At 58.9% G+C, this 56206-nt stretch carries 57 protein-coding genes and 1 pseudogene (2 of these 58 running past the window's edge); 23 read left to right on the forward strand and 35 right to left on the reverse strand.

Translation table 11 applies throughout. The annotated features are described in order from the left end of the window. A protein-coding gene (glmS, locus tag INR99_RS14320) for a glutamine--fructose-6-phosphate transaminase (isomerizing) (protein WP_194117054.1) crosses the window boundary here: on the forward strand, positions 1 to 165 show its 3' end. Its footprint begins 1656 nt before the window's first position; the window shows 165 of its 1821 coding nt (coding positions 1657-1821); its start codon lies beyond the left edge, outside the window; the stop codon is at positions 163 to 165. A 49-nt stretch (positions 166 to 214) separates the two neighbouring features. Here the strand turns inward: glmS and katG are convergent, their stop codons facing one another. Then, positions 215 to 2425 (reverse strand): catalase/peroxidase HPI, encoded by a 2211-nt coding sequence (katG, locus tag INR99_RS14325; RefSeq protein ID WP_194117055.1) that lies wholly within the window; start codon positions 2423 to 2425, stop codon positions 215 to 217. A gap of 805 nt (positions 2426 to 3230) precedes the next feature. On the opposite strand from katG, the gene INR99_RS14330 reads away from it, so the two are divergent. Then, on the forward strand, positions 3231 to 5165 hold the full coding sequence (locus tag INR99_RS14330; RefSeq protein WP_228098345.1) for a glycosyl hydrolase family 18 protein: 1935 nt from the start codon (positions 3231 to 3233) through the stop codon (positions 5163 to 5165). Between the two features lie 193 nt (positions 5166 to 5358). On the opposite strand, the gene INR99_RS14335 is transcribed toward INR99_RS14330, so the two are convergent. From INR99_RS14335 to INR99_RS14355, 5 genes are all read right to left on the reverse strand, one after another. Next, positions 5359 to 6144, reverse strand: coding sequence for an ABC-2 family transporter protein (locus INR99_RS14335; protein WP_194117056.1), 786 nt, complete (start codon positions 6142 to 6144; stop codon positions 5359 to 5361). A 2-nt stretch (positions 6145 to 6146) separates the two neighbouring features. Further along, entirely contained in the window at positions 6147 to 6500 is a 354-nt protein-coding gene (locus INR99_RS14340) for a hypothetical protein (protein ID WP_194117057.1), read from the reverse strand. A 62-nt stretch (positions 6501 to 6562) separates the two neighbouring features. Then, positions 6563 to 6997, reverse strand: a complete 435-nt coding sequence (locus INR99_RS14345) for a GNAT family N-acetyltransferase (protein WP_194117058.1) — start codon at positions 6995 to 6997, stop codon at positions 6563 to 6565. Positions 6998 to 6999: 2 nt separating this feature from the next. Next, a complete protein-coding gene (locus tag INR99_RS14350) occupies positions 7000 to 7782 on the reverse strand; it encodes an ABC transporter permease (protein ID WP_194117059.1) in 783 nt (260 codons plus the stop codon). After that, the gene (locus INR99_RS14355) at positions 7779 to 8786 is read right to left on the reverse strand and encodes an ABC transporter ATP-binding protein (protein ID WP_194117060.1); all 1008 of its coding nucleotides are present in this window, start codon (positions 8784 to 8786) and stop codon (positions 7779 to 7781) included. Before INR99_RS14355 ends, INR99_RS14350 begins: the two co-directional genes overlap by 4 nt. Positions 8787 to 8896: 110 nt before the next feature. On the opposite strand from INR99_RS14355, the gene INR99_RS14360 reads away from it, so the two are divergent. After that, positions 8897 to 9757 (forward strand): helix-turn-helix transcriptional regulator, encoded by an 861-nt coding sequence (locus INR99_RS14360; RefSeq protein ID WP_194117061.1) that lies wholly within the window; start codon positions 8897 to 8899, stop codon positions 9755 to 9757. 72 nt (positions 9758 to 9829) lie between these two features. Here INR99_RS14360 and INR99_RS14365 read toward each other — a convergent pair whose 3' ends face one another. Together INR99_RS14365 and asd are read right to left on the reverse strand one after the other, a co-directional pair. Further along, positions 9830 to 11119 carry an NAD(P)/FAD-dependent oxidoreductase gene (locus tag INR99_RS14365; protein ID WP_194117062.1) on the reverse strand — a complete coding sequence of 430 codons (1290 nt, stop codon included), beginning with the start codon at positions 11117 to 11119 and terminating at the stop codon, positions 9830 to 9832. A gap of 175 nt (positions 11120 to 11294) precedes the next feature. Further along, positions 11295 to 12398, reverse strand: a complete 1104-nt coding sequence (gene asd / locus INR99_RS14370; RefSeq protein WP_194117063.1) for an aspartate-semialdehyde dehydrogenase — start codon at positions 12396 to 12398, stop codon at positions 11295 to 11297. A gap of 289 nt (positions 12399 to 12687) precedes the next feature. Here asd and dtd point away from each other — a divergent pair, with 289 nt between their 5' ends. The 6 genes from dtd to INR99_RS14400 all read left to right on the forward strand — a co-directional run bounded on the left by dtd (position 12688) and on the right by INR99_RS14400 (position 18021). Then, positions 12688 to 13140 carry a D-aminoacyl-tRNA deacylase gene (gene dtd / locus INR99_RS14375; RefSeq protein WP_194117064.1) on the forward strand — a complete coding sequence of 151 codons (453 nt, stop codon included), beginning with the start codon at positions 12688 to 12690 and terminating at the stop codon, positions 13138 to 13140. Further along, the gene (locus INR99_RS14380) at positions 13141 to 14091 is read left to right on the forward strand and encodes a serine/threonine-protein kinase (protein ID WP_194117065.1); all 951 of its coding nucleotides are present in this window, start codon (positions 13141 to 13143) and stop codon (positions 14089 to 14091) included. A gap of 12 nt (positions 14092 to 14103) precedes the next feature. Then, the gene (locus INR99_RS14385; protein ID WP_194117066.1) at positions 14104 to 15084 is read left to right on the forward strand and encodes a VWA domain-containing protein; all 981 of its coding nucleotides are present in this window, start codon (positions 14104 to 14106) and stop codon (positions 15082 to 15084) included. Beyond that, complete coding sequence (locus INR99_RS14390) at positions 15077 to 16381, forward strand: adenylosuccinate synthetase (protein WP_194117067.1); 1305 nt, start codon at positions 15077 to 15079, stop codon at positions 16379 to 16381. Before INR99_RS14385 ends, INR99_RS14390 begins: the two co-directional genes overlap by 8 nt. Positions 16382 to 16498: 117 nt before the next feature. After that, on the forward strand, positions 16499 to 17050 hold the full coding sequence (locus tag INR99_RS14395; protein WP_228098337.1) for an isochorismatase family protein: 552 nt from the start codon (positions 16499 to 16501) through the stop codon (positions 17048 to 17050). Continuing rightward, the gene (locus INR99_RS14400) at positions 17047 to 18021 is read left to right on the forward strand and encodes a GlxA family transcriptional regulator (RefSeq protein WP_194117068.1); all 975 of its coding nucleotides are present in this window, start codon (positions 17047 to 17049) and stop codon (positions 18019 to 18021) included. Before INR99_RS14395 ends, INR99_RS14400 begins: the two co-directional genes overlap by 4 nt. Here the strand turns inward: INR99_RS14400 and INR99_RS14405 are convergent. Then, on the reverse strand, positions 18014 to 18271 hold the full coding sequence (locus tag INR99_RS14405; protein WP_194117069.1) for a hypothetical protein: 258 nt from the start codon (positions 18269 to 18271) through the stop codon (positions 18014 to 18016). The two genes, INR99_RS14400 and INR99_RS14405, sit on opposite strands and share 8 nt — an antisense overlap. A gap of 388 nt (positions 18272 to 18659) precedes the next feature. Here INR99_RS14405 and INR99_RS14410 point away from each other — a divergent pair, with 388 nt between their 5' ends. Then, a complete protein-coding gene (locus INR99_RS14410) occupies positions 18660 to 18983 on the forward strand; it encodes a hypothetical protein (protein ID WP_194117070.1) in 324 nt (107 codons plus the stop codon). A 32-nt stretch (positions 18984 to 19015) separates the two neighbouring features. After that, positions 19016 to 20365, forward strand: a complete 1350-nt coding sequence (locus tag INR99_RS14415; protein ID WP_194117071.1) for an MATE family efflux transporter — start codon at positions 19016 to 19018, stop codon at positions 20363 to 20365. On the opposite strand, the gene INR99_RS14420 is transcribed toward INR99_RS14415, so the two are convergent. The 14 genes from INR99_RS14420 to INR99_RS14485 form a co-directional block, all read right to left on the reverse strand. After that, positions 20327 to 21643 carry a hypothetical protein gene (locus tag INR99_RS14420; protein ID WP_194117072.1) on the reverse strand — a complete coding sequence of 439 codons (1317 nt, stop codon included), beginning with the start codon at positions 21641 to 21643 and terminating at the stop codon, positions 20327 to 20329. The two genes, INR99_RS14415 and INR99_RS14420, sit on opposite strands and share 39 nt — an antisense overlap. Before the next feature lie 83 nt (positions 21644 to 21726). Further along, positions 21727 to 22077, reverse strand: coding sequence for a YkvA family protein (locus INR99_RS14425; protein ID WP_194117073.1), 351 nt, complete (start codon positions 22075 to 22077; stop codon positions 21727 to 21729). 156 nt (positions 22078 to 22233) lie between these two features. Continuing rightward, positions 22234 to 22836, reverse strand: a complete 603-nt coding sequence (locus INR99_RS14430; RefSeq protein WP_194117074.1) for a flavin prenyltransferase UbiX — start codon at positions 22834 to 22836, stop codon at positions 22234 to 22236. Further along, positions 22833 to 23372 (reverse strand): Gx transporter family protein, encoded by a 540-nt coding sequence (locus INR99_RS14435; RefSeq protein WP_228098338.1) that lies wholly within the window; start codon positions 23370 to 23372, stop codon positions 22833 to 22835. The genes INR99_RS14430 and INR99_RS14435 overlap by 4 nt, the downstream gene beginning before the upstream one ends. Further along, the gene (locus INR99_RS14440; RefSeq protein ID WP_194117112.1) at positions 23353 to 23694 is read right to left on the reverse strand and encodes a NusG domain II-containing protein; all 342 of its coding nucleotides are present in this window, start codon (positions 23692 to 23694) and stop codon (positions 23353 to 23355) included. The genes INR99_RS14435 and INR99_RS14440 overlap by 20 nt, the downstream gene beginning before the upstream one ends. Positions 23695 to 23734: 40 nt before the next feature. Beyond that, entirely contained in the window at positions 23735 to 24589 is an 855-nt protein-coding gene (gene rapZ / locus INR99_RS14445; RefSeq protein WP_194117076.1) for an RNase adapter RapZ, read from the reverse strand. Continuing rightward, positions 24586 to 25530, reverse strand: a complete 945-nt coding sequence (gene hprK / locus INR99_RS14450) for an HPr(Ser) kinase/phosphatase (RefSeq protein WP_194117077.1) — start codon at positions 25528 to 25530, stop codon at positions 24586 to 24588. Before hprK ends, rapZ begins: the two co-directional genes overlap by 4 nt. Before the next feature lie 26 nt (positions 25531 to 25556). Then, a complete protein-coding gene (gene ptsN / locus INR99_RS14455; RefSeq protein ID WP_194117078.1) occupies positions 25557 to 26030 on the reverse strand; it encodes a PTS IIA-like nitrogen regulatory protein PtsN in 474 nt (157 codons plus the stop codon). A gap of 104 nt (positions 26031 to 26134) precedes the next feature. Next, a complete protein-coding gene (gene hpf, locus INR99_RS14460; protein ID WP_194117079.1) occupies positions 26135 to 26458 on the reverse strand; it encodes a ribosome hibernation-promoting factor, HPF/YfiA family in 324 nt (107 codons plus the stop codon). A gap of 27 nt (positions 26459 to 26485) precedes the next feature. Next, positions 26486 to 27868 (reverse strand): RNA polymerase factor sigma-54, encoded by a 1383-nt coding sequence (locus tag INR99_RS14465; RefSeq protein WP_194117080.1) that lies wholly within the window; start codon positions 27866 to 27868, stop codon positions 26486 to 26488. A 12-nt stretch (positions 27869 to 27880) separates the two neighbouring features. Next, entirely contained in the window at positions 27881 to 28606 is a 726-nt protein-coding gene (gene lptB, locus INR99_RS14470) for an LPS export ABC transporter ATP-binding protein (protein ID WP_194117081.1), read from the reverse strand. Next, the gene (lptA, locus tag INR99_RS14475; RefSeq protein WP_228098339.1) at positions 28603 to 29106 is read right to left on the reverse strand and encodes a lipopolysaccharide transport periplasmic protein LptA; all 504 of its coding nucleotides are present in this window, start codon (positions 29104 to 29106) and stop codon (positions 28603 to 28605) included. The genes lptB and lptA overlap by 4 nt, the downstream gene beginning before the upstream one ends. After that, positions 29060 to 29659, reverse strand: a complete 600-nt coding sequence (lptC, locus tag INR99_RS14480) for an LPS export ABC transporter periplasmic protein LptC (protein ID WP_194117083.1) — start codon at positions 29657 to 29659, stop codon at positions 29060 to 29062. Before lptC ends, lptA begins: the two co-directional genes overlap by 47 nt. 9 nt (positions 29660 to 29668) lie before the next feature. Further along, positions 29669 to 30184 (reverse strand): KdsC family phosphatase, encoded by a 516-nt coding sequence (locus INR99_RS14485; RefSeq protein ID WP_194117084.1) that lies wholly within the window; start codon positions 30182 to 30184, stop codon positions 29669 to 29671. A 77-nt stretch (positions 30185 to 30261) separates the two neighbouring features. Here INR99_RS14485 and INR99_RS14490 point away from each other — a divergent pair, with 77 nt between their 5' ends. Further along, entirely contained in the window at positions 30262 to 32544 is a 2283-nt protein-coding gene (locus INR99_RS14490) for a monovalent cation:proton antiporter family protein (protein ID WP_228098340.1), read from the forward strand. Between the two features lie 62 nt (positions 32545 to 32606). Here INR99_RS14490 and INR99_RS14495 read toward each other — a convergent pair whose 3' ends face one another. Beyond that, positions 32607 to 33758 carry a Do family serine endopeptidase gene (locus INR99_RS14495; protein ID WP_194117085.1) on the reverse strand — a complete coding sequence of 384 codons (1152 nt, stop codon included), beginning with the start codon at positions 33756 to 33758 and terminating at the stop codon, positions 32607 to 32609. 12 nt (positions 33759 to 33770) lie between these two features. Between INR99_RS14495 and INR99_RS14500 the strand changes: the two genes are divergently transcribed. The 7 genes from INR99_RS14500 (at position 33771) to INR99_RS14530 (ending at position 39099) form a co-directional block, all read left to right on the forward strand. After that, positions 33771 to 34520 (forward strand): Nif3-like dinuclear metal center hexameric protein, encoded by a 750-nt coding sequence (locus tag INR99_RS14500; protein WP_194117086.1) that lies wholly within the window; start codon positions 33771 to 33773, stop codon positions 34518 to 34520. Then, on the forward strand, positions 34498 to 34974 hold the full coding sequence (locus tag INR99_RS14505; protein WP_194117087.1) for a hypothetical protein: 477 nt from the start codon (positions 34498 to 34500) through the stop codon (positions 34972 to 34974). Before INR99_RS14500 ends, INR99_RS14505 begins: the two co-directional genes overlap by 23 nt. 122 nt (positions 34975 to 35096) lie before the next feature. Then, positions 35097 to 35681 (forward strand): ubiquinol-cytochrome c reductase iron-sulfur subunit, encoded by a 585-nt coding sequence (petA, locus tag INR99_RS14510; protein ID WP_194117088.1) that lies wholly within the window; start codon positions 35097 to 35099, stop codon positions 35679 to 35681. Between the two features lie 12 nt (positions 35682 to 35693). Continuing rightward, on the forward strand, positions 35694 to 37061 hold the full coding sequence (locus INR99_RS14515; protein ID WP_194117089.1) for a cytochrome b: 1368 nt from the start codon (positions 35694 to 35696) through the stop codon (positions 37059 to 37061). A 16-nt stretch (positions 37062 to 37077) separates the two neighbouring features. Next, positions 37078 to 37860, forward strand: a complete 783-nt coding sequence (locus INR99_RS14520) for a cytochrome c1 (RefSeq protein WP_194117090.1) — start codon at positions 37078 to 37080, stop codon at positions 37858 to 37860. A gap of 148 nt (positions 37861 to 38008) precedes the next feature. Continuing rightward, positions 38009 to 38614 carry a glutathione S-transferase N-terminal domain-containing protein gene (locus INR99_RS14525; RefSeq protein WP_194117091.1) on the forward strand — a complete coding sequence of 202 codons (606 nt, stop codon included), beginning with the start codon at positions 38009 to 38011 and terminating at the stop codon, positions 38612 to 38614. A 65-nt stretch (positions 38615 to 38679) separates the two neighbouring features. Beyond that, complete coding sequence (locus INR99_RS14530; RefSeq protein WP_194117092.1) at positions 38680 to 39099, forward strand: ClpXP protease specificity-enhancing factor; 420 nt, start codon at positions 38680 to 38682, stop codon at positions 39097 to 39099. A 163-nt stretch (positions 39100 to 39262) separates the two neighbouring features. Here the strand turns inward: INR99_RS14530 and INR99_RS14535 are convergent. The 9 genes and pseudogenes from INR99_RS14535 to purM form a co-directional block, all read right to left on the reverse strand. Beyond that, positions 39263 to 40057 (reverse strand): annotated as a pseudogene (locus INR99_RS14535) (DDE-type integrase/transposase/recombinase); the annotation flags it as partial. Positions 40058 to 40354: 297 nt separating this feature from the next. Further along, complete coding sequence (locus tag INR99_RS14540; protein ID WP_194117093.1) at positions 40355 to 41689, reverse strand: TolC family outer membrane protein; 1335 nt, start codon at positions 41687 to 41689, stop codon at positions 40355 to 40357. A gap of 2 nt (positions 41690 to 41691) precedes the next feature. Beyond that, positions 41692 to 43059, reverse strand: a complete 1368-nt coding sequence (locus tag INR99_RS14545; protein WP_228098341.1) for an HlyD family type I secretion periplasmic adaptor subunit — start codon at positions 43057 to 43059, stop codon at positions 41692 to 41694. A 79-nt stretch (positions 43060 to 43138) separates the two neighbouring features. Beyond that, positions 43139 to 44833: a type I secretion system permease/ATPase gene (locus tag INR99_RS14550; protein WP_228098342.1), complete on the reverse strand. Its 1695-nt coding sequence runs from the start codon at positions 44831 to 44833 to the stop codon at positions 43139 to 43141. Positions 44834 to 44962: 129 nt separating this feature from the next. Further along, positions 44963 to 46222, reverse strand: coding sequence for an RsmB/NOP family class I SAM-dependent RNA methyltransferase (locus INR99_RS14555; RefSeq protein WP_194117095.1), 1260 nt, complete (start codon positions 46220 to 46222; stop codon positions 44963 to 44965). A 62-nt stretch (positions 46223 to 46284) separates the two neighbouring features. After that, positions 46285 to 46971: a DUF3108 domain-containing protein gene (locus INR99_RS14560; protein ID WP_194117096.1), complete on the reverse strand. Its 687-nt coding sequence runs from the start codon at positions 46969 to 46971 to the stop codon at positions 46285 to 46287. 2 nt (positions 46972 to 46973) lie between these two features. After that, positions 46974 to 48149 carry a DUF3108 domain-containing protein gene (locus INR99_RS14565; protein ID WP_194117097.1) on the reverse strand — a complete coding sequence of 392 codons (1176 nt, stop codon included), beginning with the start codon at positions 48147 to 48149 and terminating at the stop codon, positions 46974 to 46976. A gap of 1 nt (position 48150) precedes the next feature. Then, on the reverse strand, positions 48151 to 48783 hold the full coding sequence (purN, locus tag INR99_RS14570) for a phosphoribosylglycinamide formyltransferase (protein ID WP_194117098.1): 633 nt from the start codon (positions 48781 to 48783) through the stop codon (positions 48151 to 48153). A gap of 183 nt (positions 48784 to 48966) precedes the next feature. Beyond that, the gene (gene purM, locus INR99_RS14575; RefSeq protein WP_194117099.1) at positions 48967 to 50007 is read right to left on the reverse strand and encodes a phosphoribosylformylglycinamidine cyclo-ligase; all 1041 of its coding nucleotides are present in this window, start codon (positions 50005 to 50007) and stop codon (positions 48967 to 48969) included. Between the two features lie 170 nt (positions 50008 to 50177). Between purM and hda the strand changes: the two genes are divergently transcribed. After that, positions 50178 to 50858, forward strand: coding sequence for a DnaA regulatory inactivator Hda (gene hda, locus INR99_RS14580; protein WP_194117100.1), 681 nt, complete (start codon positions 50178 to 50180; stop codon positions 50856 to 50858). Between the two features lie 6 nt (positions 50859 to 50864). Here the strand turns inward: hda and INR99_RS14585 are convergent, their stop codons facing one another. Next, entirely contained in the window at positions 50865 to 51470 is a 606-nt protein-coding gene (locus INR99_RS14585; RefSeq protein WP_194117101.1) for a type II secretion system protein, read from the reverse strand. A 205-nt stretch (positions 51471 to 51675) separates the two neighbouring features. Here INR99_RS14585 and leuS point away from each other — a divergent pair, with 205 nt between their 5' ends. The 3 genes from leuS to holA are packed head-to-tail and all read left to right on the forward strand — an operon-like array spanning position 51676 to position 55897. After that, complete coding sequence (gene leuS, locus INR99_RS14590; RefSeq protein WP_194117102.1) at positions 51676 to 54309, forward strand: leucine--tRNA ligase; 2634 nt, start codon at positions 51676 to 51678, stop codon at positions 54307 to 54309. A 51-nt stretch (positions 54310 to 54360) separates the two neighbouring features. Beyond that, entirely contained in the window at positions 54361 to 54906 is a 546-nt protein-coding gene (locus tag INR99_RS14595) for an LPS-assembly lipoprotein LptE (protein ID WP_194117103.1), read from the forward strand. Further along, entirely contained in the window at positions 54896 to 55897 is a 1002-nt protein-coding gene (holA, locus tag INR99_RS14600; RefSeq protein ID WP_194117104.1) for a DNA polymerase III subunit delta, read from the forward strand. The genes INR99_RS14595 and holA overlap by 11 nt, the downstream gene beginning before the upstream one ends. Before the next feature lie 43 nt (positions 55898 to 55940). On the opposite strand, the gene INR99_RS14605 is transcribed toward holA, so the two are convergent. Beyond that, positions 55941 to 56206, reverse strand: the 3' portion of a protein-coding gene (locus tag INR99_RS14605) for a nucleotide sugar dehydrogenase (protein ID WP_228098343.1). 907 nt of this gene lie beyond the right edge of the window; 266 of the gene's 1173 nt are visible here — the last part of the coding sequence; its start codon lies beyond the right edge, outside the window; its stop codon occupies positions 55941 to 55943.

Consider the following 56206-nt stretch of genomic DNA (forward strand, 5'->3'; position numbering starts at 1 on the left):
CAGGCCCCGTTTGCCCACCGCAGTCTTGAGCTGCCCGCCTGCGGCGAGCTTGCTCCCATCCTGATGACCATTCCGTTACAGTTGCTGGCCTATCACACGGCCTGCCGCAAAGGCACGGATGTCGACAAACCGCGCAACCTCGCCAAAAGCGTCACGGTCGAATGAAAATCCGCCACCTGAAAAGGTGGCGGATTTTACAGGGATGCCATCGAACTCACTGCAGATCGAAGCGATCGAGATTCATCACCTTGCTCCACGTGCTAACAAAATCGCGGACAAACTTGCTCTCTGCTCCAGCCTGCGCGTAGACCTCGGCCAGTGCGCGCAGTTGTGAATTCGAGCCGAAGACCAGGTCGACGCGTGTTCCCGTCCATTTGACACCCCCCGTCTTCCGATCACGCCCTTCGAAAATGGCCGCACTGTCGTCCACGGCCTGCCAGACAATCCCCATGTCGAGCAGATTCACGAAGAAGTCATTACTCAGCTCCTGCGGACGGTCGGTGAATACGCCATGAGGCAAACCGCCTGCATTGACGCCCAGCACCCGCAGACCACCAACCAGAACAGTCAGTTCGGGAGCGGACAGATTCAGCAGTTGCGCCTTGTCGATCAGCAACTCCTCGGCAGGGACACGATAGGCCTGCTTCTGGAAATTGCGAAAGCCATCGGCCTGCGGCTCGAGCGGTGCGAATGAAGCCGCGTCGGTTTGCTCCTGCGTGGCGTCGGTGCGCCCCGGCGCGAATGGCACGATGAGATCGTGTCCAGCCTTTTTCGCCGCAAACTCGACTGCCGCGCAGCCTGCCAACACGATCAGGTCAGCGAGCGAGACCTTCTTGCCCCCACCCTGCGCGCCATTGAATGCACTCTGGATGCCTTCCAGCACGCCAAGCACGCGAGCGAGCTGCGCGGGCTGGTTCACTTCCCAGTCTTTCTGCGGCGCAAGGCGGATGCGTGCACCGTTGGCGCCGCCACGCTTGTCCGAACCACGGAAGGTCGATGCCGACGCCCACGCGGTCGAGACGAGTTCGGCCACCAACAGGCCTGACGCCAGCACTTTTTCCTTGAGGGCAGCAATATCGGCGGCGTCGATCAGCGGGTGATCGACTGCCGGGACCGGGTCCTGCCAGATCAGGTCTTCCGCGGGCACTTCCGGGCCGAGGTAGAGTGCCTTCGGGCCCATGTCGCGGTGCGTGAGCTTGAACCAGGCACGGGCAAAGGCGTCGGCAAAGACCACCGGATCCTGGTGGAAGCGCCGTGCAATCGGCTCGTAAATCGGATCGAAGCGCAGGCTGAGGTCGGCGGTAGTCATCATCGGCGGGTGTTTTTTCGCCGGATCGTGCGCATCCGGAATCAAATGCTCGGGCTTGCAGTTCTTGGCCACCCACTGCTTCGCACCGGCAGGGCTGCGGGTCAGCTCCCATTCATAGCCGAACAGCATGTCGAAATAGCCGTTATCCCAGGTCGTCGGGTTGGGTTTCCATGCTCCTTCGATGCCGCTGGTGGTGGTATCGCCCCCCTTGCCCGTGCCAAAGCGGTTGATCCAGCCCAGGCCCTGGGCTTCGAGCGGGGCGGCCTCCGGCTCGGGACCGACAAGTGCCGGATCCCCCGCGCCGTGCGCCTTGCCAAACGTATGCCCGCCGGCGACCAGCGCGACCGTTTCTTCGTCGTTCATTGCCATGCGGGCGAAGGTTTCGCGCACGTCACGGCCGGAAGCCACCGGATCCGGGTTGCCGTCCGGGCCTTCCGGGTTCACGTAAATCAGCCCCATCTGCACGGCGGCGAGCGGGTTTTCGAGCTGACCCTCACCGCTGTAGCGGCTGTTTTCCTTGTCACTGGTCGCCAGCCATTCCTTTTCCGCACCCCAGTAGATGTCTTCTTCCGGTTGCCAGATATCGGCCCGGCCACCACCGAAGCCGAAGGTCTTGAACCCCATCGACTCGAGCGCGACATTGCCGGCCAGAATCATCAGATCGGCCCAGGAAATCGCGTTGCCGTATTTCTGCTTGATCGGCCACAACAGCCGCCGCGCCTTGTCGAGATTGCCGTTGTCCGGCCAGCTGTTCACCGGAGCGAAGCGCTGGTTGCCGGTACCGGCGCCGCCACGGCCGTCCGCAGTGCGGTAGGTGCCGGCACTATGCCAGGCCATGCGGATGAAAAGACCGCCGTAGTGGCCCCAGTCGGCCGGCCACCAGTCCTGCGAATCGGTCATCAGCGCGTTCAGGTCGGCCTTCAGCGCGGCGTAGTCGAGCTGCTTGAACGCTTCGGCATAGTTGAAATCGGCATCCATCGGGCTGGATGCCGGAGCATGCTGGTGCAGGATATTCAGGTTCAGCTGCTTGGGCCACCAGTCCCGGTTGGATTGTGCGCCCAGGGTCGTTCGAGCATGCAGGGCGGTGTGGAAGGGGCATTTGCTTGCGTTGCTCATGGCAGTCTCCTTGGCCAAGTAATCAAGTGGATACCCAAGCAGCGTAGCCAGTCAAAGAATGCTTGGCTAAGGAACAATTCCAATTCCATTAATTGACAAAGACTATCGCAATTCGTCAAGCAATTTCATATTTCAATATTCGCAGCGCGGGGCGCCAGCGAGACTACACCTCACTGCAAGAGCCACAAGTCCATGCTCATGTGAGCTGTGTTGCACAGCGGTTGCACTTCCTGACAAACGGTAGTCCGGAAAAATCGACTACAAGCGTACATAGCGGCCCGACCATTGAATGGTATTTTCAGAATTCAGCTTTACTACCTCTAACAAGAACAAACACCCCAGTGCTCAAGCGTACAAGGCGCAATCAGCCAGATAGCTGCAAAAACTGATCCCCACTCGGAGCAACCCAAACACACCAAAAACCACTTTCCTGATGCCAACAGCAAGAATTAAAGATGTCGCGCCGCGACCGCCAGCGCAAACCGGGGTCAGGTCTCTACCTTAGGCCGAAAGCACTACAAAACCAGTTCCCCCGAGATTGACAGCAATCCTTACGCATGAAAAATTGACGGGGTCATGAGTGACAAACGTGAAACGAAACGGCCTGACTGCAGCCACAACAACAATGAATGCGCAATTACCCATTGCACACACGGCCCGATAAATAACAAAGCAAGACAACCATTCGTTCATGGCCACTTCATCGGCAACACACCGTTGGCGAACACTAGCGGTGTGAGCGAGCCTCCCTCAAAGGTGGGGCTTGTTTCCTAACAGGATGAGAGGATATTCAACGATGATGAAGATGTTCCGTCTGGCTGCACTGCCGGCAGCCATGCTTGTTTCCTACGCACATGCCTATCCGCAATGGGTCGAAGGCAATACCTATAACGCAGGCACTTACGTGACCTATCTGGGTACCGACTATCAGGCTCTGGTGACTCACACCGCCTATGTCGGCACCGGCTGGAATCCGAAAGACTCGCCGACGCTGTGGAAATCGGTTGGCACTTCGACAGCCACCCCGACTCCGACCGCTACCCCGACCCCGACCGCTACACCGACTCCGACAGCCACCCCGACACCGACTGCGACCCCAACTCCAAGCACCGGTTGCTATCAGGGCTGGAACAGTGCGACCGCCTATGCAGGAGGCGCCCAAGTCACCTTCAACGGCCGCAACTATCAGGCCAAATGGTGGACTCAAGGTGACGATCCAAGCAAATCTGGCGAATGGGGCGTATGGAAAGATCTAGGTGCCTGCGGCGGCACCCCGACAATCGCCCCCACCCCCATTGACGATTGCAAGTATCTGCAACAGTTCAACCCGAATGTTTGCGGCACTCCGACGCCGACTGCTACTCCGACGCCGACTGCTACTCCGACGCCGACTGCTACTCCGACGCCGACTGCTACTCCGACGCCGACTGCCCCCCCGACTCCGACTGCTACTCCGACCCCGACTCCGGTAACTGGCGATTCCGCAGCAGCCCCGACTTCCAAGCAAGTCGGCTCCTACTTTGCCCAGTGGGGTGTTTACGGCCGTGACTACCAGGTAGCCGACATCGTCAGCAGCGGCTCTGCCGACAAGCTCACCTTCATCAACTACGCCTTCGGCAACATCTACGCCAAGAACGGTGGTTATGAATGCGGCATCGTGAACAAGGCCGAAAGCGGCGATGGCACCGGTGGTGACGCCTGGGCTGACTTCGGTCTGACGGCCAAGCGCCGCGTTGATCCGTCCGACACCATCAAGTGGGACGACAAGCTGGCCGGCAACTTCCGCGAACTGAAGGCGCTGAAGGCCAAGTATCCGAATATCAAGGTCTTTATCTCGCTCGGCGGCTGGTCGTGGTCCAAGTACTTCTCGGCGGCGTCGGCAACCGACGCACTGCGCAAGCAACTGGTGGCTTCGTGTATCGACACCTACATCAAGGGTAACCTGCCGGTGATCGATGGCCGCGGTGGCGCTGGCGCTGCTGCCGGCATCTTCGACGGTATCGACATCGACTGGGAATTCGTAGGCGTTCAGGGTATCGGCTACAACACCGTTGATCCGGTCAACGACAAGGCCAACCACGTTGCGCTGATGCAGGAATTCCGCAAGCAGCTCGACGCGCTCTCCGCCTCGACCGGCAAGCCCTACCTGCTGACCGAAGCCATTGGTGTCGGCTACGACAAGATCGCCGCGACCGACCCGGCCGCCTACATCAAGACGCTGAACTGGCTGAACCTGATGTCCTACGACTATCAAGGCGGCTGGGATGCCAAGGGCCCGACCGATCACCAGGCCAATCTGTATGACGATCCGGCCAGCCCGCGTTACGGCAAGGCAGGTTATGTCAGCACTGATGGTGCCGTGAAGGCTCTGGTAGCTGCTGGCGTACCGAAGAACAAGATGGTAGTCGGCATTCCGTTCTACGGCCGCGGCTGGACTGGCGTTGCCAATGCCAACAACGGTCTGTACCAGGTAGCCACCGATGCGGCAACAGGCTCCTACGAGAAGGGCATCGAAGACTACAAGGTCATCAAAAACCGCGCCGGTACTGTTTACTACCAGGGCGGCCAGTCCTACAAGTATGACGGCAGCACCTTCTGGACTTACGACACCCCGCAAACCATCGCGACCAAGGTGAAGTATGTGAAGGACAACGGCATGGCCGGGGTGATGAGCTGGGAACTCAGCGGCGACACCACCACTGGCGAGCTGATGACCGAAATGGGCAAGGTCAAGCAGTAACCAACTCCCACTGCAAGACCAATGCAAACCCTCCCGGAAACGGGAGGGTTTTTTCATTCACGGCTCGCCCAGAAAGACCCAGAACTCACGCGGGCAAGCACATGACCTTGCCGAAACGGGAGCCACTCACAAGATACTCATGGATGGATATTTACAAAGTCATTGCTATGGTTAGCGTACACGGCCATACCCGTTAACCACCTGCTCCCGCATAGCGCCGCATCCCTGCCCGCCACAGCCACATCAAGAGCAGCACGCTGCCACCGGCGATCAGCGTCATCACCCCGAGCACCGGCAGCAGTGGCTGGCCTTTCAGCAGCACCTGACACGGCCACCAGACGATGCCGGACAGCGGCAGCAGCATGAAGGCACCGCGCGCGATGCGCGGGAATAGTTCGAAGGGGTAGCGCGACATGTCGGTCAACTTGCCCACGGTGTGAAACACCGGGAAGTACTCGCCGAGAAAGAAGCAGCTGGCAATCGCCATCTGGTTGATCGCGTTCAGGACGATGGCCGCCAGGGGCAGCAATAGCGCCATTTGCAGCACGAAGGCGACATCGAACACGCCCGGCAGGTTGGCCAGCGCAAAGCCGCAGAAGGAAAGCCCCGTCGCCGCCACCACCAGCCCCTGTGGGTGGAAGCGCTCCAGCACCAGCATCTGCAGCGGGTGCACCGGCCGCAGGTAGTAGCGGATGAAGTTGCCGTTCTTCAGCCAGGCTTCCAGCATGTACATCGCATTGCAGCAGCTGCTTTCGAACACGTAGGCGAGGAACATGAAGCCCTGCATGAACAGCAGCTCGTAGCGTGAATAGCCGGCAATGCTGCCGCCTTGCCCCAGCATCAGGTACAGCGTCGCGCCGCTGGCGAGCGAAGTAAAAAACATGCCGGCGATGATCAGGCCGAAGTCCGCGCGGTTTTCCAGCTTGATCTTGCAATCGGCCAGGGCCATGCGCCACCAGGCGCTGAGAAAGGGGGTCATGCTCAGTCCGCCACCTTTTCCCAGATTTCGTGCTCCACCTGCACGCCATTCTCGGTGCGCTTGTTGTGCCACAGGCCGTCGATGAATTCGTAGCGGAAGGTGTATTGCTGGCCTTCCGGTACCGGCCAGGTGGTCATGGCCGGGGTTTCGACGTAGTCGGCTTCATCGAAGCGGTAACTGCCGCTGGCGGCAGAGTAGAACTTGCCATCCTGCAGTGTGAGGAAGCTGAAGCCCTGCTGCGAGATCACCTTGCGCGATTGCAGGCGGCTCATGTCGTACGGGGTGACCGGCTGGCCGTGCTCGCCGAATTCGCCGCTGCGCAGTTGCCAGGTGCCGAGGAAGGGATTGCTGCTCATTACATTACTCCTGAGTGTATAAGGCGCTAGCCATTTTCAGTGTTGACCTGTGAGGCAATACCTCAAGGCTCCTTGGTGAAGTCGAGTGCATCGGGGTTGCTGCGTACCATAAAGCGCTCCGGCGTAGGGTAGGTGGCAAAGCCCAGCGAGTGGTAGACCGCCGGCGTGCCGGTGAGCAGGTAGCAGTTCACTACACCGGCAATGCGCGGGTGCGCCAGCAGCGCGGCAATCATGCGCCGTGCAAGCCCCTGCCCACGCTGCGCTTTGGCGACATACACGTCGGCCAGATAGGCAAAACGCACCGTGTCGCTGAGCACGCGCGCGTAGCCGACCTGCTCGCCGCCGAGAAACGCGGCGATGACGACGGTCGAGGCCTGCGCGCCCTGCTCGACATGGGCGCGCGTGATGCCCGGCGACCAGTAGCTGCCGGCCAGCCAGCCGGTGACACGCTCCCAGTCGACGCGCGCCAAGTCAAAGGAGAATTCGACATCGTTCATCATCAGGCTCCAAACACCACCAACTTGCGCTGCACCTGCTGGCTGGCCAGATGGGCAAACAGCATGAAGGCCAGCGCCCAGCTCGCCTGAATCAGCAGTGATTCGAGTCCGTGCAGCTGGCCGGTGAGGTAGGCAACCGGGGTATTAAAGAAGTGCGCGAAGGGCAGCACGTGCAGCAGTGTTTGAGCCGTTGGCGGGAAGAAGGCCAGCGGAATCAGCGCGCCGCCGAGGAACTGCACCACAGCATCCTTGCTGGCGATGATGCCCCACAGGTCGGTGGCCAGAAATCCGGCCAGCCCGACGATAAAGGCTAGGCAATACAGCAGCACGAAGCTGCAGGCCAGCGACGCCAGCGCCAGCGGCCAGCTGGACGGCGCCAGATTCAGTCCTGCCCACCACAAAAACAGCGCAAAAGCTGGCAGCATGTACAGCGCCTTGGCTGCCACCGCCCCCAGCGCCATCGCACCGTGGCGCAGAGCCAGATTCATCGGCTGGGTGAGCTGGCTGGCGACTTCGCCGGAACGAATCTCGCGCGCCAGCCGCCAGTCAGCCGGCGTGGTGATGATGGCGAACAGCGTCTGCGCGGTGGCGACGTGCGTCAGCGCGGTGGCGAAATCCAGCCCGGCGCGGCTCGGGTCGTTCAGATACAGCCCGCGCCACAGCCAGTACAGCAGCCACATGCCCAGCAGATAGCCGACGCAGATGATCAGCCGGCCCTTGCGGTCGGTGGCGGTGACGCGGCCATTGGCCAGCGCCAACTGATAGCAGGCGCGCAGCGTGCTCATGCGGCCTCCCGCGCGCCGACCTTGCCTGCCAGATAGAAGCCGTGCAGCAGGTCTTCCAGGCTTTGCTCGACCGGCTTGATGTCGTGAATGGCAAACGGAGCGAGCAGCTGCAGCAGCTCGGGCAGCGGCAGGCGCTCGTCGCGCGCCACTTCCAGCCAGTCGCCGTTGTGGCGCACCGCCAGCCCGGCGGGATGACCAGCCAGCAGTGCCTGTGCGGCGTCGCGGTCGCCGCCCAGTTTTGCCGCCCACCAGTGGCCGTCGCCGGCGCTCTGGCGAAAGTGCGCGAGGCTACCGTCGAACTTGAGCTGGCCGTGGTCGATCAGCAAGAGGCGCTGGCTGAGTTTTTCAATGTCGCCAACGTCGTGCGAGGTGATCAGCACCGTCGTTCCGGCATCGCGGTTGATCTGGCGGATCAGCTCGCGCATGCGCGCCTTCATTTCCAGATCGAGGCCAATCGTTGGCTCGTCCAGAAACACGACTTCCGGTGCATGCAGAAAACTGGCGGCGATTTCGCACAGCATGCGCTGGCCGAGGCTCAGCGTGCGCACCGGGCGCAGCCAGAATTCATCCAGCCCGCCCTCGCGGCGGAACAGGTTCAATTGCTGCTGGTAAGTGGCTTCCGGAACCGCAAACAGCGCCTGCAGGATGCGGAAGGAATCCTGCACCGGCAAATCCCACCACAGCTGGCTGCGCTGGCCGAAGACCACGCCAATGTGCTTGACGTATGCGCGCCTATCCCTTTGCGGGTCGAAGCCAGCGACCGATACCCTGCCTGAGCTGGGTGCGAGAATGCCGGTGAGCATCTTGATGGTGGTCGACTTGCCCGCGCCGTTCGGCCCGACCAGCGCCACGCATTCGCCGCGCGCGATGCCGAAGCTCACATCACGCACCGAATGCGTTTCGCTCCACTTTGGCCGTATAAGGCGCGCAAAGCGCTCCCCCCAGCTCTGGCCCGGCAAAGGGCTGCGGTAGACACGGTTCAGTGCTTCAGCCTGGATCAGCATCATTCATTACCAAACAAGAAAGACAAATGACAATGTAATCCACTTGCTTGCGCCAGCGGAATGTCGGATTCTGACCAGCGATTTGTCCGGATCTCTCGCGGTTTGCAACAATGGCAACGATTTACTACGAACGCTTCGATGTCGAGGAAGGTGGCCGACTGGTCGGCGCCCACGTCTATCACAAGGCCTCCTGCCCGCCGATGCGCTCGCGCGGCATTTTCATGTGCGGTGTTGCCGCCCCGACCGGCCTGTGCGAGATCGAACGGATCGACGCACCGTTTCACGTCCTGCTCTTTATTCTGGACGGCTCGGCCGAGCTGTTCGAGGGCGAGGCCGTCTGGCAAGTCGGACCGGGGCAGTTCGGCGTGCTGCCGCGCGGCGGACAGCGCGGCTTTCGCCGCGTCGGCGAGGCAGCGCTACCGCACGTGTGGTTTCTGCTGCGCGACGATCCGCGCTGGGACTTCATGGATCGTTCGACCCCGTGGATCGGCAATAGCCAGGACGGCGCACTGCTGTGGGACGCGGTATCGCTTTTCCAGCGCGAAGCCTGCCGACAGAACGCCGGTGAAAGTGATGCACTGGTCATTCCGGCGCTGGATCTGGTCAGCCAGCTACTGGAACGGACGCTGGGGGTATTCCGGCCGCAGGAAGGCTGGGCAGCGCGACTGCAGGCCTTGTTTGATGCCATTGCCCGCGAGCCCGCAGCCGACTGGCCTGTGCCACGACTGGCCACCCTGCTGGGCGTGACTCCCTCGCACCTGCATCGGCTGTGCCGCAGCCAACTGGGGCAGCCGCCGGGGCAACTGGTTTTTGCCGCACGCATGCAGGCAGCCAAAACCCGTCTGCTGCAAGGCGAACGTGTCAGCGAGGTTGCCCACGCGGTCGGCTATCAGGAAATCGCCAGTTTCTCGCGGCGCTTTCGCGCACACTTCGGCATCAATCCGAGCGAGATGCAGCCCCGGCAGAATTGATACTCAGCCACCTATCCAGACCTATTGCTTATAAATCGGAGAACTTACGCACATACCCTACGGCAAAACGACTCAGTGCAATTTCAGTGTTGGCCGGGCGACGCCGCGCAGCTTGTCGCCAATAAACAGCAGCGCAGCCAGCACCCAGCCATGCACCGCCGCCTGATGCAGCCGATAGAGCGAGGCGTAAATCAGCTTGGCTCCGCGCCCCTGCACATAATAATCACGCTGGGGGCCCACAATGGCAGCGAGACTGCCCACTGCCGTGTGCTTGCCCAGCGAAACCATCATGCCCTGCGGTTTGAACACAAATTCACTCGGGGCACGCCCCTTCAGCCGGTCGGTCAACATGCCGGCCAGCCATTCGGCCTGCTGATGCGCGACCTGTGCGGTAGCGGGCAGCGGAGTACCACCGTCTCCATTGGGCGCACTGGCGCAATCACCCAGTGCAAAAATGTCGGGATCGGTGAGCGTCTGCAGCGCGGTTGTGACTTCGATCTGGTTCAGACGGTTGGTGTGCAGGCCGAGCGTCGTCAGCCATTGCGGCGCCTTCACCCCCGCCGCCCACACGCGGATGGCCGAAATGATGCGCCGGCCATCGCGAAGCATGAAGCCCTGGGCATCCACCTCCGCAACCTGACTGTTGCACGCCACCAGAATGCCGCGCTCGGCCAGCCGCGCCTCAGCATAGCGGGACAATGATTCCGGTGCGCTGGCCAGAATCCGCGGCGCGCCTTCGATCACGGTGATTTCCAGCTGTGCCGGGCTGAGATTGGCACCCAGATGATGCATCTCGCGAATCGTATGATCGATCTCGGCGGCCAGCTCGACCCCGGTCGGGCCGCCGCCAACGATGCCGATGCTCAGCTTGCGCACGGCGTCGCCACTGGCAGCAACGGCAAAGGATTCGTCAAGAATGCGCCGGCGCAGCGCCTCGGCATCGGCCGGGTTATTCAGGAACATGCAATGCTCGCGCGCCCCGCTCGTACCAAAATCATTCGCGATCGCGCCGACCGCCAGCACCAGTGTGTCGTAGTGCAGCGTACGCGCAGCCGCCAGTTCGCGACCGGTCCGGTCATGCACCGCTGCAATATGAATGCGCCGGGCTTCGCGATCCAGCCCATCCATCCAGCCGAACTCGAACCGATAGCCGTTATGCCAGGCATGGCCAAAGTAATTGACTTCATCCTCGCCGGTATTGAGCGCGCCAGTGGCCACCTCATGCAGCAACGGTTTCCAGATGTGGGTGGGCGAACCATCCACCAGCACGATCTCGGCCTGCCGCCCTCCCAGCTTGCGCCCCAGCCGCGTGGCCAGCTCCAACCCGCCGGCACCACCACCCACAATCACGATTCTGTGCATTGCCGCCTCCCTGTCCAGATGAAGAACACCAGCAGAACTACCAATCTAGCCGCTCACGTAATGTAGTTTTACTACATTTCAGGTGTGCGCGACAGTCGTCATGAACCCTGATACGGCAGCACAAAACAAAACGGGGTGCCCGCAGGCACCCCGTTTGGCGACACGCTGATCGTATTTAGTCGATCAGGATGCGCAGCATGCGGCGCAGCGGCTCGGCCGCGCCCCACAGCAGCTGGTCACCGATCACGAAGGCGGACAGGTATTCCGCACCCATGTTCAGCTTGCGCACGCGACCCACACCGATCTGCAGGCCACCAGTGATGGACGCCGGGGTCAGCTCCTTCACGGTGATTTCGCGATCGTTCGGCACCCACTTCACCCAGTCGTTGCCCGACTTGATGATGGCTTCGATTTCAGCCAGCGGCAGGTCTTTCTTCAGCTTCACGGTCAGCGCGAGGCTGTGGCAGCGCATTGCACCGATACGCACGCAGAGGCCGTCAACCGGAATGGTCGCTGCAGTACCAAGAATCTTGTTCACTTCGGCCTGGCCCTTCCATTCTTCCTTGGACTGGCCGTTGTCGAGCTGCTTGTCGATCCACGGGATCAGGCCGCCGGCGAGCGGGGCGCCGAAGAATTCGGTCGGCACGTCTTCGCGGATGGTTTTCGCCACCTTGCGGTCGATGTCCAGAATGGCGGAAGCCGGCGTAGCCAGCTCGTCAGCCACCGCGCCATGCACCACGCCCATGCCCTTCAGCAGTTCGCGCATGTGGTTGGCACCACCACCCGAAGCGGCCTGGTAGGTCATCGAGGAAACCCAATCAACCAAGCCTTCGCGGAACAGACCACCCATGCCCATCAGCATGATGGAGTTGGTACAGTTGCCGCCGATGTAATTCTTGATGCCGCGCGCCAGGGCGTCGTCGATGACGTTGCGGTTGACCGGATCAAGGATGATCACGGAGTCGTCGTCCATGCGCTTGGTGGAAGCCGCGTCGATCCAGTAACCATTCCAGCCGGCTGCACGCAGCTGCGGGTAAATTTCGGTGGTGTAGTCACCGCCCTGGCAGGAAATGATGATGTCCATTTCTTTCAGATCGGCAATCGACTTGGCATCTTTCAGCGTGCCAGCATCCTTGCCAAAATTCGGCGCAGCCTGACCGGCTTGCGACGTGGTGAAGAACACCGGGTCGATGACATCAAAATCTTTTTCTTCCTGCATGCGTTGCATGAGGACCGAGCCCACCATGCCACGCCAGCCGACGAGACCAACACGTTTCATTGCCGCATTCCTATAAAGCGTTTTCTTTTCCGAACCACCGATATTAGTGAAAACCCGCAGGCAACGCCAGCCTCGGAAAAATCGGTTACAGCTCACTGACTTAGCCAAACCGGAATAGTCGCCGCCCCCATAGATCCTCGCTGGGTATATGCCTGCAGATCATTCAAACAGATGAATACGTGGCCATAGGGCGGCACGTATGAAATTGCTCACGCCTTGGCCGTGCAGCGGCTGACGCGAGCCTTGCCCTGGAGTAGGATGAGCGCCTGCTCATACAAGGAAACACTGCATGCGCGTCCTGCTGCAACGGGTCAGCGAAGCCCGGGTCGAGGTCGACCAGCAAGTCACCGGGGCCATCGACGCCGGCCTGCTGGTGCTGGCCGGCATTGAAGAAGCCGATACCGCGGCCGATCTGGCGTGGATGGCCGGCAAGGTCTGCAATTTGCGCGTGTTCGAAGACGAGGCCGGCGTGATGAACCGCTCGGTGCTGGATACCGGCGGCCAGATTCTGGCCGTATCGCAATTCACGCTCTTTGGCAGCTACAAAAAGGGCAACCGCCCGAGCTGGGGCCGCGCCGCGCCGGGTCATATCTCGCAGCCAATGTTCGAGGCTTTTGTTGCGGCGCTCGCAGCCAAACTGGGCAAACCGGTGCCGACCGGCGTGTTTGGCGCGGAAATGCATGTTCACCTGGTCAACGATGGACCGGTGACGCTGATGCTGGATTCAAAGGATCCGCAATAGATGAGCGACTTTCTGGCACTGGTCTGTCCGCAGTGTGGTGGCGCGCTGCCGCAGCAGGCCGCCTGGCGCCGCGTGGCCTGCACGTATTGCCATGTGCTGGTCACGCGCAATCCGTCGCTGGTCGAGCGCAGCCATTTTCAGGCAGCGCTGCGCAGGCAGGCAGCCGAGCATGCGCGGCTGAATCCCGAATTCGTGCTCGAGGGCGCGCCGTGCCGGCTGATTGCGCCGCTGGGATCGGGCGAAACGGCCAGCATCTGGCAGGCCGAGCGCCTGACGGCCTACCCGGAGCGCATCACGCTGAAGATCGCGCACGATGCCAGCGGCGCGGCACAACTGGACGCCGAAGCACAACACCTGCAGAACCTGCTCGCTCGCGATGGCCCCGGCAGCGCGTATTACAGCCGGCGCATCCCGCAACTGGTGGCACAAGGGCAGTATCAGGGCCGGCGCGTGCTGGCCTGGCGTGTACCACCGGGTTACTGGGGCAGCATGGCGGCGGTGCTGCGTAATCAGCCCGCCGGCATCCGGTCTGAGCATGCGGTGTGGATCTGGCGACGCGTGCTCGACATTCTGGGCTATCTGCACAACAACGGGCTGGCGCACGGTGCCTTGAGCGCTGATCACTGGCTCGTACAGCCGCGCGACCACGGCGTGATGCTGATCGGCTGGCGCCATCTGCACTCGGCCGAGCCGACTGATGCCGCGCACGATCTGCAGCAAAGTGCGTGGACCATCCGGCAATTACTCAATCCGTCTGACACAGAGCCCCCCGCCTTGCGCGCCGACCTGCCAGCGCCGCTGGCGGATTTGCTGGCCAGCGCCAGCGACTACGCCTGGTGCCGCAGCACCACGGCCCCCGCGCTGGATGCCTTGCTGAAAGACCGGGCGCGACAGGCATTTGGTCCGCCGCGCTTCATTCCCTTCTCCCCTCACTCCCCAACCCACTTCTGACAAGGACTTGCCATGGGTTACGGTAATTACTCGCACGCTGCGCACTCCGCGCTGATCGCCGACCGCGCGCACCAGTCGCGTGATGAAGTCTTCGCCCAGACACAGTGCCACGCGCTGATGAATCCGCAGGGGCTGAAAGTGCGCGAGGCGCGTGACAGTGCAGACCATCCCGATTCGGTACCGATTGCCTTTGCACTCGATGTCACCGGCTCGATGGGTCACATCCCCGACCTGCTTGCACGGCAGGAACTGCCGGGGTTCATGAAACTGCTGCAGGATTTCGGCATCGCGCACCCGCAACTGCTGTTCATGGCGATTGGTGATGCCACCAGCGACAATGCGCCACTGCAGGTCGGCCAGTTCGAATCGACCGCCGAGCTGATGGATCAGTGGCTGACCTGGAGCTACCTCGAAGGCGGCGGCGGCGGCCAGAACCACGAGAGCTACGAGCTGGCTTTCTATATTGCCGCCCAGCACACCGACCACGATCACTGGAACCAGCGCGGCAAGAAGGGCTATCTGTTTCTGACCGGCGACGAGCTGCCCTACCCCTATGTGTCGAAGCATCAGGTCGGCAGCCTGATCGGCGACCAGCTCGACGAAGACCTGCCGATTGCCGAGGTGATTGCCGCCGCCGCCGAGCGCTACCACCTGTACTTCCTGATTCCGGCACTCAACCGGCGCGAAAATTGCGAAAAACCGTGGCGGCAGTTGCTGGGCGACCATGTGATCTGCCTGGAAGACCCGCAGGACACCTGCGCCGTCGCCGCCGCGCTGATCGCGCAGAACGAAGGCGTACTCAGCGGTGCCGACCGCATTGCTCAGGCGCTTTCCGCCAGCGGCATGCCCGGCGAGCGCATTGGCGCAGTCATCCGAGCCGTCGAAGGCAGCACTTCGCTGTTCGCCGCCGGCGACCAGGATGCCGCACAGGCGCACGACACCCCCGGCGCACCGGCCAAGCCCACTTCGTGGTGGAAAAAACTGTTTGGCTGAGAGGGTAACGCCCCGGTTGCTGACGGTATTCGGGCTGGGCTTTGGCGATTGCGGCAAGGGGCGCTTTGTCGACGCGCTCGCAGCCCGACTCGACGCGCACACCGTCGTGCGCTACAACGGTGGCGGTCAGGCCGGTCATACTGTGGTGCTGGATGACGGCCGCAGCCACATCTTTGCGCAGTTTGCTGCGGCCAGCTTCCTTCCCGGCGTGCATACCGTGCTCGCCGCCCCCTTTGTCCTGCATCCCGGTGGCCTGCTGCACGAAGCCGCGCTGCTGGCCGGCAAGCACTGTCCGCCACTGTGGCCGAGGCTACTGATCGACGCGGCCTGCCGCGTCACTACCCCCTGGCTGCAGGCCGCCGGGCGCTGGCGCGAACTCCGCCGTGGCGCCGCGGCGCACGGCAGCTGCGGCATCGGCTTTGGTGCGACGGTTGAATTGTCGCTCACCCAGCCGGACGCCAGCCTGAGCTATGGCGAGCTGCTCGACTCAACCGTAACGCTGGCCAAACTGCAGCGCCAGCGCGAGCTGCTGCAAGACGAATTTGCCGGCGACGAACGCTTCGCCACGGAACTCGCCGCACTGCTGGATATCGCACTGCCCCGGCGCTGGCTGCGGCAGGTGCGCGAACTGCTCGCGCTCAGCCCGCCCGCCAGCCCTGCGCATATCAGCCGGCAACTGCAGCGGCCCGGCCACGTCATTTTCGAGGGCGCGCAGGGCATGCTGCTGGATGAACACTACGGCTTCCATCCGCACACCACCTGGAGCAGCACCGGCCCGCAGGCCGCCGCCCAAGTCGCGCGGCACTACGGGCTCGACGAACCGCATGCGCATTACGGTGCGCTGCGCAGCTACCTTACCCGCCACGGCGCGGGGCCGCTGCCCAGCGAAGACCCGGCGCTGGACGTTCTGGCCGAGCCGCACAATGCCGACACCGGCTGGCAGGGCCGCTTTCGTCGCGGCCATTTCGACGCGGTACTGCTGCGCTACGCCCTGGCCTGCGCCGGCACAATCGACGGCCTGCTGCTCAGCCATGCCGATGCACTTGGGCGGGCTACGATCAACTGGTGCGACGCCTACGAGATCGACGGGCAGCGCCAGCAGACACTAGCCATTCCGGCGTCGCTCAAGGAGCAGGAGGGACTAACCAGCCAGCTCGGGACCGCCCGTACCATCTGCACGCAGCGGCTCAGCAGTCTTGGCCAACTCACCCAGCAACTGAACACGACCTGCGGGCTGGACAGCATCGCCAGCAGCCATGGCCCGCAGCGCAGCGCGATCTTCTGGCGCCCCTCATAGCATGCAGCCCAATATAAATGTCGTATTTTCACCTTATAAGGTCTGGATGCTGTATTTAATATAGGCTATCAAAGATAGATGATTGACGTACTTTCACCCGCACCAAGGAAGTGCATCATGCGCAGCGCCCTGCTAGTCATCGACGTCCAGCAATCCTTCGAACACCAGCCATTCTGGTCCAACGATGATCTGCCAGCCTATCAGGCCGCGCAAACGGCACTGATCCGTGGCTGCCGCGAACGCCGCGTGCCGGTGGTGCAGGTGTTCCATCACAATCTTGCGGCCGACTCGCTGTTCAACCCGGCGAGGGGACTGTGCGTGGCGCAGGACTGGCTCCCTCCAGAACACGACTATCGTGTGATCAAGCAGGTGCATAACGCGCTGACCGACAGCGGGCTGGATGCGTGGTTGCGCCGGGCCGGCATTGACCACCTGATCATCAGCGGCATGCGCACCGAGCAGTGCTGTGAAACGACCGCACGAGTGGCCAGTGATCTGGGTTACCGCATCGACTTTGTCAGCGAAGCCACCCTGACCTTTGCCATGCCCCATCCCGACGGGCGCGAGTTCAGTGCCGCCGAGATCAAGGCGCGCACCGAACTGGTTCTGAACGGCCGCTTCGCCCGGGTGTGCAGCGTGGCCGAGTGTCTTGAGTCACTGCAGCCATGACGTCGCGTGAGGTGTGGTTTGTTCTGCCTGCCGGCACGCTGCTACTGGATCTGGCCGGGCCAGCCGAAGTATTCCGGCTGGCTGGCGGCGGGCATTACCGGCTGCACTTTGCCGCAGCGCAGCCGCAACTCGCCAGCAGTGTCGGTGTGCAGCTGGCGGGTCTGGCAGCGCTACCCGATCGCTTGCCACAAGGAGCCCTGGTCCTCATTCCCGGTTGCCGCAGTCAGGCCGATCAGCCGGACGATGCAGCACTGGTGCACTGGCTTTCCGGACAGCGCTCGGCGCCGGTCGAATGGGCTAGCGTCTGCGCCGGGGCGTTTTTTCTGGGGGCAGCAGGCCTGCTGGAGGGGCGCCGCTGCACGACGCATTTCTCGCTCACCGCGGCACTGGCCAGTCGCTATCCGCAGGCACAGGTCGAAGCCGAGCGACTGTTTGTCCAGGATGGCCCCGTCTTCACCAGCGCCGGCATCAGTTCGGGCATCGATCTGGCACTGGAAATCGTTGCCCGGGATTGTGGCCCGGCCGTCGCCAGCGAAGTAGCAAGACAGGCCGTACTGTTTTTCCGGCGCGGCAGCCACGATCCGCAGCTTTCGCCCTGGCTGATGCACCGCAATCACCTGCATCCCGGTGTGCAGCGTGCCCAACAAGCGATGGCCGAGCGGCCAGAGCTGCGCTGGAGCAGTACGCAATTGGCGGAGCTTGCGCACGTCAGCCCTCGCCAGCTGCAGCGCCTTTTTGCCGAACATGCAGGAATTTCACCGAAAAATTACCTCACCATGCTGCGCATGGCGCGGGCACGCCAGCTGCTGAGCCAGACCGGCCTGCCCATCGAGCGGATTGCCGAAGCCTGCGGCTACAACAGCGCCCGTGAGTTCCGCCATGCCTGGGCACAGCAATCTGCACTGAGTCCCAAAGCATGGCGGGATACCGCTCAACCCGAAGGCGGACTAACCGGGCAGGCGCTTACTTAGCCTGCTTGTGTGCAGCGTGTTTTGCTTCTTTCTCAGCCTTTTTCGCCTCGTGCTCCGCTTTCTTGTCGGCTTTTTCCTCTTTCTTGTCGGCCTTTTCTTCTTTCTTGGCCTCATGCAGTTCCTTCTTGGCCTGCGCGACATCCTGTTTTTCCTTCTCCAGTTTCGCCTTGGCCTGACTGACTTCCGGCGAGGCGGCCCACGCAGTGAGCCCCAAAGACAAACCCAGCAAGGCAATAAGCAGTTTGCGCATTTTCTTCTCCTGATTAATGAGTGGCAGCCAGGCAAGGCGCCGGCCGTCCTCGACCAACGCAATCAGGGGCATGACGGTTGACAGGGAGAGGTCCGCAGGACGCAGCACCGAACTGTTCCGGTAATAATCCCTCCTCGCTGTGCTTGACGCGGGTACAGCGCAAGAGAAAAATCAGACTGCAATTACCAGCGCCGTTTTGAAGCCCAGCTTGCAGGGCGCTGCCAATAAATGCTGCTAAAGCGCGCCGGCCTGCGCGAGCAGGTTTTTTTATCCGGCCCGCAAGGGCTACGCGCCGTTTAATGCGACAACTTCCAGGGCGCGCAACAAATTCTGCTAAAGCGTCGGTCGGGCTGACCTGACCGGCTTGAACCGTTCAGGAGAAACGACCATGTACGATTGCCATTTCAGCGACACCACCATCAGCAACGACGCTCACCCCGTGATCCGACCGCACCGGCCAGCCAGTACCTCCCTGCCGGCGACGCCCGGCTTCCGCCGCGCCCGCCTGACACTGGCAGCCCCAGCCGGACTGGCGGCACTGCAGCTGAACAAGGCCTTTGCTGCAGCCAGCAGTCTGGGTCTGGCGCTGGTCCAGCATGACAACGGCCAGATCGATGTACTGGATCTGGGACTGGAAGAAGCACTGCTGTTTGCCCGGCGCTTTCCCGAGCTGCTGGTCCGTTACGAACCCGCGCGCCCCTGGGTGCGTTAGCCTCCCCCTGCGGGGGCATCACCGGAGTCCCCATGCCCCTGCAACGCCATCTCACTGACGCCCGACAGACCTGGACGCTAGCCTGGCCACTGATCGTTGGTCAGCTCGCCGGCACCGGTCTTGCTTTTGTCGATGCCGCCATGGCTGGTCATGCCTCTGCGGCCGATCTGGCGGTCGTATCGGTCGGCGCCTCGCTGTGGATCAGCGGACTGGTGGCAATGATGGGTTTGCTGCTGGCGATCAGCCCGCTGGTTGCCCACAAGGTTGGCGAAGGTAAAACCGATGCAATCCCGCATCTGGTACAGCAGGCACTATGGCAGGGTATTGCTGTAGGGGTGCTATTTTTATTAGCCTTCCAATATATCGGGCCATGGGTATATCCATTCCTTGGCATGGATGATGCAGTCGCCAGCAAGGCCAGCCAGTTTCTCGCGGCTGTCGGCTGGGGCATGCCGGCGCTGGCCATTCAGCGCGTTCTGGGCAATTACAGCACGGCGATCAATCAACCGCGCCCGGTGATGATCATTGCCTTGCTGACACTGCTGCTGAACATTCCGCTCAACTGGATCTTCGTCTTCGGCCACTTCGGCGCGCCGGCGCTTGGCGGAGTGGGCTGCGGGGTCGCCTCAGCCATCTGTGCGTGGCTGGGGGCCCTGTTTGCCATTCTCTGGGTCTGGCGTGCACCGGCGTATCGCGATACACACCCCTTCCGCAACTGGATCGCCCCGCACTGGACAACACAGCAGCAATTACTCAAGCTTGGCCTGCCGATCGGGCTGACCTTTCTGGTCGAAGTCAGCGCCTTTGCCGGCGTGGCGCTACTGCTGGCCAGACTCGGCACGACCACGGTGGCTTCGCACCAGATTGCGCTGAATGCCACGTCAATGATGTTCATGCTGCCGATGGGGCTGGGCTCGGCACTCACCGTTAGGGTTGGTCAGGCGCTCGGTGCGGGCGATACCGCCCTGGCACGCTTCATTGGTAAAACCGGCCTGTGGATGGGACTCGTGATTGCCGTCAGCGGCGGGTTGCTGCTGTCGCTGGGCGGGCATGCGATTGCGAGCCTCTACACCAGCGATCTGGCAGTGCGCGAGCTCGCGGCCACGCTGATGATTTTCGCCGCAGTTTTCCAGCTTTTTGACGCAAGCCAGGCCATTCTGGCCGGCATTCTGCGCGGCTACAAGGTCACGCGCGGACCGATGCTGGCCTACATCCTCGCCTTCTGGCTGGTCGGGCTGCCGCTGGGTTATCTGCTGACCTACGGAGCGGGTGACTGGTCGGGCTGGGGGGCACAAGGTTACTGGCTGGCCTTGGTCATCGCGCTGGCGCTGATTGCCGTATCCCTACTGTGGCTGTTCCGGCGCGTCAGCCGCGGAAGCTGATGCAGCCTCCCCTTCCTTGATCGCCGCGGCCAGCTCTTTAGGGGGCATGGCCAGCGGTAGGCGCCCTTGCCGCAGCACCGCCACGATCTCAGGCAATTCGCTCTGGCACCAACAGGGCTGGTACTGTTCGGCTGCCTCGCACTGCGCTGAGCGGGCTTTGTCATTCACCAAACGGATAACCGTATGCTGCGGATACAGCAGCACCTCCCAGTAATTGCCGCTTTCGGTCTTTTTCTGCATGGCAGCTGCCAGCGCCTCGCTAATGCCGGGTACTGCGAGTGTGCTTGTTCGCAATGACTCTGGATTGGCAGAATCGCGCCAGCTGAGTCGCAGGCGCGCCGGGAGCCCTCCCGGATAAGACATATTCCGCGTCGTTCCATATTCGTCGCCACATACGCCCCCCTGAGCAGGCATGAGCACGTTGTTCGGCCCTGAAGTCGCCAGATAGTCTCCTAGCATCACCCGCGTAATCATGCTGCCGGTAAAATTGCGGACGATGACCGATGTCGCCTGCTCGGGCACTGAATGCTCGGGCAGGCTACGCACCACTTCAACGCGACCATCCAGAAAGAACAGCTGATACTCACTACGGTAGTAGCCCGGCGATGACGGCAGGGGGAGCAAGGCGTCGAGCTCTGGCGTCAGGATGCGGCTAACTGGCCAGCTGCGGTAACGACAGACTCCAGACGTCTGCAGCTCGCAGACTTCAATGCTTTTTGCTTCATCGTTCCACAGGCCCTCCTTCAGCAGCGAAACGCCACCCTGATAGTGAAAGATGGGCCGTGTATATCTGCCACTTTCCCAGGTTATGGTGTCCTGCGAAGGGACGACATTGCGCCCCATCCCCGCCATGGGCTCGGGCAATATGCCACGACCCTCCAGACCAAGCGGGTTCACGCCCAGATTCATAAACTCGAGATCAACTGCCGGATTGCGCTCGAATTCGGCATTGGCAGCACCAAGGCCGGCCTCCTCATCAGTCACGATCAGCGCGCTACCGAGCGTAGTCATGCTGAATAAGGCTGCGACGATCAGATAAATGGCAAGGGGAGGGAGTACGTGATAATTGATCAGATGGCGCCGCGCCAGGCCAATCAGCGACAAGACCAGATGCACCACGACGGCAAGGACGGCCACGGCGGGAACATAGAAAAGTTGCTCAAAACCGGATGCGTTGAGTGCCTGGTACATCAGCACCGAAACCACGATCGCGGCAAAGCCCTGCAATACGGCAGCAAATTGTGAGCGCTGCACTCGTTCTTCCTGGCTGACGGACATGGCGGCGATTACTCAAGTAAAAACCGGATTGTAACCGCAGGGACAGCATTCGCCGTGAGGGCAATCACAGCAAGATGTTCCGGCTAGCGCAAGTTACCCGCTCCGAACCAGCGCTCAAGCTTGCTGCTAGCCTGAGCCTTGACGTCATCATTCACGTACATCGCCACCAGACCGAGTGCTGCCACCAGTGAAGCCAGATCATCCGTCAAACCGACGCCCGGCAAGAAATCAGGAATGGCATCAGTGGGCAACAACAGATAGGCAAGCGCTCCGTAGATCACAGTTCTGGCCCAGCGCGGCGTATCGGGGCGCTGCGCGGCATAGAACAACCATAAGGCCTTCTCGACCAGCTCGAGCCCGGCCCTGCGCGCAAAGACAGGCAGTTTCTGCCAGAAACGCGGGGCATCGAAGCGGGATTCCTCTGACGTATTCATGCTAACTCCTGCAGGACGACGAAGGGCTTGGATCGACTTCGGGCGAAGCAGTTCGCAACTTCGCAGTTTTACCGATTTGGCGATCACACAGTTGTTTTCAGCAATACTGGCAGCCAAGCACACGAGAATGGTCGGTGGTCGCCTGATGATCGGGGGCTATTCCCCCCAGCGCTGCATCAGCTGATGCGGAATCCGCAGCTGGTCAAGAATCCGTGCAACGACAAAATCGACCATGTCGGCGATGCTTTTCGGATGGTGGTAGAAGGCCGGGTTGGGCGGCAAGATGACCGCGCCCATGCGCGAGAGCTTGAGCATGTTTTCCAGATGCAGAGTCGAGAACGGGGCCTCGCGTGGCACCAGAATCAGATCACGTCGCTCCTTCAGCATCACATCGGCGGAACGTTCGAGCAGATTCTCGCTCATGCCATTGGCAATGGCCGCCAGCGCCCCCATCGTGCACGGCACCACTACCATGCCATCTCCGGGGTTGGAACCGGAGGCCATCGGGGCGAACCATTCCTGCATACCCCACACAGTAAGCTGCTCTTCATGCTTAACTGAAAAGCGTTCACGCAGATACCTGCCTAGCTCTTTGGGACGGGATGGCCAGGTTTCGTTCAGCTCCTGCGAGGCGACAATCTGCGCAGCCTGAGTCACGACCACATTCACCGTACAGCCCGCCTCCAGCAAACATTCGAGCGTGCGCAGGCCATAGGGCAGGCCGGAGGCACCGGTAAACGCGACGGTGAGGGTTTTCATGGTTCTTGCTCCAGACGTTGCTGTATCCATGCCACGATCAGGCCGTTGACCAGACCGAAGATCAGGGCTGCACCGGCAAAGACCGGCACCAGGTAGATAATACCGTTATGTGGAATCAGCCACAGCCTGGCCAGCAGCAACTGCCCCCCCATGTGCGCCAGCGCAGCCAGCAACGACAGACTGACCGGTCCGAACCAGCGCACGGGAAGCAGCAAGTATGCGCCTCCGAGCATCAGCAAACTGCAGCCCGCTCCGGAAACACTCATTGCGAACCCGGGGGAAAAGAAGCCGCCAAGTACCAGACTGGCCGCCAGCACCCTCAACAGCGATACCCATACAGCGGCGCGCCAGCCGGCACGATACAGCACCAGCAATGTCACGATATTGGCCAAGCCCGGCTTGATTCCCGGTAATGGCGACGGCAGACCAGCCTCGGCAACGGCTAGTGCGATCGCCAGGGCGGCCCAACGGGCGATCAGGATATCGTCCTGCGTAATCCTGACACGCCTTAGTGTCTTAGTAGCTGAGGCTGTCAAATGCCGGCCCCCCATCGCCGATCAGCTCGATGCTGGTCCGGTTCGGCAGGCAGATGGCACTCTGCCCGGCCTGGCTGAGCCAGCCGGCACGCACGCAATATTGCCGGGGGCTGGGATCGGAAACAATCCGCGTCTGGCCATGCCGGATTTCGATGACGGTATCACCCAAGGGCCCCGTCACGGCCAGCCGGCGTTGCGCCAGCAGATCCAGTTCGGCAAACAGCCTGCCGTTCTGATAGATACGCACCTTGGTTGCCTGCGGCTGGGCCCAGCACCAGTGCGCAAGTAGCGGCCACAGCAGCAGCAGCAAGAGCAGCAGCAAAGCATCACCTCTACGGCAAAGACGACGCCAGCGAATGGGCTCAGAGATGGGCTTGCTCACGATGACGGATCAGCACCGGATATTCGCCGGCAAACAGTGCTGCCAGTTGCTCGACACAGTAAACGGAACGGTGCTGCCCACCAGTGCAACCGATGGCGACGGTCAGGCTGCCACGCTGATCGCGCTCGAACTCTGGGAGCCACTGCTTGAGCATGCCGCGCGCCTGACTGATAAAGACCCCCACATTTGGCTCGGCCTCGAGAAAGTCAGCAACAGGCTGATCCTTGCCAGTAAGCGGCCTTAGCACGGGATCATAAAAGGGATTCGGCAGGCACCGCGCATCAAACACGAAATCGGCATCGGAGGGCAAGCCTCGCTTGAAACCGAAGGACTGGAACACCAAGGTCATCTGCTGACCATCGACAGCAACCCAGTCCCGCAACCAGCCGCGCAATTGATTGGCAGACAAGCCCGTCGTATCAATGACCTGTGCAGACTCGCGGACCAGCGCCAGCATTTCCCGCTCCATCGCGACACATTCTGCGACTGTGAGTTTTCCCTGGCTCAGGGGGTGCGCGCGGCGTGATTCCGAATAGCGGCGCACCAGCGCCGTATCCTGAGCATCCAGGAACAGCACCTGCACATCCAGCCCCAGCTCGACCAAAGCCGCAAGATGCTCGGGAAAACTGGCGAAGTTGTGCGCACTGCGTGCGTCAACACTAATGGCCAGCTTGCCATAACCATCGGCCTCCAGCAGGCCCACCGCCTGGGGCAACAAGGGGGCTGGCAGATTGTCGATGCAGTAGAAACCAAGATCTTCCAGAGCGCGCAGGGCGACCGACTTGCCGGCGCCCGAGAGCCCCGACAGTAGAATCACGCGCGTGGGGCGGTTCACTCGCCGATCTCCATGAATTTCTGGTGGCGCTCGATGAATTCGCGGGTGGAATCGATGCCACGCAGTTGCAGAATGTAGTTCCGCACTGCCGCTTCCACCAGTACCGCCAAGTTGCGGCCGGCGGCAACGGGAATGACCAGCTTGCGCACGGCCACCCCGAGAATTTCCTGAGTGGCCGCCTGCATCTGCAGCCGATCCACCGGCGACAGCGTTTCACCGCTGGCTTTGGCCAAATGAATGATGAGCTTGAGGTTCTTTTTGGGACGGACAGCGGTTTCACCAAAAATGGAGCGAATATTCAGCACCCCGATCCCGCGGACTTCCAGAAAATCACGCAGCATCGGCGGGCAACGCCCTTCCAGTGTTTCCGGGTTAGTGCGGTAGACCTCGACCACATCATCGGCGACCAGGCCGTGTCCACGCGAGACCAGCTCCAGTGCCAGCTCGCTCTTGCCCATTGATGACTCACCTGTCAGCAGCACCCCCACTTCAAGCACATCCAGAAATACGCCATGGAGGTGTGTCGATACAGCCAGCGATTTGGAAAGATAGTAGCGCAATACCTCCATGAGGTATGGCGACTGTTCGGGGCTGGTGAGGAGCGGGACATGATGGCGCTCCGCGCCTTCACGCAAGGGTTCAGGTACCTGCTGGTTATTGGCGACGATCATCGCCGCCATTTCCTTGGCGAACAACTGATCCAGCAAGGGAGCGAGCATCTCCGGCGAGAGCTCGTTTATGTAAGCAACTTCGGCCGTTCCCAGCACCTGGATGCGGTTGGGGTGAACGAAGTTCAGGTGGCCGACCAGCGACAGCGAGGGCTTCTGCTCCGAAGCGTCGTTCGACAACAGATTGTTCGCGCCGGATTGCCCGGCCAGCCAGGTCAGTCGCAGCTTCTCGGCATTATCGATGAAGAGTTGCCGTACCGTGATCTGGGGCATGCCTTATCCGCCTGAATGGAAAACCGTCAAACGGTTTCGGAGCCGTAGGGTTCCCACATGGAAATCAGTTTCCAGGCATCAGCGGGCTCGCTCACGCTGGCCAGGCTTTCCCGCAGGCGCTTGTCAGAAAACAGCTGCGCCAGCTCGGACAGGATCTGCAAGTGCAGATCTGTCGCATTGGCCGGAACCAGCAGCACAAAAATCAGGTTCACTGGTTTGCCATCGGGAGCATCGTACTGGATGGGCTCCTTGAGGCGCACGAAAGCGCCAGTTGCATCCTTCAGGCCCTTGATGCGCCCATGCGGAATGGCCACGCCCTGCCCCAAGCCAGTCGAGCCCAGCTTTTCCCGGGCAAACAGGCTATCGAAGATCACACTACGGGCGATCCCGTGACTGTTTTCGAACACGATACCAATCTGCTCGAAGACACGTTTTTTGCTACCGACATCCATATCCAGAAAGATATTTGCCGGCGGAAGAATCTGGTTAAGCAGGCTCATGGAACTCACATCGAGCGAAAAGTGGCAGCCATTTTAGCCCTGTGGCCACCGAAAAGAAAAACGGGAACGACTCGCGGCGTTCCCGTTGCAACAACAGAACTGGCTTATTCAGCAACAGTCTGGTGTTTGATGGCCTCGTTGCGGTGATCGGAGATTTTCTCCTTGTGCTTGACCACCTGGCGATCGAGCTTATCTGCCAGGGCGTCAATGGCTGCGTACATGTCGGCTTCAATCGACTCGACATGAATATCCTTGCCGCGTACGTGTACCGTTGCCTCAACCTTATGTTGCAGCTTGTCCACAGACAGGATCACGGAAACATCGATCACATTGTCAAAGTGACGTGTAATGCGTTCCATCTTGCTGGTGACATAGTCACGGATTGCCGGGGTTACTTCGAGATGATGGCCGCTAATGTTGAGGTTCATAGTTTTTCTCCTTACGGTCTTACCTGTTTACAGGCTCTTGCGCTGATTCACCGGCGGGATTTGCAACATCTCCCGGTATTTGGCAACGGTACGCCGCGCAACCACGACACCCTGCCTTGCGAGTTCTTCTACCAGTGCGCTGTCAGACAGCGGCTTCTGCTTGTTTTCATTCTGCACCAGCTGGCGGATTTGTGCCTTGATTGCTGTTGCCGAACATTCTCCTCCTGTATCCGTTTCGACATGGCTACCGAAGAAGTACTTGAATTCCAATACACCTCTGGGCGTCAGCATGAATTTTTGCGTCGTCACCCGTGACACTGTCGATTCATGCAAGCCCAATTCAATCGCGATATCTCGCAACACCAGCGGCCGCATGGCAATCTCGCCCAGCTCGAAAAAAGCTTTTTGCTTCTCCACGATCACTTCAGCGACACGCAAAATGGTCTGCCCACGCTGCTCGATACTCTTCACCAGCCAGCGGGCTTCCTGCAATTGCCCGGAGAGCGACTGAGCATCTGCAGACTGCAGCACCTTGGCATAATACTCGTTTACCCTGAGACGGGGCTGAGCTGCACCGTTGAGTCGAACTAACCAGTGACCACGTACTTTGCTCACCACCACATCAGGAACGATATAGTTTGATTCCGTATTCCCCCACTGAGCCCCTGGCCGCGGATTGAGCGTACCAATAAGGGCTATGGCCTCGCGCAGCTCGGCCTCGTTACAATGTAACTGTCTTTTAAGTCTAGTGTAGTCCCGCTGCGCCAATAAATCGAGTGCTTCCTGCACAAGCCGCCCAGCCAGCTCTCTTGCCGGGGACTCAGGCTTAAGTCGCAACTGCAGAAACAAGCTCTCACCCAGCGAGCGTGCACCCACGCCTGGCGGATCAAATTGCTGGACATGCCTCAGCACCACCAACCAATCCTCCGGCTCGATACCCAACTCGGCCAACTCGCCAGCGCCGAACTGTTCGTGAAGCTCTTCTAGGGATTGAGTAAGCAAACCATCCTGATCCAGCGCATCGATCACCAGCATGATCAAGCCACGATCACTGGCAGATAAGGGCAACAACGCCGCCTGTGCCTGCAAGTACTCCTGCAGTGTCGTCTGTTGCGGCACATTCAATGCGGGGTCATAGTCATCATCATCGCCACTGCGTCCGCTGCGAACCTCATCCCAGAGGAGCTCCGGGGCATCCTGAGACTCATTCGTTGCACTGCCGGGCTCATCCGATGTAGGCTCGCCGGCCTCGGAAGGCTCAACTCGCTCAAGCAAAGGATTATCCGCCAAGAAGCCCTCCAGCTCCTGCTGGAATTCAAGCGTGGAGAGCTGCAGCAAGCGGATTGACTGGGCAAGCTGAGGAGTAAGATTCAGCTGCTGCGACATTCGCAGCTGCAGACTAGCCTTCATAGCGGTGCTTGCTTACATGCGGAAATTCTCACCCAGGTAAACACGACGCACGTGCTCATCCTGAATGATGGCTTCGGGCTGCCCTGATGCCAGCACCCGGCCTTCCGAGATGATGTAGGCGCGATCGCAGATGCCGAGTGTCTCGCGAACATTATGATCAGTAATCAGCACACCAATCTGACGCTCCCTGAGGAAACCGATGATTCGCTGAATATCCATAACAGCAATAGGATCCACACCAGCAAACGGTTCGTCCAGCAAGATAAAGCGCGGATTGCTGGCCAAAGCCCGAGCAATCTCGACACGGCGACGCTCGCCACCAGAAAGGCTCAAGGCCGTAGCATTGCGCAGATGCGATATATGCAGATCATGCAATAATGCGTCCAGACGATAGTTGATTTCCTCACTACCGCGCTGGTGGAGCTCGAGAACTGCACGAACATTTTCGGCGACAGTCATTTTTCGAAAAATGGACGCTTCCTGAGGGAGGTAGCCAACACCCAGTTTCGCCCTGCGGTGGATTGGCATGTCACTCACATCATGACCATCCAATTCGATACTGCCACCATTGGCTCCAACCAGACCAACGATCATGTAGAAGCTGGTGGTTTTGCCTGCACCGTTAGGGCCCAGCAATCCAACCACCTCACCGCTGGCGATATCCAGTGACACGTCGTGGACGACCGTTCGCTTGCCATAAACCTTCTTCAGGTTACTGGCCTTAAGCATGCTCGTCATTGCACAGCACTCGCGGCTTTTTTCTTCGGATTAATGGTGATATTGACTCGGCCACCCTTGGCACTTTCCGCCTGATACAGCTCTGTGTTCATGTCATAGATAATCACGTCGCCAATTACCAAATCCTTGCCACGCCTCACCCAAGCCTTGTCCATGATTTTCAGAATACCCGTAGCACCGTTGTAGTCAAACCGAAGCCCCTCTGCCTCTAGCCAGTCTGGGCTATTGTCCAGCTTGGTCTTGAACCGCGAAGGCGAGCCCCAGCCTTGCCCATACTGGGCGCCATTGGCATCTTCTTTTGTCACCAGTTTGTCCCCGGTGATTTTCATTGATCCCTGTACCACGACAACATTACCAGTACAAATACTGGTTTGAGTTTTCTGATCCATCTGGCAGCGATCAGCTGTAATGTTCATTGGCTGGTCACGATCTGCCTTTTCGGCCCACACAGAACTACTGAGAAGTATTGCCACCAAGGGCAGCACGAGCTGTCGGTACATAGGTCATTTTCACTTTGGAAAGAAGATCCAGCGTCTGCTGGCGATGGTCGGCGACAAATCCCACCGACTCCAGATGATGAGGCCCCTGATCTGCCGTTACAAACTGGCCAGAACGTGCCAATTGCTTGACTTGGTCGACCCAGATTTCCGAACCGCGGACTACCAACTCTGCAGCGGTTCCACTCGCCGCGCGAGTCAGGACGACGTTGCCATAAAACCAAGCTTCATCACCCTTGCGAATTGTACGGGCTCGCACCCCCTCGACGGTCAGCTGAGGCTCACCCGGCTTGGTCTGCACCAATCGAGGAGCATCGAAATACATCACCTCATCAAGAGGAACATGCTCTGCCGTACTCGCCTGCAACCTGGATACAGCCAAACCCGACGCATCAAGCCTGACAAGCGTCACGCTTGAGGCGCGCATATCGACGAGCTCAGGCGAGGACTTCTTGGCATTCAGCGTCACCACGCTGAACTGGTTTAACAGATAAACCAACCCAGCCAGGACACTGGCCAGCAGCAGCGGCAATAGATTGACGATTCGGTCGCGCAAACCGGTCTCCTAGCGCAGATACGGCGCCATGACACGCTCCCAGCTACCTTGAGCCTGCAGAATGTACTCACAGAGCTCACGAACCGCCCCACGGCCTCCGCCCCGTCCAGTTACGTAATGCGCAGATTGTTGGACCAATTCAGGAGCCTCGGGCACGGCCACCGCAAAACCAACCCTACGCATTACCGGAAGATCAACGACATCATCCCCCATATATCCGCATTCTGCCGCACTTACCCCTGCTTCAAGCAATAAACGCTCAAAGACCACCAGCTTGTCATGGGCACCCTGATGCAGAAAATCAATACCGAGATGACGGGCGCGGTTAGCCACGAGTTTTGAAGTCCTGCCCGTAATGATGGCCAGCTTAACCCCCGAAGAGTGCAGCATTTTCAAACCATGACCATCCAAAGAGTTGAAGGCCTTAATCTCTTCACCTGCATCCGTGTAGAACAGACTGCCGTCCGTCATTACACCATCGACATCGAAAATCATCAGTTTTACTGCTTTGGCAGTTTCTACCATTTATTGGAATTCCAGTTTGTAGCTACAAAAACCACATGTCCGCTAAACGTTAATACGACACGCGCACGCAACAAGTCATGCATATTCAGGGCACCCACCGGCTCACCTTCAGCGCCAACCACCAATTAAATCCTTTGATACCCCGCGCCCCCATGCAATGGAACCGCCTCGACAACCAAGACGGTGGGGGCAACCTTTGTGGAGCGACGCGACATTGCGCCCCCCCCAACATTGGCAAACACTTTGGAGCATTTCGCCGCAGCAGTATAAATGAGCACCCGCCCCCCTACCAGCGCCAACAAGCACAAAGGATGCCAAACGAGCCAGCCCGCAGCTGCGCTATAATCCGCGAGGATTGCACAGGAGATTGCATGGCTTCAGCATCGGCCCTCCCCCTTACCCCCATCCTCACCCTGTTAGCCACCTCGGTACTAACAGTCGTACTCTGCCGCAAGTTGAAGTGGCCTCCGATGCTCGGCTATCTGTTAGTTGGCCTGCTGATCGGTCCGCACGCCTTCGGACTGATCGCAAGCAGTGACGATGCGGCACAGCTCGCAGAGTTCGGCATTGTTTTCCTGATGTTTACCTTGGGGCTTGAATTCAATCTTGCGCGCCTCAACGCCATGAAACGCACGGTTTTCGGGCTGGGCAGTGCACAGGTCATTGCCACTGCCACCCTGATCGCAGCTACCTTGCTGCTTGCTGGACTGCATTTCAGCGCAGGACTGGCGCTAGGTGCGGCCATGGCAATGTCATCCACGGCCATGGTCTCAAAACTACTGACCGACCGGAACGAAATAAATACGCCACATGGACGGAATGCCTTCGGCATCCTGCTTTTTCAGGATCTGGCAGTCGTCCCGTTCCTGATTATTATTCCAGTACTAGGCCAACCACCTGAGGTGCTCTGGCGTGAACTTGGTTTTGCTGGCTTGACCATTGCCGCAGTGCTCTTTGTGCTACTCAAGCTGGGGCAGAAATTCATGCGCCCCTGGTTCAATCTGGTCGCGCGACAACACTCTAGCGAATTATTCATGCTCAATGTCCTGCTAGTGACTCTTGGCATCGCCTGGATCACTGAACTGGCCGGACTGTCTCTCGCTCTTGGCGCCTTTCTTGCCGGCATGCTGATTTCTGAAACTGAATACCGCTACCAGGTCGAAGACGATATCCGCCCGTTTCGTGATCTGCTGCTGGGGCTGTTCTTTGTCACAGTCGGTATGAATCTCGATTTCAGGATTCTGCTGCAGGAGTGGTGGCGTGTACTGATTCTTGTCGCATTCTTGGTACCCGGGAAAATAGCGCTGATCGCCGGACTTGCCCGCCTGTTTGGCGACACACCGGGAACGGCACTGCGCACCGGATTTGCACTAGGGCAAGGGGGCGAATTTGCTTTTGTTCTGCTTGCCCTGGCATCCGGCCAGCAACTTATACCGGCGCACTACCTGCAAGCCACACTTGCAGCCATCATCATCTCAATGCTGATCACCCCGATCCTGCTGCAGCACTCCGACAAACTGGTGCTTCGCCTAGCAAGCTCGGAATGGATGAGCCTCGCGGCCAATCTCCACCAGATTGCCGTACGCACCATGGCGGCGCAGGGGCACGTCATCCTTTGCGGCTACGGTCGCAGCGGCCAGTCGCTCGGGCGACTGCTAAGCAGGGAAAACATTCCCATTTTTGCCCTCGACCTCGACCCGGAGAAAGTACGAGAAGCCAGTGCAGCTGGCGAGTCAGTGGTCTTCGGCAACGCGGCCAAACGGGAGGTGCTGATTGCAGCCGGCCTAATGCGTGCCAAGGCAGTTGTCGTGACGTATGCCGATACGCATTCGGCACTGCAAATCATTGAAACAGTCCATCGACTACGTCCCGGATTACCCGTCATCGTCCGCACCACCGACGATTCGGACATTGAAAAACTGCGCGAAGCTGGTGCCGCCGAAGTGGTAGCCGACATCATGGAAGGAAGCCTGATGCTGGCATCCCATGCCTTGATGCTACTGGGCGTACCATTAAACAAAGTCGTACGCCGAGTGCGCGAGGTTCGCGAATCTCGCTACGAGCTGATCCGAGGATTTTATCGGGGCATCAACGAAGATTTCGACGAAGATGACAACCCCAGACTGGCACGACTGCACAGCATGGTGATTTCCGAGGGCAACTTTGCCGTTGGCAAGACTCTGGCTGCGCTATCACTACCAGACTATGGCGTCGAGGTGCGCAGCCTGCGCCGCAAGAACACCACGCCAGGCACACCTCAAGACAACATCACATTACAAGCTGGTGACGTTCTGGTTCTCCTGGGCGAGCCAGACAGCTTGCAAAGCGCTGAAAACCTGCTGCTCCAGGGCAAACCCTAGCGGGTATACCCGCAAAACAGGCTTAATACAAAGCCTACCAAGCAATACACCCGATAGCGTGGCTAGCGCTCCAGCTTGGGGCGCTTACCCACCATCACCGCCAACGGCATAAGCTTGCCATTGCGGTAGAAATTCATCTGCACTTCCTTTTGCGGAGGCAGTGCAGCCGTCAGATTAAGCATGTCGCTCGCATTCTTGACCGACCTCCCGTCTATCGCGGTCAGGACGTCCCCCGGACGTACCCCGGCACGGTCAGCCGGCCCCCCGCGCACAACCCCGGCAATGAGCGCCCCCGCGGAATCAGGGAGTCGAAACGAAGCAGCCAGCTCTGGCGTGACATCCTGCACCTCAACACCCAGCCAGCCTCGCGTCACTGCACCATCCTTGATGATTGCATCCATGACCTGGCGCACGGTGCTGACCGGAATCGCAAAGCCGATCCCCAGCGAGCCACCACTTCGGGAAAAGATTGCTGTATTGATCCCGACCAGCGTACCACTGGCATCGACCAATCCACCTCCAGAATTTCCCGGATTGATAGGGGCATCGGTCTGGATGAAGTTTTCAAAGGTGTTGATCCCGAGTTCGCTACGCCCCAACGCCGAGACGATTCCCATGGTCACCGTCTGCCCGACCCCGAAAGGGTTGCCAATCGCCAGCACGACATCCCCCACCTGCAGACGATCCGAATCGCCAAAGCGAATTGCAGGAAGCGCCGTGGCTTCAATTCGGATCACGGCCAGATCGGTGTCAGGATCAGTACCGATGACACGCGCTTCAGCCGTCCTGCCATCTGCCAGCGCCACTTCAATCTGGTCAGCCCCCTCAATCACATGATTGTTGGTAACGATATAGCCGTCCTCTGAGACAATCACCCCTGAACCAAGACTGGAAGCGCGCGGCGCATCACCGGGCCGCTCACCGAAGAAATGCTTGAAAAGCGGATCATTGATAGCCCGCCCAGGGCGACGAACCGATTGGGCAGTATAGATATTCACCACCGAGGGCACCGCAGCCTTCGCCGCCTCGCTATAACCTACCGGTGATTTGCCGGCCATTACCGCTGGCGCACTCGCCACAGGTGCTGGCACGGCTGGCGCACGGACAACTGGCGCTCGATACGACAGCCAATCCGGTTGAACCACAGACAGCACAGCCCAGACACCCAGCGCAACAGTGACGGTTTGTGCGAAAATCAGCCAGATTTTTTTCATGGTTGCGAACACATGCCTGTTATTCGACAGCAATTGGAAAATTATATCGGACAACTGCTTGAGCTTGGCCGTTTCCGCGATTACTGCCCGAATGGGCTGCAAATCGAGGGGCGCGAATCAATCCGGAGCATCGCCACCGCGGTAACGGCCTCGCAGGCAGCGATCGACGAAGCCATTGCCCTAGGCGCCGACGCATTGCTTGTGCACCACGGTTTTTTCTGGAAAAACGAATCGCCGCCTTTGGTTCGCAGCAAAAAACACCGCATCGCAGCACTGTTGCGCCATGACATCAACCTGTTCGGCTATCACCTGCCGCTGGATGCCCACCCGGAGCTGGGCAACAACGCCAGACTTGGGCAGTTGCTTGGACTGCAGCCAACCGGGCGCACCGGTGAACAGGACATGGTCTGGCTCGGCGAACTACCCGAGCCAATACAATGGCACGAATGGCAAGCGAGAATCGATTCCGCCACAGGCAGAACCTGCCTGGCCATCCCGGGTCGCACCGCCGTCAAGCGTGTTGCATGGTGTACGGGCGGCGCCCAATCTTATTTCCACGACGTGGCAGCCCTGGATGTCGACTGCTATCTCACCGGCGAGGCATCAGAATTTGTCACTCACTTGGCACGCGAATCCGGTGTCGGCTTTATAGCCGCCGGCCACCACGCCACCGAACGCTACGGCATTCGCGCGCTGGGCGAGCACCTGGCCAAGCAATTCGAACTGGAGCTGCATCATATTGAAATCGACAACCCTGTTTAAGCTGGCCGTAGCGGCTCTGGCTGCACTAGTAACCGCCTGCACGACCAATCCCACGAGCGCCCCCGAGCCATCCAGTCCCTCGCCCCCCGTTGCGGCCAGCCGCCCGGTAGCGGCAGATCGCGCGCCCAGCGTACTGATCCAGGGACGCAGCAACAAGGCCATCTTGGACGACATCGTCCAATGGCGAACCCAGCAGAAAAAAATGACTGTCCGCAGCCGCAGCAGTGATCGCGTGGAACTGGCGCTGTCGGTACAGCGCACCAGCACACCAACGGAAGCCCGCATTAGCTATGTGATCAGCAAGGAAGGTGATGGCGTACGACTGTCCGCCCGGGTTTTCCAGTTCAGCTACCCGGGCACCACCCGCGAGACTGGTCTGGACGTCACCCAGAGCATGGCTGACAAACTTCAGGAAGAACTGGAGCGCTATCGCAAACCAGCCAGCAGCTGGTAAGCCCTTGTGCGGCTTTCGCAACCATAAAACCCTACTCACGCAGGAAGTATTAAGTTCCCGCCTTGTTTAAGGTAGAATTTCGCAGTTTTTCGCTTTGAGTTCCGTCAATCAGGGATTGGGTTATGAGTGACCAGCAAGTAAACAATAGCAAGCGGCGGTTTCTGACGATCGCCACGGGCGCAGCCGGAGCAGCCTTTGGCGGCCTCGCGGCAACCCCGTTCATCGCCAGCTTCCTTCCGTCCGAGCGTGCCAAGGCCGCCGGTGCACCGGTCGAAGTCGACATCAGCAAGCTCGAAGCCGGGCAAAAAATCAACGTCGAATGGCGCGGCAAGCCGGTGTGGGTGGTAAAACGCACCCCGGAAATGCTGGCAGGCCTGCCCAAGCTCGATGGCAAGCTGGCCGACCCGAAGTCCGAAGTCGACCACCAACCCGAGTACTGCAAGAACGGGACTCGCTCGATCAAGCCGGAAATCTGGGTTGCCGTTGGCGTCTGTACTCATTTGGGCTGTTCGCCGACATTCCGTCCTGACCTGGCACCTGCCGATCTGGGCCCGGAATGGCTGGGTGGCTTCTACTGCCCCTGTCACGGCTCGAAGTTCGACCTGGCCGGTCGCGTCTACGCAGGCGTTCCTGCGCCGACCAACCTTGTCGTCCCACCGCACAAATACCTCAGCGACGCGATGCTGCTGATTGGTGAAGACAAATAAGCGAGCCCGACAATGAGCAAACTCCAACAAGCCGGACAACAGGTCCTGAACTGGGTTGACGAGCGCTTTCCGCTGACTTCAACCTGGAAAGCCCACGTCTCCGAATACTACGCACCGAAGAACTTCAATTTCTGGTACTTCTTCGGCTCGCTGGCCATGCTGGTTCTGGTCATCCAGATCGTGACCGGCATTTTCCTGACCATGAATTACAAGCCGGACGGCAACCTAATCCCGGGCACCAATATTTCGGTCGCCTTTGCCTCCGTCGAATACATCATGCGCGACGTTGCGGGCGGCAGCATCATCCGCTATATGCATTCGACTGGTGCCTCCATGTTCTTCGTGGTGGTGTACCTGCACATGTTCCGTGGGCTGGTATACGGCTCGTACAAGAAGCCGCGCGAACTGGTATGGGTCTTCGGCATGCTGATCTTCCTGTGCCTGATGGCCGAAGCCTTCCTCGGCTACCTGCTGCCCTGGGGCCAGATGTCCTTCTGGGGTGCCGCAGTTATCGTGAACCTGTTCGGTTCGATCCCGGTCATCGGCCCGGATCTGTCCGAATTCATTCGTGGTGACTTCGTGGTGTCCGATGCGACCCTCAACCGCTTCTTCGCGCTGCACGTGATCGCTGTACCACTGGTTCTGCTGGGACTGGTTGTGGCTCACCTGGTGGCCTTGCACGAAGTCGGCTCCAACAACCCGGACGGTGTGGAAATCAAGAAGAACAAGGATCCGAAGACCGGCATTCCGCTGGATGGCATCCCGTTCCACCCGTACTACACCGTGAAGGATATTCTGGGTGTGGCCGTATTCCTGGCCGTGTTCTCCGCCATCGTGTTCAGCGTGGCTGGCTTCTCGGCCGAAATGGGCGGCTTCTTCCTTGAGCACCCGAACTTCGACCCGGCCGATCCACTAAAGACGCCGCCACACATTGCGCCGGTTTGGTACTTCACGCCGTTCTACGCCATCCTGCGCGCCATCCCGTCATTCTGGGGCACACAGGTCTGGGGGGTTCTGGGCATGGGGGCCGCGACTGTACTGATCGCCTTCCTGCCGTGGCTGGATCGCTCGCCGATCAAGTCCATCCGTTATCGCAGCACCACCTTCAAGACTGCCGTTGTACTATTCCTGATCGCCTTCATCGGCTTGGGCATTCTGGGCGCACTGCCGTCCACCAATGTCCGCACGGTGATCGCACAGATCTTCTCGGTCATCTACTTCGGCTTCTTCCTGGGTATGCCGTTCTACACCAAGAACGAGAAGCCCTCTGCACCAGTACCTGATCGGGTAACCTTCAGCACCTGCCGCCAGAAGGTCATGTTCTTCGTGTATGTGGCCATTGCGCTGGGCGGCGCCTACCTGTTCGCCCACACGGTGTAATCGGGAGAAAACCACAATGAAAAATATGACAAGCAAACTCCTGCTGGCCCTCTGTGCCGTGATTGCAGCTCCGGTTTTCGCTGCCGGTGGTGAAGGCGTCAAGCTGGATCCGGCCAACATCAATCTGCGTGATACCGAAAGCCTGCAGCGCGGCGCTCAGACCTTCGTCAACTACTGTTTGTCCTGCCACGGCGCAGCCGTGATGCGCTACAACCGCCTGCAGGACATCGGCCTGACCGAAGCCCAGATCCGTGACAACCTGATGTTTGCCGGCGAAAAAGTCGGTGACACCATGAAGGTTGCGATGGCCGCGAAGGATGGCAAGGCTTGGTTCGGCGCCACCCCCCCCGACCTGTCGCTGATCGCGCGTTCGCGCGGCGCAGACTGGCTGTATAGCTACCTGCGCGGCTTCTACCGTGATGACTCCCGTCCAACCGGCTGGAACAATCGCGTATTCGACAAGGTTGGCATGCCGCACGTCCTGTGGGAACTGCAAGGCGACCAGGTGCCCGTGTTTGAAAAGGTGAAGAACCACAGCACAGGCAAGGAAGAAGAAGTCCTGACCGGCCTGAAGCTCGTCAAGGCGGGCTCGCTGACCACCACCAACGACAAGGGTGAACTGGATAACCACGAGTACGATGCCCGTGTCCGTGACCTGGTGAACTACATGGTATTCATGAGTGAACCGGTCAAGGTAAAGAATGAGCAGATTGGCTACTTCGTCCTGCTGTTCCTGCTGTTTGTTCTGGTTCCGATCAGCTACCTGCTGAAGAAGGAATACTGGAAAGACGTTCACTAAGCACAGCAAAATCAGACAAGACGGACGCCTTGGCGTCCGTTTTGTCTTTTACGATTACCATTCAATGACTTAGCGCGTTTTTTTTGTGTTTCACCCACCAAACCCAGTAAAATTACGTTTTATTGCAACATATCGCGGAGTCCTGTTCATGATGAAGCTGTACTCGGGCACATCCTGCCCCTTTAGCCACCGCTGCCGCATCGTTCTGTTCGAAAAAGGCATGGATTTCGAAATCCTTGACGTGGACATTCACAGCAAGCCGGAAGATCTGGCCGTCATGAATCCGTACAACGAGGTCCCCGTGCTGGTGGAACGCGACCTACAGTTGTACGAGTCCAACATCATCAACGAATACATCGACGAGCGCTTTCCGCATCCGCAACTGATGCCAGCAGACCCGATGGTCCGTGCGCGCGCGCGTCTGATGCTGTTCAATTTTGAGCGCGAGCTCTTTATCCACGTTAAGACCTTGGAAGATGGCGCCGCGACCAAAAAGACCCAGGATGTCGCCCGTGCAGCAATCCGTGACAGCCTGACCCAGATCGCCCCGCTGTTCTCCCGCCAGAAATTTATCCTGGGTGAGGAATTCTCGATGCTGGACGTTGCCATTGGCCCGCTGCTGTGGCGCCTGGAACACTATGGCATCGAAGTGACCAAGGCCATGGCGCCGATCCTGAAATACGGCGAGCGCCTGTTCAGCCGCCAGGCCTTCATTGATTCGCTAACTGCAAACGAAAAGGCAATGCGCAAGTAATTCAGCGGATATACTGCACAAGACAGGCGGGGCGTGATCAGCCCCGCCCATGGGAGAAAATGCGCATGCAGCAAACCACCGTTTCCACCAAACCCTACCTGATTCGTGCCATTCACGAATGGTGCTCGGATCAAGGCTTCACACCGTATCTGGTCGTTGCAGTACGCCAGAAAATGCAGGTGCCTCAAGAGTTTGTGAAGAACGGCGAGATCGTACTGAACATCAGCTACAACGCCACTCGCAATCTCACCATCGGCAATGACTACATCAACTTTTCAGCTCGCTTCAATGGCGTCTCGCGCGACATCAATATACCAGTCGGCGCGGTAGTCTCCATTTTCTCCCGCGAGAATGGCGAGGGGATGGGATTTGAGTACGAAGGCACTCCGGAGGCACATCTTGATGATGCCCCAGCGAGCACATCGGATAGCGAAGAGCCACCGCCCCGCCCCAGCGGCAGACCGCAACTAAGGATTGTCAAATAGGGCAGCCCTGCCGTCACCCCAAGGTTGCGAAACAATATTTCCAACAACTCCGGAGTGTCTAGAGAAGCCAGGGTGATTGAGTCTGCGCATACCCAGCAACTGGCTGCAAAGTCGGCTAAAGTAAGCCCGGACTCTGAAGCCAAGTGCTACTGAAAACGGGGTGACGTCGCGTGGCCAGCACCTCGCTGATCCGGCCATTGAAGCGTTCCACCATCCCATTCGTTTGCGGATGGCGCGGTTTGGTCAGACGATGCTCGATGCCGAGCGCGGCGCACAGCCTGTCGAATTCATGCTCGCCGCTGGCCTGCTTCTGTTTGTTGAACAGTCGGTCCGTGAACTCGCTGCCGTTGTCGCTCAGCACCGTACGAATCCGAAACGGCGCCGCCTTGTTCAAGGCGGCCAGAAATGCCTGAGCAGCTGCCGTCGTCTTGTGCGGCCGGATCTGCACGAATACCCAGCGGGTGGCACGATCAATGGCAACAAACAGATAGCGTCGCGCCGTTTCATCCGACATTTGCGGCAGGTACTTCACATCCACATGCACAAAGCCGGGTTCATACGCTTTGAACGGCTTCCCCTTGTCCGGGCATGCCGGTGGCTCAAGGCCCCGCAGACGACTGACGCCATGGCGGGCCAGGCAACGGCCAAGGCCGGCTCGCGAGACCGAGGGATTAAGGAATTCGCGCACGACAACCAGCAAGTCATCCAGGGCCAGATGCAGCAGTTTGCGGAGTTCGACGACGACGCACTCTTGGGCGGGTGTCAGTGTGGCTTGCAGATGATGCTCGGTGTGTGATTCATCGTGCACCGAGCTGCGCCGGCGCCATTTAGCAATGGTGGGCTTGCTGATGCCATAGCGGCGTGCAAGTTCGGCATCGGTAATGGCGGCCGGCGCGGACTGGATTTCGGCACGAACAGCCGGAGTGGTACGGGCGCGCCCGTGCAGACGGAGATTCATTGGCCTGATCTGGAGATCGACGTGCAGAGCGTACCCAAAACCGAACGTGCCAGATAGAGTCGCCAACTGCGGACAGGTAAATTATGATCCGAGACCAGACATCTATTGACGTTCAATCAGGAGGAACTGGATGCGATCGCCATCGTCTGAACACCCGTCCTCGCTCCGAACTGGGTTTCAAGATACCGATTGAAGTATTTGCCGAGTACTTTGATGCCGTTATCCAATCACCGCAGGCAAGCACACATTAACCCGGTAGCACGAGGACCTTGAGACTGCCAAGGATTACCGAATAACTTAGAACAACGCGCCATCGAGCACCGCGAAATCAGAATCAGCGAAAACCCCAGCAAAAATCTTAAGACGCACAAGTGATAACAAGTAGCTAATTCTTGACTCCGAAAGCTTGAGCTTTGCCTCAAAAAGACGGCTTTGTGCATTTAGCAAATCAACATTGGAGCGAACTCCCGCATCAACACTCTTTGCTGTTGCTTTAACTAGCAATTCGTTAGTTTGCACGGACCGCTGAAGCGCCTGTATTCGGACGACAAGCGAAACAACATTGCCATATTCTTTCTCAATATCTACATCAAGCCCTTCCGTTACTGCTCGCAAGTTCTCCTGCGCCGCAGTCAACTGTGAAGTACTCTGCCGATATTGAGATACTGTGTAACCCCCTTCAAAAACTGGAAAGTTGAAGGACAAAACTGCTGATCGACTGGTTAAAATAACACCTTCATTAGAATAACCAGAATCCTTATCCTTGGAGTACTGAAGCCGTAAATCGAGAGTCGGCGAAAAAGCAGCCAACGCCTTTTCAACATTTGAGCCGGCCCCTTTTACCCTCGCGGACTCAGCACGTAGCTCTGGCGAATTGAGTCTAGCAACTTCTTTCCATTCGGCCAAGGATAGCTCACCATGCAAAGTAGGGGCAAAGTCCTTAAAATCGACTGCCGCAATAGTGTAATTGGGCATGCCGATTATTTGACGCAGCACAGCCAGCTGATTCTCATTAAGCGCCTTGGCTGTGACTTGCTCGGATAATAACTCATCCAGCCGACTCTGACTTTCAGCCACCTCGGTCACAGTACCATAACCAGAAGCGTACGAGCGCTCAGCCTGCCTTAACAAGGCCTCGAACGTTACTTTTTGTTGATCAATCAACTTCATCCGAGCTGATGAAACAAGAGTACGCAGATAAGCTTCAGCCAACCGCTGTTTCAACTCATCAGTGCGCTGACCAAAATCAGCTTCCGCCTGCTCAGTTCTCCACCGGGCTTGATTGTATTCAGCAACAATTGCGGGGCGAAGCAAAGGCTGAGTCAATGTCAGACTGTAATTTTCAGGATAAAACTCATAATCGATCTTCTTACGAATATTTAGAATAATCGGAGCATCCCGCTCAGTATCATTTCTCCCATAACTAGCTCCAATCCCGATTCGAGGAAAAAAACCGGCACGAGCCATGGGCATGAATTCTTGGGCGGCCTCGCGCACAGAAACAGCCGTAGAATATTGGGGGTCATTCTGCAGCGCCTTGGAATAAAGAGCTTGCAACTCCCCTGCAGAAATCGGCTGAGCAGATAGACCCACTATCAACAATAATGCTTGAATAGTTTTTTTAACTTTCATGCTCAATGCTCTGTCAACGCAGGAGCCAAGTGGTTTAAAAGCGGGCGCAGAAGATAATCAAGCATGGTTCTTTCACCTGTTTTAACTACAACCTCGGCCGGCATGCCGGGCAAAACTTTCAAATTGAGCCTCGCAAGCTCAGCAAGGCTTTGCTTATCGACATGTACCGTTCCAACATAAAAGGCCATTCCGCGCTGATCAGTCAATCTATCAGCAGATATTGTTTTCAATTTACCCATAATAATAGGGACCTGACCTCGAGTCCCAAGTGAGGAAAATCTAACTTCAGCGGGCAAACCTGGGTGTACTTTGTCTATCAGGTGCGGAGGAATCTGAATGTCGACAACAAGAAGATCATTTTCAGGCACGACCTCCATCAAAGTCTCGCCAGGTTTTACCACCCCTCCTACAGTATGCTGGTTCAACCCTACAATGCGACCAGCAATTGGTGATTTGAGCGTCACTCGAGCCAACTCTTCCTCTGCGGACTGCAACTCATTCGACCAGCGATTCAGTTCTGTTTGTACTTGAGACATTTGGGAGTCGACATCTTTCAAGAAATCTTGCTCCGACTGCAGGCTACGCAACTGAGCTTCCGCGATTGCTCGATTTGCACGATCAATATCTGCGATTGTTGTGCTTCGCTCACCATTCAGTTGTGCTAGCATGCGCTCCAACTCCAATAGACGACTTCGAGGCGCATATCCCTCACTGACTAGATCACGCAAGCCAGCAACATCCTTCTCAAGCAACTCAATCTGCCGAGCACGGCTTTCAGAGAGCGCCTTTAATCCTCGAACCTGCTCCTGAGCCGAAGCCGCTGACTGTGCATAGATACCCTTCTGATTCTCTAGCGATTTTTTTCTGGAGATAAACAACTGCCGCTGTAATGCCACCGCCTCCTTAGCCTTCGGTTGCATTTCAGCATCCTTCAACAGACGAGCATCAAATACGGGCTCACTCAAGCGAGCTTGTTCACTCTGCAACCTGCCATATGTTGCCAGCATTTGCCAATAATTGTTCCTTACCGTCGCGACACGCGATTCGATCGGGGTCGAATCAAGCTTCAAAAGCGGCTGATCCTTAGCCACCAGATCACCATCCCGCACCAAAATCTCCCCCACGACTCCGCCCTGTAAATGCTGGATAGCCTTTCGCTTGGAGTCCACACTCACGACCCCCGGGGCAGGCACCCCCTCATCAAGAGGTGCCATTGCTGCCCACAGCAAGAATCCCCCAAAGCCCGCAGCCAAAAACAGCACCCCTAAACGGATTGTGCGGTTTAACTCATCCTTTGGGCTGGTCCTCTCGGGCATGACTTCTGCTGAAGCCACACCGAGTCCAAAGAATCTGCCTAATCTCTGCTTCATGAAAATGCCTTATGACAATGGGTAATGAAACGCACCCAACAACTCAATGAGGAACTGAAAAACAGACTATCTACGCATCCTAGCCAGTTGATGATTGTCCGTTCAATTTTGCCAGCACTTGATCTCTCGGACCGAAAATGCGCTGAGTCCCTTCTGCAAGAACCAAGAGATTATCTACAGCCGGCAACACGGAGGTACGGTGAGTAATCACCACGATCGATGAGCCCTTTTGTTTAGCGGCTAACAGAGCAGCTACAAGAGCCTTCTCGCCCAGTTCATCCAGGTTGGAGTTGGGTTCATCCAGGACAATCAAACTGGGAACGCGATACATCGCCCTCGCGAGACCAAGGCGCTGTCTTTGTCCACCAGACAGATTGGCCCCGCCTTCGCCTATCGGGGTGTCATAACCTTTAGGCAATTTAAGGATCATGTCATGAACTCCTGCCAACTGGGCCGCCTCGACAACTGCCTGGCTATCGATCTCAGAAAAACGAGAAATATTCTCTGCAACCGTTCCAGAAAACAGCTCGACATCTTGAGGTAGATAGCCCATGTGAGGGCCTAGCTCAGCCTTATTCCAGCCATAAATATCAACACCATCCAGGCGAACGCTGCCTGAAGATGCTGACCATACCCCGACTAGCAAGCGGGCCAAACTAGATTTTCCAGATGCACTTGGCCCGATAATACCCAGCACCTCCCCTGGCCGGACATGAAAATTCAAACCGCGGAGTATTGTGTTATTCGTGCCGGGTATATGCGCAATCAAATTCTCGACAACCAAGATACCCTTCGGCTCAGGCAAAGGCATACCATACTTACGTTCAGGATATTGCTTCAGCAAATGCTCTAGGCGCGTAAATGAAGTGCGAGCCTGCACAAATTGCTTCCATGAGCCAATCATCAAATCAATTGGCCCCAGCGCTTTACCCATAATTATCGAACCGGCAATCATCGCTCCGGGTGAAATCGTCCCTTCAATGGACAGGTATGCACCAGCCCCTAACACCAGCGACTGCAAGCTGATACGAACAAATTTAGACATGGTTGATACAGTGCCTGCTTTGTCACTGGCATAGGCCTGAAGTGCAAGCGACTTACCATGATGCGTCTGCCATCGCTGCATCAAACCACCCAACATGCCCATCGCCTCAATAACCTCGGCATTCCTCAAGCTGTTCGTTGCAAAATTTCCCGAACGAGCCATGTGCAATTGAGACTCTGTCAAGGGCTTCTTGGTCAAAACCTCCTGAAGAATGGCCAGCCCCACTAGAATCAACGCTCCGCCGATTGCAAGCCAGCCCATTAAAGGCGCAAAAAGGAAGAGTATGAGAAGATAAACAGGCATCCATGGCGCATCAAAAAAAGCGAATAGACCATTCCCAGTAAGAAACTGCCGCACATTATTCAAATCTGACAATGATTGCCCTGCATTAGCGCCAGCTGATCGCAGGTTGTTTTCAAATGAGGCTGTAAAAATACGATGTCCCTGAACCTCATCCATTTGGTTGCTAATACGCACCAGGAGCCGTGAACGGACAAGCTCCAACAATCCCGAGAGCGCAAACAACCCAAGAACAATTGCTGTCAGCACGAGAAGTGTGACTTCATTCCTGCTAGCGAGCACACGGTCATAAACCTGCAGCATGTAGATGGAAGGTGTCAGCGCCAGCAAGTTGATGACCAGGCTGAAGGCTCCTGCGACAACAAAATACCGCCGCATCTGATACAAACTTTCAGCCAACTCACCAAATTGACGGGGTTGTTGTGTCATGACTTCCACTCTCAGATTCTTGCTAATGGCGAAGGATTCTAGCGAAAAATCCCACTCAAAGCTGATTAATCATTGATAACGCAAGAATGAAGAAAGCAATAACAACACTCAGCGCACATTGACATACATCTAGAGCTTCTTCTGCAGCACCGCAGCAAAAAAGGCATCGGTCTGATGCAGCTGGGGCCAGAGCTGCAGCATGTCGCCTTCCAGCGCAATCTGCACCCTGGCATCAGCGAGCAGCTGCTGGGCATTCAGCAGCTCGAAGTCCGGATGCTCAGCGAGGAAGGCGCGCACTATCGTTTCGTTTTCTGCCGGCAGGAAACTGCAGGTGGCGTAAACCAGCCGCCCTCCAGACTTTACCAGGCGCGCAGCCGAAGCGAGGATGCTGGACTGCTTGGCATTCAGCTCCGCCACGCTTTGCGGCGACTGCCGCACCTTGAGATCCGGGTTGCGACGGGTGGTGCCCATGCCCGAGCACGGTGCATCAACGAGCACCGCGTCGAATTTGCCGGCCAGCCGCTTGATCTTCTGGTCGTTTTCGCTGGCAATCAGCTGCGCCTGCACGTTGGACAAGCCCGAGCGAGCCAGACGCGGCTTAAGGTTATTCAGGCGCTTTTCCGATACGTCGAACGCGTACAGACGCCCGGTTGAATTCATCATCGCCCCCAGTGCCAGCGTCTTGCCCCCCGCACCGGCACAGAAGTCGGCCACCATCTGGCCGCGCTTGGCGCCAGTCAGCAGCGCCAGCAGCTGACTGCCTTCATCCTGCACTTCGAACACGCCTTCCTTGAAGAGTGTCAGGCGATTGACGGCCGGCTTGCCCTCCAGACGCAACCCCCAGGGTGAATACGGGGTCGGCTGACATGCCATGCCGTGCCGCTCGATCTCGCGCTGTACGCTATCGCGTTTCATTTTCAGGGTATTAACCCGTACATCAAGCGGTGCACTGCTTAGCAGGCTATACCCAAGCTCAAGAATAAATGCCTCACTGCGCCCGGTATCGAGCAGCATCTGCACCACCCACTCGGGCAGGGCGGCGCGCACATGCAAGGGGGCATCCTTGACAGGGCGAGCCTTCAATTGTCCGGCGCGCTCTTTATCCTTGTCATGAAACGCTGCCGGCAACTCGCGCAGATTCAGGCGCTTCACGCCGACAAACCAGGCCAGCAGAATCTCGCGCGTGCTGGCATTGCCCTCGGTAATCCACTCCAGCTGGGGCAGGTGGCGCAACACACCAAACACCGTTTCGGCAATCACATTGCGATCATTGGCACCCAGCTCAGGGTGATCGCGAAAATGCCGCGATACGATGCCATCAACCGGTGCGGTGAAACCCAGTGCGACGCTCAGGATATCCAGCGTTGCGGAAAACTGTACTGCATTCATTCCATTCTCCAGCCTCTTTCGAGGCAGTATGACCGACCCGTGGCCGGCCTGATACATTGATCTCATCTCGCCGCCGGCGCCTGCAGCACCGTCTTGCCATCGATCCGGATTTCGCTGGCCACCAGGTCGAAGCTCCCTTCCCCCAGATTGACCTGCATGCGCACGGGCAGATTACTCCAGCCGCTGGCCAACCAGTAATCGACACTGCGATCTTCCAGCTGGCCATGCCAGCGCACCACCGGTATGTCACGCCCGCCCAGTGTCAGGGTTTCACCCGGAAAAACCGTAAACCGCGCACCGGCATAACGCTTGCGGCCGTTAACCAGCGCAAACTGTGCCTCTGTAGCTTGTTGCTGGGCCAGCTGGAACGCGGCCGAGAGCAGATCCTGATCACCGGACTGCAACTCAGCTCGCTGCTGCTCGCCGGGCTTACCCAGCTGCAAGGTGCCAGCCTGCCAGTCAAAATCGGCCCGGTAGCGCGGGGCTCCGCTGCGATCACGGAAATCGGCGAACGACTCGGGGCGCAACCCGGCACGACTCATCTGCCCCTGTGACAGATAGGTGAATTGCCGGTGCAGAATAGCCATTTGCAGCTCAAGCCGGTAAGCGCCGGCGGCCTGCGACCAGCGCAGCGCGGCGGGCATGATGCCGTAGCGGTACTCAATTTCAGCTTGCCGTGGCAAGCCAGCCCAAGCCGTCGCCACCAGCTGCAAGGGGGCCAATACCAGCACGAACAAGCGATAGTTCACGGTCAGGGTCTCCGCATATTACTGTCCACTGCCGCGCCGGGGCGAGGACCATCCAGCACTCGCTGACCATCCAGTTCGATGATATTCGCCCAGAGGTCAAAACTACCTTCTTTGGGTATATCCACCGTCATCCGCACGGGAAGATTATTCCACTGCGGCGCAAGCCAGAAATCCACCCGCCGATCCTGCCAGCGGCCGCGTAGCAGTACCGCATCGATATGCTGGCGCCCGATGGTCAGCGTTGCTTCGCCTGCCGGTTCGAAATGGATATCCGGGTAACGCTTGCGGCCAGTATACAGCGACATGGTCTGCGCCCTGCCACCAACCAGAGCCAGATGAAACGCCGCCGAGAACAGGTCCTGATCACCCTCCTGCAACGCCTCTTCCTTGCGCTGCCCCGGCTCGCCGATTTGTACTTTCATGGCCTGCCAATCAAAATCGACCTGGTACTTCGGCTCGGGCTTGTTGTCTCGGTACTCACTGAACTGGCGAGGCACAATGCCCTGAGCCGTGATCTCGCCTTCGGAATGGAAAGTCCGCGACTTGAAGCCCAGCGATCCCTCCACATCCAGCCTGTAGCTACTCTGACCAATTTGCCAGTGCATGCGCGCCGGAACAGAGCCCCAGACATAGGTTACCCGCACATCACGCGGGAAACGCCCCATCTGCTCGGTGCTGGCAGCCAGCACGGTACTGGCCCGAGTGCGAACGGGGGTCGAGGCCGGGACCGGTGTCGCCCGCGGCGCACTGGCCAAGGCCACCATGCTGGCAGTAACCGCAGCGCTTGCCTGCGAGGATGTTGCGACCGCGATGGCCGGGGCCGATGCAGTCGCAAGCGGGACAGGCTCAGTCATCGCCCTTACCCGGCTGGCTGCGGTGCGGGCGACCTTGCTCTCTGGTCTTGCAACAGCAGTGATCTTCACCGGGACGGGCGAACCACCAAACCGGACCTCCAGTTGCTCAGCGGGCTTCACGCCACGCAGAGCCTCCGGTTTGCCGGGCTCTGCATCCGCCAGTCGCTGCGCCTGCAGCGTCTTGCTGACCTTGCGCAACTCGGTCTCGGCAAACTCCGGGCGCGTCAGCCAGGCGTACAGCGGCTGGGCAATGAGTGCCGCCAAATGCAGCAGCAGTGACAGCCCCAGAGCCAGCCAGAAGGCGTAACGCAACCAGTGCGGCATCTTAGCCGGGCACTCGCAAAGCGGCGGACTCATCCAGCGGACGTGCATAGCGTACCCGACCTGCAACCAGTGCAAAGTCACCACTGATGAATGCGCGCACCGCCGCCGGATACAGCTGATGCTCCTGCTTCAGCACCCTTGCAGCCAACGTGTCTGCGCTATCCTCATCCAGCACCGGTACGGCCGCCTGCGCCACCACCGGACCATGATCCAGTTCGGCGGTAACAAAGTGCACGGTACAGCCCGCGATTTTCAGCCCGTCTTCAATTGCGCGCTGATGCGTATGCAGCCCCGGATAGGCCGGCAGCAATGAAGGATGGATGTTCAGCATCCGACCGGCAAAACGATTGACAAATACCGGCGTCAGTATGCGCATATAGCCAGCAAGCACCAAGAGGTCTGGCTGCATACCCTCGATCTTATCGGCCAGCACGGCATCAAATTCATCACGCGAGGCATAGGCCTTGTGATCCAGTGCCAGCGTCGGAATCCCCCGTTCATTCGCCCAGATCAGGCCGGCAGCATCCGGACGGTTGCTGATGACCGCGGCAATTTCTGCACCAGGAATACCGGCCTCGACAATCGCCTGCATGTTCGAGCCACGCCCGGAAATCAGTATGACTATTTTCTTCATCTTTTTGCACCACCAGCCTTGGCCTCGCCACGAGGCACGACCAGCTGGCATGATTGTTGTTCTTCGCTCCAGCGCCCCCCGGCATCCAGACAGCGGTCTTGCGCCATCCAGCCGAAACTCGCCCGAAAAATGACAAACGCCGCTAGCACTGCTAGCGGCGCAAGAAGCAGGCCAATCCCGAGGTTAAGCAACCTGGGTCTGATGCTCATCACCCACCCGCTCGCGGATCACGCCGATGCGGTACACCGTTTCGCCTTCTGCCACCAGGAACGCCGCCGCGCGCTCGGCGTCTTCCGCCGCCACAACGACCACCATGCCGATGCCACAGTTGAAGGTGCGGTACATTTCCTGTTCCGCCACATTGCCTTCGGCTTGCAGCCACTTGAACAGCTTGGGCATTTCCCAGCTCTTCGCATCGATCTGGGCAACGACGTTCTCCGGCAAAACGCGGGGCGTGTTTTCGGTGATGCCACCTCCGGTGATGTGCGCCATACCCTTGACCGGCATTTCGGCCATGAGTTTCAGCAACGGCTTCACATAAATGCGCGTCGGCGCCATCACCACGTCAGCCAGCGACTTGCCGTTCTCGAACGGCATGTTGTAGTCGGCGTTGGTAAGGTGCAGGATTTTGCGGATCAGCGAGTAGCCGTTGGAGTGAGCGCCATTGGACGCGAGCCCCAGTACCACGTCGCCGGCCTTGATCACGGCCTGGCCATTGATGACCTTGCTCTTTTCGACCACGCCGACAGCAAAACCAGCCAGATCGTATTCACCGACCGGATACATACCCGGCATTTCGGCAGTTTCGCCACCGATCAGCGCACAACCGGCCTGCTCGCAGCCTTCGGCGATCCCCTTGATGACTTCGGTCGCTGCCGGCACGTCCAGCTTGCCGCAGGCAAAGTAATCCAGGAAAAACAGCGGCTCGGCCCCCTGCACCAGAATGTCGTTCACGCTCATGCCAACCAGATCGATGCCGACGGTATCGTGACGGTTGAGCTCAAAGGCCAGCTTCAGCTTGGTACCCACGCCATCGGTGCCGGAAACCAGCACCGGTTCCTTGTATTTCTTGCTGATCTCGACCATCGCGCCAAAGCCGCCCAGACCACCGAGCACCTCGGGACGCATCGTGCGCTTGGCATACGGTTTGATGTTTTCGACGAGCTGATCACCGGCGTCGATATCGACGCCCGCGTCGCGGTAACTCAGGCTTTGCTTGGTCATGGAAATGATGGCCTCGTGATGAATACGGCGTTAAGCGGTGCTTTTGCGCTAGAATGCCGCGCTATCCCGCTTGGAAAACGCCGCATTTTACCGTAAGTCGCGAACAAAGGTGCGCCCAAGCCGCCGCCACCGATCAGCCATCTGCAACAGAACGTAAAGCCGCCTGCCGCATGAAACAACTGGTACTAGACCTGCTGCTCCCCGCACCGAACAGCTTTGCTGATTTTGTGGCGGGCGACAATGCCGAGCCGCTGTACCAGATCGGCCAGTGGCTGGCAGGGGACATTCACGCCCGCAGTATCTACCTGTGGGGCGAGGCCGGCACCGGTAAAAGCCACCTACTCGCCTCCGCCGCTCGTCAGATTGGCAACGAGGGTATCTACACCGACGCGACTGATCACAATATCCCAGAGAGCATACCCGGCAACGCATTCCTGATCGTCGATAACGTTGATGCACTGGATTACGACGAGCAGATCCGCGTCTTCGACCACTACAACACGCTCAAGGAAGGCGGCGGCTTCTTTCTCGCCGCGGGCCCCCTGCCACCAATGCTATTGGAACTGCGCGCCGACCTCACCACCCGGCTCGGCTGGGGGCTTGTCTACCAGATTCACCCGCTCAGCGACATCGACAAAGCCCAGGCACTGAAACAGCGCGCGATACAGCTCGGCTTCGAACTCAGCGAGGAAATGGCTGACTACCTGCTTCTGCACGCCGCGCGCGATCTGCCCAGTCTCTACAGCCACTTGGAAGCGGTTAACACGCTGGCACTGAGCCGCAAGAAACCGGTAACGCTATCACTGCTGCGCAGCGTATTGCAGCAGGATCAGCTGGCGATGGATTTCTAGCCAGCCTCAGGGCAACACCCGGATCCCCATTGATACCAGCCCATCAAGCGCCCAGCAGTCATCGGTCGCACTATAGGTTCCACTACTGCGCATGATGCCGCCCGTGGGCAAACCATCGTCGACCTGGCGATCCAGCGCACACACGAACCGCACATCCGCAGCGGCTGCCGGTGTGGTAGTCGTTCCCGCGGCAGTCGGCAAGGTCAGGTAGCTGGTATTCGCCGCATAATTGCCATTAGCCACCGCAGCCGGCGAAATAGCCCAGGCCTGCCCGAACACGCTCTGCACGTCTGCCGCCGACAAAATACCGGTCTCCTGCAAGATTGATATGGCAGCCAGCGCTTCGGTCTGGGTCAACTGGCCATTGCGAGCTCCGGTGCAGGTGGAAGGGTCCGTGCTTGTCGCCGCAGGGCAACCATCACCGGGGTAGGCACCATATTTTTCGTAATAGGTGTTGAATGCCGAAGTCACCTTGTTGTATTGGGCCTGCATGTTCTTGACCTTGGCGCCATCGATCAAATCCTTGCCCTTGAACGCCATCCCCAAGATCAGGCCGATAATGACCAGCACAATGGCCAGCTCGACCAGAGTAAAACCGCCCTGCTTGCGCATCTTGCATCTCCATTCGCCCGTCAGGGGGGCGATTCGAGCTTTCAATTTATGCAATCTTCGTCGTGCACACCGGACAAACGCGTACCACTAAGTAGCCAGAAAGACAGTTTTGCGACGAACGGCAAGGACACGACGGGTTACACCCGAGGTCAGCGCAGCGCGCTATAATTGCCGACTTTGAATCGCATTCACCGGCGCTATTCCCATGCAAGAACAGTACTCCCCGCTTTCCGTCGAAGCCGCAGCCCAGCAGCACTGGGAAGAAACGCGTGCATTTGAAGTCACCGAGGATTCCAGCAAGCCGAAGTATTACGCCTGCTCGATGCTGCCCTACCCGTCCGGCAAGCTGCACATGGGCCATGTGCGCAACTACACCATCAACGACATGCTGGCGCGCCACCTGCGCATGAAGGGTTACAACGTGCTGATGCCGATGGGCTGGGATGCCTTCGGCCTGCCGGCGGAAAACGCCGCGATCGCCTACAAGAAGTCACCCGCCGAGTGGACCTACGCCAACATTGCCGACATGAAGTCGCAGATGAAGCCGCTGGGCCTGGCGTTTGACTGGTCGCGCGAAATCGCCACCTGCGATCCGGACTACTACAAGTGGAACCAGTGGTTCTTCCTGAAGATGCTCGAAAAGGGCGTCGCCTACAAGAAAACCCAGATCGTGAACTGGGATCCGGTTGACCAGACCGTGCTCGCCAATGAGCAGGTGGTGGACGGCCGCGGCTGGCGCTCGGGCGCGATTGTCGAAAAGCGCGAAATCCCGGGGTACTACTTCGGCATCACACAATACGCCGACGAACTGCTGAACGACATCGACACGCTGGATGGCTGGCCGGACATGGTGCGCGCCATGCAGCGCAACTGGATCGGCAAGTCGGAAGGCGTGCGCTTTGCCTTTGACCATGACATCAAGGATGCCGATGGCCAGCTGATTGCGGATGGCAAACTGTGGGTGTTCACCACCCGCGCCGACACCATCATGGGCGTCACCTTCTGTGCCGTGGCGGCTGAGCATCCGCTCGCCACCCGCGCAGCCGAACTGAAGCCGGAACTGACCGCCTTCATCAAGGAATGCGAAAAGGGCGGCGTGTCGGAAGCCGAAATCGCCACCCAGGAAAAGGTCGGTGTGCCGACCGGGCTGTTTGTCACCCACCCGCTGACCGGCGCACAGGTCGAAGTGTGGATCGGCAACTACGTGCTGATGGGCTACGGCGACGGCGCGGTCATGGCTGTGCCGGCGCACGATGAGCGCGACTTTGCCTTTGCCAGGAAATACAGCCTGCCAATCAAGCAGGTGATTGCTGTCGAGGGCGAAACCTTCAGCACGGACGCCTGGGCCGAGTGGTACGGCGACAAGACCCGCGGCGTAACCATCAACTCCGGCAAATATGACGGCCTGGATTACAAGGCGGCGGTTGACGCTGTCGCAGCCGATCTGGCCGCCAAACAGGCCGGCGAGAAGAAAACCACCTGGCGCCTGCGCGACTGGGGCATTTCCCGCCAGCGCTACTGGGGCACGCCGATCCCGATCATCCATTGCGAATGCTGCGGCGATGTACCGGTTCCCTACGAGGACCTGCCAGTTAAGTTGCCAGTCGACTGCATTCCGGATGGCTCGGGCAATCCGCTGAACCACCGCGCCGACTTCCTGAACGTCGATTGCCCGAAATGCGGCAAGCCGGCCAAGCGCGAAACTGACACCATGGATACCTTCGTCGATTCGAGCTGGTATTTCATGCGCTATTGCGACCCGAAGAACGCGGAGGCAATGGTCGGCGACGGCACGGCTTACTGGATGGGCACCAACCAGGGTGCGGCCGGTGGCATGGACCAGTACATTGGCGGGATTGAGCACGCCGTACTGCACTTGCTGTACGCCCGCTTCTGGACCAAGGCCATGCGCGATGCCGGCCTGATCAACTTTGGCGAGCCGTTCAAGAACCTGTTCACGCAAGGCATGCTGCTGCGTGACTGCTACTACCGCGAAGACGCCAGCGGCAAGAAGCGCTGGTTCTACCCGGCGGAAGTCGAAGTCCAGCACGACGACAAGGGCCGCCCGGTTTCCGCCATCGCAAAGGAAGACGGCCAGCCGGTGATCATGGGCGGCATCGAGAAGATGTCCAAATCCAAGAACAACGTCGTCGAACCGAAAGACATCATCGAGAAGTTTGGCGCCGACACCGCGCGCCTCTTCACCATGTTCGCCGGCCCGCCGGACCAGAGCGCGGCCTGGAGCGATTCGGGCGTCGAAGGCGCCTACCGCTACCTGCGCCGCCTCTGGGGGTATGGCTTCAAGCACGCTGACCTGATTAAGCAAGCTGACGATAGCCCGGCGGGTATGGAGCTTACCAAGGACGACAAGGCCCTGCGCTTCGAGGTGCACAGCACCCTCAAGCAGATCAACGCCGACTTCGACCGCCTGCAGTACAACACCGTCGTCTCCGGCGTGATGAAACTGCTGAATGCGCTGGAAGGCTACAAGGGCGGCAATGCGGCAGTGATTCGTGAAGGCTTCGGCATCCTGCTGCGCGCGATCTACCCGGCTGCGCCGCACATCGCCCACACGCTGTGGCTGGAGCTGAACTACGGCGGCCAGATCGCCACCGCAGCCTGGCCGGAACCGGCGGCGGATGCGCTGACGCAGGACGAGATCAAGCTGATGGTGCAGGTGAACGGAAAACTGCGCGGCGAAATCCATGTACCCGCCGGCGCAGACAAAGCTGCGATTGAAGCCGCTGCACTCGCCGACGAAAACGTCCAGAAACACCTGAATGGCGCGCCGAAGAAGGTGATCATCGTACCAAACAAGCTGGTCAATATTGTTGCCTGACCTTCCTAGCGGCGGGCCTTTGCCCGCCGCAACCGTCGACCGAGAATCTGCATGAGCACCATTGGCAAACTGTTTCTGATAACGATGACCACCTTTGCGCTGGCCGCGTGCGGCTTTCATCTGCGCGGGCAAGGTGGAATGACCGAACTCCCATTCCGGAATGTCACCATTGTAGGCAACAGCATTACCGCCAATACCCTGCGCGACAATCTCTCGCGTCAGCCCAACTACACGCTCGAACCTACGCTTAGCGCCAACGGCCTTGAGATCAATCTTGGCGCACCGACTCGCGACAAGCAGGTGTCCTCCATCAACAGCAGCGGCCAGGTCACCGAGTACCGCCTAACCTTGCGGGTACCTCTGTCCGTTCGCACTCAGTCGGACATTCTGCTCAACAGCGGCATTGTGACAGTGAGCCGAGAGCTGTCATGGAACGAGAGCGCCGTACTGGCCAAGGAAGCGGAAGAAGCACTGCTTTGGCAAAGCATGGAACAGGATGCAGCCCCATTGGCGCTATATCGGATCGGGGCCATAACCAGAAAACAGCTGAGCGAAAGCAGTCGCCCAGCCGCCAGCCCGGCCAGCCATGCGCGCTGATGAACTCCAGACCGCGCTGAGCAGAAACCTCTCCGCACTCTATGTCATTCATGGCGACGAAATGCTGCTCGCCCTGGAAGCCTGCGAAGCCATCAGGAATGCAGCAAAAGCCGCCGACTACCTGGAGCGCGAAGTACTTCAGGTCGAGCGCAGTTTCAACTGGGGGCAACTGACTGAAATCGGTAACTCTTTCTCACTATTTGCCAGCAAGAAACTGATCGAATTGCGCATTCCTGGCGGGAAGCCCGGAGTTGAAGGCAGCAAAGCACTGGAAGCTTATGCGGCACGACTGCCCGATGACACGATCACCATGGTCACGCTCCCCCGACTGGATCGTACCGCCCAGAACAGCAAATGGTTTCAGGCGCTGGCAAAGAATGGAACGGTGATCGAGGCGCGCAGCATCGAGCGCGCGCAGTTACCAGAATGGATTATGCGGCGCATGCACCAACAGGGGCAGCAGCTGCATGCTGACGCATTGCAATTCATGGTCGATCGACTGGAGGGCAATCTGCTCGCAGCGCATCAGGAAATCCAGAAGCTGGGCCTGCTTTACCCTGCCGGAGAACTGACGCTTGCCGAGGCTCAGGCGGCCGTTGCGAATGTCGCACGCTTTGATGCGTTTCAGCTTGGGGAGGCGTTACTGGCCGGTGACTGTGCACGATTTTTGCGAATGCTGGATGGATTGCAAGCCGAAGGCGAGGCACCGCATCTGGTGCTCTGGTCATTGAATGAAGAACTCCGCACCCTTTACCAGATCGGGATGGCGGAAAAACGCGGTAGCCCCTTACCGCAGTTATTAAAAGAATACCGCGTTTGGGGCAACCGCCAGCAACTTCTACCCCGAGCACTGCAGCGCACGAACGCCGCCACGCTACGCTCAGCATTGCGTGCGGCAGCGCACGTCGACCGAATCAACAAAGGGCTAGCTCAAGGCAATGCCTGGGACGAAATACGTCTGATGTGCCTGCCGCTACTCAACGCCGTATAAGCCAGCAAGCCTTCTTTTGAAAGGCTTGCTGTAACATACCCCCTCAATCACACCCGAAAAGATCGCGGGTATAGACTTTCTCGGACACATCGCTCAGCTCGGCGGTCATGCGGTTGGCGACGATGACATCACACTCCGCCTTGAACTGCGCCAGATCGCGAATCACGCGTGAGTGGAAGAACTCTGCCTCCTGCAGCACCGGCTCGTACACCACCACTTCAATCCCCTTGGCCTTGATGCGCTTCATGATGCCCTGGATGCTGGACGCGCGGAAATTGTCCGAGCCGGCCTTCATGATCAAACGGAATA

Source organism: Chitinilyticum piscinae (assembly GCF_015223195.1).
Lineage (GTDB): Bacteria > Pseudomonadota > Gammaproteobacteria > Burkholderiales > Chitinibacteraceae > Chitinilyticum > Chitinilyticum piscinae.

Excerpts from the sequence above, each read along its gene's own strand:
- leuS (WP_194117102.1), top strand. The coding sequence starts at position 51,676 with ATGCAAGAACAGTACTCCCCGCTTTCCGTCGAAGCCGCAGCCCAGCAG.
- INR99_RS14345 (WP_194117058.1), bottom strand. The coding sequence starts at position 6,997 with ATGAACGATGTCGAATTCTCCTTTGACTTGGCGCGCGTCGACTGGGAG.
- ptsN (WP_194117078.1), bottom strand. The coding sequence starts at position 26,030 with ATGAGCCTGCTTAACCAGATTCTTCCGCCGGCAAATATCTTTCTGGAT.
- hpf (WP_194117079.1), bottom strand. The coding sequence starts at position 26,458 with ATGAACCTCAACATTAGCGGCCATCATCTCGAAGTAACCCCGGCAATC.
- INR99_RS14430 (WP_194117074.1), bottom strand. The coding sequence starts at position 22,836 with ATGAAAACCCTCACCGTCGCGTTTACCGGTGCCTCCGGCCTGCCCTAT.
- INR99_RS14525 (WP_194117091.1), top strand. The coding sequence starts at position 38,009 with ATGATGAAGCTGTACTCGGGCACATCCTGCCCCTTTAGCCACCGCTGC.
- INR99_RS14555 (WP_194117095.1), bottom strand. The coding sequence starts at position 46,222 with ATGAATGCAGTACAGTTTTCCGCAACGCTGGATATCCTGAGCGTCGCA.
- INR99_RS14515 (WP_194117089.1), top strand. The coding sequence starts at position 35,694 with ATGAGCAAACTCCAACAAGCCGGACAACAGGTCCTGAACTGGGTTGAC.
- INR99_RS14495 (WP_194117085.1), bottom strand. The coding sequence starts at position 33,758 with ATGAAAAAAATCTGGCTGATTTTCGCACAAACCGTCACTGTTGCGCTG.
- INR99_RS14335 (WP_194117056.1), bottom strand. The coding sequence starts at position 6,144 with ATGACCCCCTTTCTCAGCGCCTGGTGGCGCATGGCCCTGGCCGATTGC.
- asd (WP_194117063.1), bottom strand. The coding sequence starts at position 12,398 with ATGAAACGTGTTGGTCTCGTCGGCTGGCGTGGCATGGTGGGCTCGGTC.
- purM (WP_194117099.1), bottom strand. The coding sequence starts at position 50,007 with ATGACCAAGCAAAGCCTGAGTTACCGCGACGCGGGCGTCGATATCGAC.
- INR99_RS14565 (WP_194117097.1), bottom strand. The coding sequence starts at position 48,149 with ATGCCGCACTGGTTGCGTTACGCCTTCTGGCTGGCTCTGGGGCTGTCA.
- INR99_RS14410 (WP_194117070.1), top strand. The coding sequence starts at position 18,660 with ATGTACGATTGCCATTTCAGCGACACCACCATCAGCAACGACGCTCAC.
- INR99_RS14385 (WP_194117066.1), top strand. The coding sequence starts at position 14,104 with ATGGGTTACGGTAATTACTCGCACGCTGCGCACTCCGCGCTGATCGCC.
- lptB (WP_194117081.1), bottom strand. The coding sequence starts at position 28,606 with ATGACGAGCATGCTTAAGGCCAGTAACCTGAAGAAGGTTTATGGCAAG.
- INR99_RS14400 (WP_194117068.1), top strand. The coding sequence starts at position 17,047 with ATGACGTCGCGTGAGGTGTGGTTTGTTCTGCCTGCCGGCACGCTGCTA.
- INR99_RS14490 (WP_228098340.1), top strand. The coding sequence starts at position 30,262 with ATGCATATTCAGGGCACCCACCGGCTCACCTTCAGCGCCAACCACCAA.
- INR99_RS14585 (WP_194117101.1), bottom strand. The coding sequence starts at position 51,470 with ATGCGCAAGCAGGGCGGTTTTACTCTGGTCGAGCTGGCCATTGTGCTG.
- holA (WP_194117104.1), top strand. The coding sequence starts at position 54,896 with ATGCGCGCTGATGAACTCCAGACCGCGCTGAGCAGAAACCTCTCCGCA.
- hprK (WP_194117077.1), bottom strand. The coding sequence starts at position 25,530 with ATGCCCCAGATCACGGTACGGCAACTCTTCATCGATAATGCCGAGAAG.
- INR99_RS14355 (WP_194117060.1), bottom strand. The coding sequence starts at position 8,786 with ATGCTGATCCAGGCTGAAGCACTGAACCGTGTCTACCGCAGCCCTTTG.
- INR99_RS14545 (WP_228098341.1), bottom strand. The coding sequence starts at position 43,059 with ATGAAGCAGAGATTAGGCAGATTCTTTGGACTCGGTGTGGCTTCAGCA.
- INR99_RS14530 (WP_194117092.1), top strand. The coding sequence starts at position 38,680 with ATGCAGCAAACCACCGTTTCCACCAAACCCTACCTGATTCGTGCCATT.
- INR99_RS14520 (WP_194117090.1), top strand. The coding sequence starts at position 37,078 with ATGAAAAATATGACAAGCAAACTCCTGCTGGCCCTCTGTGCCGTGATT.
- INR99_RS14550 (WP_228098342.1), bottom strand. The coding sequence starts at position 44,833 with ATGACACAACAACCCCGTCAATTTGGTGAGTTGGCTGAAAGTTTGTAT.
- INR99_RS14485 (WP_194117084.1), bottom strand. The coding sequence starts at position 30,184 with ATGGTAGAAACTGCCAAAGCAGTAAAACTGATGATTTTCGATGTCGAT.
- INR99_RS14350 (WP_194117059.1), bottom strand. The coding sequence starts at position 7,782 with ATGAGCACGCTGCGCGCCTGCTATCAGTTGGCGCTGGCCAATGGCCGC.
- INR99_RS14340 (WP_194117057.1), bottom strand. The coding sequence starts at position 6,500 with ATGAGCAGCAATCCCTTCCTCGGCACCTGGCAACTGCGCAGCGGCGAA.
- INR99_RS14420 (WP_194117072.1), bottom strand. The coding sequence starts at position 21,643 with ATGTCCGTCAGCCAGGAAGAACGAGTGCAGCGCTCACAATTTGCTGCC.
- INR99_RS14595 (WP_194117103.1), top strand. The coding sequence starts at position 54,361 with ATGAGCACCATTGGCAAACTGTTTCTGATAACGATGACCACCTTTGCG.
- lptA (WP_228098339.1), bottom strand. The coding sequence starts at position 29,106 with ATGTACCGACAGCTCGTGCTGCCCTTGGTGGCAATACTTCTCAGTAGT.
- INR99_RS14540 (WP_194117093.1), bottom strand. The coding sequence starts at position 41,689 with ATGAAAGTTAAAAAAACTATTCAAGCATTATTGTTGATAGTGGGTCTA.
- INR99_RS14415 (WP_194117071.1), top strand. The coding sequence starts at position 19,016 with ATGCCCCTGCAACGCCATCTCACTGACGCCCGACAGACCTGGACGCTA.
- hda (WP_194117100.1), top strand. The coding sequence starts at position 50,178 with ATGAAACAACTGGTACTAGACCTGCTGCTCCCCGCACCGAACAGCTTT.
- purN (WP_194117098.1), bottom strand. The coding sequence starts at position 48,783 with ATGAAGAAAATAGTCATACTGATTTCCGGGCGTGGCTCGAACATGCAG.
- INR99_RS14405 (WP_194117069.1), bottom strand. The coding sequence starts at position 18,271 with ATGCGCAAACTGCTTATTGCCTTGCTGGGTTTGTCTTTGGGGCTCACT.
- dtd (WP_194117064.1), top strand. The coding sequence starts at position 12,688 with ATGCGCGTCCTGCTGCAACGGGTCAGCGAAGCCCGGGTCGAGGTCGAC.
- INR99_RS14360 (WP_194117061.1), top strand. The coding sequence starts at position 8,897 with ATGGCAACGATTTACTACGAACGCTTCGATGTCGAGGAAGGTGGCCGA.
- katG (WP_194117055.1), bottom strand. The coding sequence starts at position 2,425 with ATGAGCAACGCAAGCAAATGCCCCTTCCACACCGCCCTGCATGCTCGA.
- INR99_RS14330 (WP_228098345.1), top strand. The coding sequence starts at position 3,231 with ATGTTCCGTCTGGCTGCACTGCCGGCAGCCATGCTTGTTTCCTACGCA.
- INR99_RS14500 (WP_194117086.1), top strand. The coding sequence starts at position 33,771 with ATGCCTGTTATTCGACAGCAATTGGAAAATTATATCGGACAACTGCTT.
- INR99_RS14465 (WP_194117080.1), bottom strand. The coding sequence starts at position 27,868 with ATGAAGGCTAGTCTGCAGCTGCGAATGTCGCAGCAGCTGAATCTTACT.
- petA (WP_194117088.1), top strand. The coding sequence starts at position 35,097 with ATGAGTGACCAGCAAGTAAACAATAGCAAGCGGCGGTTTCTGACGATC.
- INR99_RS14365 (WP_194117062.1), bottom strand. The coding sequence starts at position 11,119 with ATGCACAGAATCGTGATTGTGGGTGGTGGTGCCGGCGGGTTGGAGCTG.
- INR99_RS14395 (WP_228098337.1), top strand. The coding sequence starts at position 16,499 with ATGCGCAGCGCCCTGCTAGTCATCGACGTCCAGCAATCCTTCGAACAC.
- INR99_RS14425 (WP_194117073.1), bottom strand. The coding sequence starts at position 22,077 with ATGAATACGTCAGAGGAATCCCGCTTCGATGCCCCGCGTTTCTGGCAG.
- INR99_RS14380 (WP_194117065.1), top strand. The coding sequence starts at position 13,141 with ATGAGCGACTTTCTGGCACTGGTCTGTCCGCAGTGTGGTGGCGCGCTG.